The organism is Acinetobacter sp. ANC 4169 (assembly GCF_002135355.1).
Lineage (GTDB): Bacteria > Pseudomonadota > Gammaproteobacteria > Pseudomonadales > Moraxellaceae > Acinetobacter.
Window position 1 is genome coordinate 1 of record NZ_NEGE01000014.1, and the last position, 57,671, is coordinate 57,671.

The window sequence follows — 57,671 nt, forward strand, 5'->3', positions numbered from 1 at the left end:
ATGGCTCTCCAACCTGGGCTCGAACCAGGGACCTGCGGATTAACAGTCCGTCGCTCTACCGACTGAGCTATTGGAGAATCTGAAGCGCATTTTAGGGATGAAAACTCAAGTCGTCAACCAGATAATGTAAAGAAATGAATCATTTGCTTCATTAATATTCGTTTAGGATGCAAAAGCAAAAAAATCACCCATAAAGGGTGATTTTTTAAACGGAAAAATAATTTTAAATCTTATTTTTCAACGCCAGCAGCTTGACCTGCAAGTTTAGCGTTAGCGTAGTCCCAGTTTACCAAGCTTTCTAGGAAAGTTTTGATGTAAGCAGGACGTGCATTACGGTAGTCGATGTAGTAAGCGTGTTCCCAAACGTCAATCGTTAATACTGCAACTTTACCGTGAGCAAGTGGAGTATCAGCATTTGAAGTTTTAAGAATAGAAAGGTTGCCATTTACTTGGTCAGCAACCAACCAAGCCCAACCTGAACCGAATTGAGTTGTTGCAGCAGCAGCAAATTCTTCAGCAAATTTTTCGTAAGAACCGAAAGCTTCATCAATTTTAGCAGCTAAAGCACCAGTCGCTTTACCACCACCGTTTTTAGCCATACAGTTCCAGTAGAATGTATGGTTCCAAACTTGAGCCGCATTGTTGAATACGCCAGCTTTAGCAGCATCGCCAGCAGTTGCAGTGATGATTTCTTCTAAAGTTTTACCTTCAAGGTCTGTGCCTTTGATCAGGTTGTTCAAGTTTACAACGTAAGTGTTGTGGTGCTTGTCGTGATGGTATTCTAAAGTTTCTTTGCTGATGTGCGGAGCAAGATCTTCATAACCGTATGGAAGTGCTGGTAAAGTAATGGTTGTCATGTTTTCAATTCCTTGCATTTTGCTGGGTTTTAACATTAAGTGGCTTTATTGTAATAGATTCTTGAGGAAAATTGCGCATTGCTTATAAATAACAATACAGAATAAAGCCTGAATTTATACGTATAAAGAAAATGTAAAACCGCTCATGTTGAATTAAATCGGATTGTTTAATTCGAAGTAACTATACTCAATATCAAACTGTTCTGAAATAGCTTTTGCCAGTCGTTGCACACCATAACGTTCGGTTGCATGATGTCCGCAGGCATAATAATGCACATTCAATTCCTTGGCTTCATAAAACGTCCGTTCACTGACTTCACCGGAAATGTAGGCATCACAGTTTTGCTCCGCCGCTTTGCCAATAAAATCTTGTGCGCCACCAGTACAGAAACCGATTTTCTGGATTGATTTTTTATCTGCAGGTAGATGAATGGCATTAAAACCTAAACGTTCCGATACATACTGCTTAAAGTCTTCGGCAGACATGGGCTGTTTTAAATAACCAATATTGCCAATCGGGTTACGTTCGCCAGGATCTAAAGCTTCAATCTGTTCAAGTTCTAAAATATCAGCAATGGCAGCGTTATTGCCTAAAGCAGGATGCGAATCTAAGGGCAGGTGATAGCCTAGCAAAGAGATATCATGCTGAATCAAGCTTTTAATGCGTTTACCACGCATACCGGTAATCGGGTAGGGTTCACCTTTCCAGAAATAACCATGATGAACCAAGAGCAAGTCCGCACCTTGTGCAATGGCTGCGTCAATCGCATCTTGTGATGCAGTTACTGCACACAAAATTTTATTGACCTCGGGTTTGCCTTCAATTTGCAAACCATTTGGTGCATAGTCTTTAAATTCGTGTGATTTCAGGGTCTGATCACACCACTGAATAATCTCGTTGAGCTTTGCCATAAATGTCCCGGGACTCTAAATATTTAATCTCATCAAACCATATTTTAAATTGTAACTAAAGCATCACAAAACTCTTGAATTATTTTTATGTTTCCATCTCTATTTCATTTTACAATGGCACATAAATTACTTAGTCATCAACGAATTAAAATATTGTTAGAGGAAATTAACGTGCGTCGCACCTTTTCATGGTTACCTTGGGTTTTACTCATTTTGGTTACTCTCGGTTTTCTAGTATGGCAGCAAAATCAAAAGCCCAAAGCACCTGTTGCGGCTGATGGTATAAAAATGCCTGTAGAAAAAGTAGAGCCATTAGTGAATACCAACCGAACAGGTGGAGTCAGTTCTTATAGTGCGGCAGTTAAAGTTGCAGCGCCTGCCGTGGTGAATATTTTTACCACTCAGAAAGTGAATAAGGCTGAGCATCCGCTGTTAAATGACCCTGCATTTCGTGAGTTTTTTGGTGATCAGGTTCCAGAACAATTTGGTCAGGAACCAAACGAAAATAGCCTGGGTTCAGGAGTTATTGTTCGTGCGGATGGTTATATCTTAACCAATAATCATGTGATTGCTCAGGCCGAACAAATTGTGGTTGGGTTGAATGATGGACGTCGTGCAGTTGCAAAAGTGATTGGTACAGACCCTGATTCAGATCTTGCTGTGATTAAGATCGAGCTGGATAAACTTCCGGTACTGCCTTTTAAATTGAGTGGAAATGAAGTCGGGGATGTGGTGCTTGCGATTGGTAACCCGTTTGGTGTGGGACAAACCGTAACACAAGGGATTATTTCTGCAACCAACCGTTCGGATTTGGGTATTAATACCTATGAAGACTTTATTCAGACCGATGCGGCCATTAATCCGGGTAACTCTGGTGGTGCATTGATTGATGTGGCTGGTAATCTGATTGGGGTCAACACGGCGATTTTCTCTCAATCTGGTGGTTCACTCGGGATTGGTTTTGCCATTCCTGCGAAAGTATGTCAGCAAATTCTGAATTCAATTTTGAAAGATGGTCGTGTGGTTCGTGGCTGGTTGGGAATCAGCCTGATGCCGGTGCAACAGGAAAACATTCTTGAGCCTAAGCAAACAGGTGTTGTGGTTGCGGATGTACTTCCTCAGGGGCCTGCAGCCAAAGCGGGAATTCAAAAAGGCGACAAGATTATTCAAGTCAATGGAGAACCAATTAATTCTGCTTCTCACTTGATTAATTATGTTGCATTGCAAGCTCCAAATAGCACCATTAAAGTTGAAGTGGTTCGAGATGAGAAACCTTTAACCCTGAATGTAGTGGTGACTGAACGTAAAGCGCAGAATAACAATTCACAATATATTCCTTTACCTCAGCAATAAAATATTCTTTAGATTCATCTATATTCAGATAGGGTGAATAAAGAAAAAGCGCATTTCGATGCGCTTTTTCTTTTATTGCTTACTCATTAGATAACTTACGTAAATCAAAAAATATTTAATATTAGATTTTTTAAATCAGCACTGCCTCATATTTAATTGATCTTATTTTTATACCTTTGCGTAGGCGATATCTCTACTTTTGAAAGGTCAAAAGTAGACAAAAACCTTTTGTTTCCCATACACAACATCCTTGTCGTGATGGGAAACATGTGGCATCCATGCCACTCTCATAATTCCAATACCTGCTAAAATTTATTTTTAATTTTGGCTTTATAAACGACTTGTCATAATTGAAAAATGACTTATGAAAAAAGTTTATTATTTCAAAATGACTTTTCTATATCTCTAAAAATGTATGGCTATGAATAGGGTAACTTGATATCGAATAGACATTCACAGATTTAATTTAAAAACAGGAAATTAAGATCATTGTTTTTATGATGATTTAAATCGTTATGAATGATTTAGGCAAAAAAAAGCCCGCTTTAATGCTGCGGGCTTTTTCGTATTTGGCTCTCCAACCTGGGCTCGAACCAGGGACCTGCGGATTAACAGTCCGTCGCTCTACCGACTGAGCTATTGGAGAATCTGCATGCGATTATAAGGAGATTTTGTGGGGGGTCAAGCTAAAAGTGTCATGATTCCTTAATTTTTGTGCTGTATGCTTTTTATTTAGACAAATAAATCAAAAACGTTAAAAAAACTTGCACAGCCAAAATCGGCTTGTTAGATTAAATGCATAACAAAGCGTTTGAATGAAAGTTCAAACAGTGTGGATTTAAACCAACTTGCCAGCACTAAAATGGCTAAACAGGAGAAAGCGAATGCATACGCTGACGATTGCCGAAATTTTTTCAAATTTATCTTTTTATCAAGACAATTATCTTTCTATCATTCAAGATCCAGAGCGCTACCAGACAGCCGTAGAGGATGCTTATATTCAGGTCTGGCCTGTGGACACTCAAGCTTTATATCTGGGCGATTTATTGCAGTTGTGGTTCAGCAATAAATGGTTAATCGATTCACCCTGTCAATTGCTCCTGGACAGCTATTCCAAAGGACGTAAACAGCCCTTGCAGCGTGAGCATGACCTATATTTGTATCAATTGAATGGTAGTGCTTTATCGGGACGTAACAATTCTAAAGTGTGGTCGGTTTCGGAACAGAAAAAACTCTCGGTTTCTCTGGATAGCGTATTTAAGTATTTATGTATCTATAAGGGAACTTCTCGTCCGGAAGTGTCTTTATCAGCACTCACAAAATCATTTAAATCAGCTGTTTAATTATGCATCAATAATCGTATATGAGCACAAGAGCTTAGCAGATGACTTAGCTCTCTCACCATCTTTCAATACTCATTGAATGATCAGGATGTGCTATGCACGGATAATCATGCAAGTTGCAGTAGCATGAGCATAAAGTTTGCCATCTTCATCGACAATTTTCCCCTCAGAAATACCCAGGTTCTTACTAATATTAATGATTGTGCCAATTGCGAGGAGTTCTTTGTTCTGCGGAATTGGACGGCACATTTTTACATTTAAATCGATTGTGCCGTAGCCAATGCCTGCTTCCAGCATGGAAAAAACTGCACATCCGGTAACTGAGTCTAAGACTGTGGCGGCAAACCCGCCGTGCACGCCGCCAAGCGGGTTCAAATGGCGCTGGTCCGCTTTGACTTTAAAATGCACTTTACCCAGTTCGACTTTTCCAGTCAGCATGGGAATGGTTTCGCTCATGGAAGGTGCTGGAAGTGTTCCGGCACACATTGCCTGCATAATTTCTAAGCCAGACATTTGTTGAGGATTCATTCTGTTCGTCCTTAATTTGAATTAGGTTCCTTTTTGGAACTTAAAACCAATTAATCAAAAAACAGACTGAACGTCAACGCGTGTAAATGGAACGCTCAGTCCATTCCAGAGGATTTGAATTTGCGCTTATAAGATAGATTGATTCATTTAGTGGCTATAAGACAGATAAGTTTTATCAAAGCTGTCAAATTGCTGCAGAATTTTCATGGCGATTTCCTCGCCTGTGGCCCAAGTGGTGACTGATGTTTTTGGGTTAACATCAATAATGTCTAGATTCAGGCAGAGGGTTTGCGGGCTTTCAATAATAATAAACTGAGGGGAGCGGGGCTTTAAGCACTTGGCAATATAGCGTTTAATATTTTCTTTTTGATATACATCAATAATTTTATAGCGCATACGCTGCCCTCGATTGTCTATCTGCATTATTTGAACGTATTTTAAAGTTTAAATGAAACTTTTTACAAAGATATTAAAAAGTTAAATGTATCAAAAAAAGTATTTTATTGGATTTGAACAGTAAGAAATCATGCAGTTTAAGCGTCGATTTTAAGTGCTTAGTAAGCTGGATGTTGTTGTGTGCTCTTCATCTGGCTAATCTATGAATTGAATAAGCATAAGTAGAAAAGCCTTATGGATTTCATAAGTGGAATTCGCTATATCTAAGCGATGCAGTTGAATAAGGACGCTCAAACATGCTGCTGAAAATTAGCATTGCGATGCTGGCCTTTGCCGCCAATTCGGTTTTATGTCGTCTGGCACTGGCAGAACAGCAGATTGATCCCATGAGTTTTAGCCTGATTCGGGTATGCAGCGGTGCAGCTGTTTTGTTGCTGCTCTATATGCTTTCTGGGCATAAAACCAAAATAAGATGGAATATTAAAAACGGATTTTTTCTAGCGCTGTATATCATTGCTTTTTCATTGGCTTATTTGCATATTGATGCGGGTGTAGGGGCATTGCTTTTATTCGGCACAGTCCAGTTAAGCATGGTTGGCTATGGCTTGTGTCATGGTGAAAAAATCAATATGCGACGTAGCTTAGGATTAGCTATTGCGATTTTAGGCATTCTGATTCTTTTACTTCCTGGCGCCTCGGCACCTCATTTAGGTTATGCCGCGATAATGGTGCTTTCGGGTATAGGCTGGGCCATGTACAGCATTGCGGGCAAAAATATGCAAAATCCATTGGCAAGTACATTGGCAAATTTTGTGATAGCCATTCCTTTTGTGTTGCTGGCGTACATCGCTTTTTACCCACAGAGTTTTGTGCATATTCAAGGAATACTTTTGGCGCTCTTATCTGGCGGTTTAGCTTCCAGTGGGGCTTATGTGCTGTGGTATAGCATTGTGAAGCAGATTGACCGTGTGACGGCTAGCAGTGTACAGCTGTCTGTGCCGTGTTTAGCTATTTTAGGCGGTGTGCTGTTTATTGGTGAGACTTTAAGCTGGAGAATTATTATTTCTGCGGTGATTGTTTTGGTGGGAATTGCTCTGGTTGTTTTTGATAAGTCTGGGTCAAATTCAGCGTTTAAAGTGAAATCATAATTGAAAAATTTTAGCTATTTTTAGTGTTGTATATAATTCTTTGCATCTGAAAATATAAAAAACCCGCTTCAAGAGCGGGTTTTTTTTAATCTTGCTTTTAAAAAAGCAGATTATTTTTCAGCAGCAATTGAAGCAATCGCAGCGTCTACGCCTTCGATTGAATCAGCAGCTTTTTTGATACGAGCAAGCGCATCTACAAGTACTTCGTCAGCAGTTGCATAAGAAATACGCATGAAGCCGCCAAGACCGAATGCATCGCCAGGAACAACCGCTACACCAGTTTCTTCCAGTAACCATGCAGAGAATTCTGTGCAAGATTTTAAACCTTTGGCACGAATCAATGGTTTGATGTTTGCGTATGCATAGAATGCACCGTCAGCAGGAAGGCAAGAAATACCGTTGATTGCATTTAAGCCGTCCATCACTAAGTCGTGACGACGTTTGAATGCTTCAATCATTGGCTCAAGTACGTCTTGAGGACCATTCAATGCAGCTTCAGCAGCAACTTGTGAAATTGAAGTCGGGTTTGAAGTTGATTGAGACTGGATTTTTTTCATTGCACCAATCAGTTTAGCAGGACCCGCTGCATAGCCGATACGCCAGCCAGTCATTGCATACGCTTTAGATACACCGTTCAATACGATTACGCGATCGTAAAGGTCTGGTGCAACAGTTGCGATGTTATAGAATTCGTCGTCCCAACGGATTGGTTCATACATGTCATCAGAAGCAACAAGTACTTCTGGGTATTTACGAAGCACTTCAGCCAAAGCTTCTAATTCAGCTTTAGTGTAGATCATGCCAGTCGGGTTAGATGGGCTGTTTAATACCACTAAACGAGTTTTGTCAGTGATCGCAGCTTCTAATTGAGCTGGTGTAATTTTGAAACGTTGTTCTTCACCACATTTAACAACTACAGGAACACCTTCAGCAATGATCACCATGTCTGGATAGCTTACCCAGTATGGTGCAGGGATGATGACTTCATCACCTTTGTTTAACAAAGCAAGTGCCAAGTTAAAGAATGATTGTTTACCACCGCAAGAAACCAGGATTTGGTTTGCTGCATAGTCAAGGTTATTGTCGCGTTTAAATTTCGCGATAATCGCTTTTTTAAGACCTGGAGTACCGTCAACAGCGGTATATTTAGTAAAACCGTTGTTAATAGCAGTAATGGCTGCATCTTTGATGTGTTGTGGGGTGTCAAAATCTGGTTCACCTGCGCCTAAACCAATTACGTTTTTACCAGCAGCTTTAAGTTCAGCAGCTTTATTGGTAACAGCAAGTGTAGGGGACGGTTTGATGGCATTTACACGATCAGAGAGACGTACGTCCACGGCAGTATTCCTTCTTATAGGGATTAAAAAATAAAAAGCACACTATCTTAGCTTAAATTGCGCCAAAAAGGGGAGAGAGAATGCACTGATATCTGAAAAAAGTGTGTTGCTTGGTTAAGTGGTATTTGAATGGTGATAAAAAATTGAGTGGCTTATCGGCCAGAGGATAAAAAATAATATTTTTTAAATGAATGGGATAAATATTATGTAGCACATGATCACACTGCAATCCGAGAATAATATGAATGGATTGCAGTGTTTTGCTGGCTTTAATAATCAAATTGAATCATTAATAAGCATAATTTAAATCGGTGTAATCATTAAGTGATTTTTGCAAATGGCTATTGATAAACTCATGTACATCAGCAGTGGTCATTGGTTGACCCTGTTTGCTAATGACATGTTCAATAGGCTGCTGACCTTGCGCGGTAATGGTATAAACAAAATTACGCGTCACTTTATAAGCTGCTTCTTCATTGAGGATGCAAGTCACATAACGGTAACTATGCTCAAAGTTTAAATCGGTATGTGAAAATACAAACTGATCGAATAATTTCATGCTTTGACCATTTGCCAGAGCCTTGAGCTCATCCACAATGCTAGCACTAAATTTCATGCCATAGCGTTCAGAGATGGGTTTTTGGTCAATTAACAGTGATACAGATTCATCATCATTCTGGGTGACGGTGACATTGCTAAAATTGGACATGAACATCTCTGGGGTGAATTACGAAGCTGTTCAGTATGGTGGAAATGACTGAAAAATCAATTCAGAACTGTATGGATTTTGGACACAATATCTAAAGGTTAAATTTAAAAGCACAAACAGAAGAATTAAAAAGAGAATCAAAATAAAAAAAGGCTACATCAGATGTAGCCTTTTGAGTGTTTATTTATAGCCAAGATGCCAAGAAGAACTAAGCATTAAAACGAGACAGATCTTCTTCAGGACGGGCAGTCAATACTTCAACACCGGTTTTAGTCACTAAAAGGGTGTGTTCATATTGTGCTGACAAACTGTGGTCTTTGGTCACCACCGTCCATTTGTCACCTAAAATTTTAGTTTTCCAGTCACCACCATTGACCATAGGCTCGATGGTAAAAGTCATTCCTTCTTCAAGCACCATGCCAGTATTCGCTTGGCCATAGTGTAAAACTTGCGGTTCATCATGGAATACGGTACCAATACCATGACCACAGTATTCACGTACTACGCCAAAACGTTCGGATTCAACATATTTCTGGATGGCATGACCAATATCACCAATGGTCGAACCTGGTTTAACCGTTTCCATGCCGCGGTACATGGCTTCTTGTGCCACTTTACATAAGCGATTGGCCAGAATTGAAGTTTCACCACCCACGATATACATCATGTTGGTATCGCCGTGATAACCATCTTTAATCACAGTGACATCAATATTGAGGATGTCGCCTTTTTTCAAAATTTTACTTTCAGATGGAATGCCGTGACACACCACATGGTTGACTGAAGTGCAAATCACGTGTTGGAAAGCTGGACGGCCAGGTGCTGCGCCATAGCCGAGGCAAGCAGGAATGGCATCTTGTTTATTCACAATATAATCGTGACAAATCGTATCCAATTCCAGGGTAGATACACCCGGTTTGATATGCGGTTTGATCATATCCAAAACTTCAGCCGCCAGTCGACCCGCCACACGCATTTTCTCAATTTCTTCAGGTGTTTTGATTAAACGGCGGGGAGCTTCGTAAGTACTGTTCATGATCTTTAAAAACTTTTGGAAATTTGTGTGTGACTATGGTATAAATAGCCGCCCATTTTATCAAATGCTTTTTCGTGAATAAATTTTCACGGGCTTTGTGCGATGGGGCAATAAAATCCGCACATATATCGACACATTTCTCTGGGTGCCTGCAAGGGTGGAGAATGCGGATATATGGAGGCCTAACCCAAACTTTAAGGTAAAGAAAATGGCAGATTACAACGTAAGCATGCGCGACCTTCTTCAAGCAGGCGCTCACTTCGGTCACCAAACTCGTTTCTGGAACCCAAAGATGCGCGAATACATCTTTGGTGCGCGTAACAAAATTCACATCATCAACCTTGAGCACACTGTTCCTGCGTTAAATGATGCTTTGAACTTTGTTAACAATCTTGCAAGCAAAAAGAACAAAGTATTGTTTGTTGGTACTAAACGTGCTGCTTCTAACATCATTCGTGAACAAGCTCAACGCGCTGGTCAACCATATGTAGACCACCGCTGGTTAGGTGGTATGTTGACGAACTGGAAAACACTTCGCCAATCTATCAACCGTTTAAAAGATCTTCAAACTCAATCTACTGACGGTACTTTCGCTAAACTTACTAAACGTGAAGCTTTAGAACGTACTCGTGAAATGGAAAAACTTGAACGTGCTTTAGGCGGCGTTAAAAACATGGGTGGTTTACCTGACGCATTATTCGTAATTGACGTTGACCACGAATCAATCGCGATTAAAGAAGCTAAAAACCTTGGTATTCCTGTAATCGGTATCGTTGATACAAACTCTAACCCAGACAACGTAGATTACGTTATTCCTGGTAACGATGATGCGATCCGTGCGGTTACACTTTACGCTTCTGCTATGGCTGATGCTATCCTTGCTGGTAAAGAGTACGCTCAATCACAAGCAAATGCTCAAGCTAAAGGCGACGAAGCTGCTAAAGAAGCTCCAGAGGCTTAATGCGTTTTGACGCAGAATTGTCATTTTTGCGACATGTAATCGTGGCAAATTAAGCGTCAAGCAAGCAAAACGGCCCAGAGAACACTTTGGGCCGTTTTTGTTGAACAGATTCATTTTCTACCGTATTTAGGAGAATAACATGACTGCAGTTACTGCGAGCATGGTAAAAGAATTGCGTGACCGTACTGGCCTAGCAATGATGGAATGTAAAAAAGCATTAACAGAAGCGGACGGTGATATCGAATTAGCGATTGATAACCTTCGTAAATCTGGTCAAGCAAAAGCAGCTAAAAAAGCTGGTAACATTGCTGCTGACGGTGCAATCACTATCGTTCAAGAAGGCAACAAAGCGATTCTTGTAGAAGTAAACTGCCAAACTGACTTCGTTGCTAAAGACGAAAACTTTGCTGGTTTCTCTGCTAAAGTTGCTGCTGCTGCTCTTGCTGCAAATGAAACTGACGCTGCTAAAATTGCTGAATTAAAACTTGAAGATGGTTCTACTGTTGAAGAAGCGCGTATTGCTCTTGTTCAAAAAATCGGTGAAAACATCCAAGTACGTCGTGCGAAAATTGTTGAAGGCGAAAACCTTGCAGTTTACAAACACGGTTTAAAAATCGGTGTTGTAGTTGCTTACACAGGTTCTGCTGAAACTGGTAAAGGTATTGCAATGCACGTTGCTGCGTTCAACCCGGTTGCTGTAAATGCTGAAGGCGTTTCTGCTGATCTTATCGCTAAAGAAAAAGAAATTGCTGAAGCGAAAGCATTAGAATCTGGTAAACCAGCTAACATCGTTGAAAAAATGGTGACTGGTTCAGTTGAAAAATACTTGAATGAAGTTGTTCTTGAGCGTCAAATGTACGTAATCGACAATGACAAGAAAGTTGCTGATGTTCTTAAATCAACTGCTACTACAGTTGTTGAATTCGTTCGCTTCGAAGTGGGTGAAGGTATTGAGAAAAAAGCTGAACTTTCTTTCGCTGAAGAAGTTGCTGCTGCTCAAGCTGCTGCAAAATAATCTCTGATTATTTGCAAAAAAAGCCCTCGTTAGAGGGCTTTTTTTATGAATAGTTTAAAATTTTGAGAGAAGGACAAAGATGGCGAATAAAGCTCAGATGGGAATAGGTGCAGTTATTATTGTTTTAATTGCTGCCTATTTTGGAGTGGATTTACAAAAACAACCTGCTTCTACTCAAACTGTTCAAGACTTAAAACTGCAAAACCAAATTCTGGTAGAGAAAGAACGTTCTCAAACTCATGTAGATTCTAAGTCTGAGAATTTACCGCTTGATAATGATGATGCAAAAATTCAGCAGGCATTTCAAACACAAAAAAGTGATATACAGGTTCGGTCTAGCGGAATAGTCAAAGCGGTTTTAGCGGATGATAACAACGGTTCACGCCATCAAAAATTTATTCTGCAATTGCAGAATGGCTTAACCGTTTTGGTGGCTCATAATATTGATTTAAGTCCTCGTATTGATGGTTTGCAAAAGGGAGATGCACTCGAGTTCTATGGGGAATATGAATACTCTGAAAAAGGTGGAGTAATTCACTGGACTCATCATGATCCACAACAAAGACATACGGACGGTTGGTTGAAATATAAAGGAAGAACCTATCAATAAAGGTTCTTCAGAAGGCTAAAACGATAATAGGCCTTAAATTGCGCTGATTTGCGATTTTTGACGTGTTTTATATTTTGGTAGTAGTTTGTTTAGATAGGTATTCATGCACCATGCAGGGCCAATGAGGAGGAATTGGAGGTCTTTGAAGAATGAAGGCTTTTTTCCTTCGACTTTGTGGCCATAAAACTGCCCAATCCATGCTAAAACGAAAAGCGTAATATAAAATCCTGTTCCTACAGGCAAAATAAAAATCAGCCATGCCATAACGATAATGAGGGCAGCCATTGCGACAGCAAGGACTAAGTCTAGGCGTGCATAAAAGAGCAAAGTTAAAACCAGAAGCAGGGCTGTCAATAACGCGCTGAAATGAGCCAGTATGCCGATAATTGAAAACAGGATTGCGGGTACACAAACCCAGTGAATGGCTTTGTTGGTTTTGTTCTGATGGCTCTCACTATATTCATCCAACCATTCTGTTATTGTTTTCATTTTTCACTCCGGTTTTTTATTGATGAATATCCATCAATCTAAGTTTTTTTTTATTGAGATAAAATATAAACGAGAAAGTAGTGCCGGTCAAAATTCAGCACCAGCAATTCATCACTCATATGATGCGCGCAGGACTAATGCTGGATGCTGGGTCACAAAGTGAGGGTGATGTTGAATCGTAATGAGAAGGCGGAGGGATTGCAATTTTGGCCAGGCATTAAAAAAGCCACAAGAAGTGGCTTTTAAGTCAAATGTATCAGGAGTCTGGCAAGGTTTTATGAATTTGGACCATCCACACGTTCGATATTCACTTTTGCAGTACCTGCATTGGTAATACCTAACTGTTTTGCAGCGCCATAAGACAAGTCTAGAACACGGTTACCATGGAATGGACCACGATCGTTTACTTTTACGACTACGCTTTTACCATTGTTTTTATTGGTCACGCGAATATAGCAGTTCAATGGCAAGCTACGGTGAGCTGCAGTCAAACCATTCATATCGAATGTTTCGCCACTTGCAGTTTTACGGCCATGGAATTGGCGACCGTACCAAGAGGCTGCACCAGTTTGGCTAAATTTACGTACTGTGTTAGAAGCGACAGTGTTTAGCTTTTCAATCACTGAAGGCTCATCGTTAGGGATTTCAATTTTCGCAGCAATAGTTTGACGACGAATTTTATCACCAGAACGCTCAGTGATTGAGAGGCTGTTTAAATTTGAAAAGTGCGAGTTAAAGGTTTGAGCATCTTTATTTAATACACGTGTGGCTAAACGTGAGTTGTCATGATCCGTATTGAATGATGACTGCACCAGTTCTGCTTGAGACTGACTCAGGGCAAAAGTGGCCGATAAGGCTAAAATATATTTTATTGAAGACTGCATTATTAAACTCCTAAAGACCGTTGCTTTCATTTCAATTAAGCGATTGAAAATTAAGCTATCAAGTCTGTTAATTCTCTTTTGCAACTACATTCGACGAGATGGATAATATTCATGCCAAGCTAAAGCTGTCTACTCTTTAATTAAAATAATTACAAAAACTACAGAAATATATCATTTTTCGATCAAAATATGATCAATATTGTAACAATGTATGTAAAAGGTCTAATTTGTGAGCTATTTTACGAAAAAAATTATTGACTTTATTGTTTTTTGGTAAAAACCAGCCTTAACGGCTGGCGATTTCAGTGCCTAATTGCCATACCGCTGTGGCATACATTCGACTCTTGTTATATGTCGTAATCACCTGAAAATTTGGATAAGTAATATAGTAAATAGGGCCATAACTATCTTGAAGTTGAATAATATTTACCATATCCAGGTCATCAATTTTCACAATCGGATTGGTTGCAGTGATGCCTTGATTTTTTAAGGCACCATAGGGAGTAGGTTGTTCCAAATCTTTGGCAATAATAGCAGTGGAATTATTTCCACTATAGCGGGCAGCAAAGCCAATCGGTTGGTTACGTTGCCATCCATGTTGAGCCAAATAGTTGGCAATAGAACCAATGGCATCCACGGCAGAATTTCTTAGGTCGATATGTCCATTTGCATCATAGTCCACCCCCAATTTCGTAATGTTACTCGGCATAAATTGCGGATAGCCAATAGCACCGGCATAGGATCCTACTACCGAGCTGGCAGGTACCCCATCTTTATAGGTCCAAGCAATCAATGCCGCGAGTTCATCCTGAAAATACTGCGCACGACGTTCATAGCCAAAACCTAAGGTCGCCAAGGCATCTCGGGTGATGAAATTGCCTTTATTGGCACCAAAACCGGTTTCTACCCCTAAAATGCCTAAAATGACCGATTGTGGTACACCAAACTGCTGTTCGGCACGGTTTAAGGTATCGGCATACTGATTTTTAAAGCGCACCCCACGCTGAATGGTGCTTTCGGCCATAAAATTGGTTTTATATTCGTACCAGGGCTTACTTTCCCCAGGACGATTCATAATATTGATGATATTAGGCAGGTTTTTTGACCCGTTCATGGCCCAATCGACTTGCTCTGCGCTTAAGCCATAGGTCTGCATGGTTTTTTGCTTAAAGCTGTTATAAGCAGGATCGTTGTAAAAATCATTGGCCTGACAGAAACTGGTGATGGAAAGTGCACCGAGAAGTAAAGGAAGACGTTTCATTTTGTTATAAAAGTTGATACTTAACATATTACTCAAAGTTCCAAAAACATAATCAGTGTGTGTAAATCGACATCACGATGCTAAAAGACAGCATTACAAATATAATTGCCGAAAATCCATCTCATGAAAGATAACGGAATTTTTCTAAGGGGCTAAGATAGCATTGACCAAGGCTATATCAACCAGTATGCATACAAAAAAAGACAAACATGGAGAGACTGCGCGTAAATCCACCTCTCAGGCGGATACTCTAAGCCGGGCTTTATTCTCCTGAGCAGAACAATAAAAAGATTGAGCAATTTTCATCAATCAGACTTAATCTTTACATGACTTGTCATAATACGAGCTATCTCGGTTTCGAGTAAGGAATTTAGTCGCGATTGGACATTTTTAAATGGTGTTTGGTTGAAAAGCCATCAGTCTTTATCACTATTTAAAAAGTTAGAAATAGCCCGCTTAAGTATCCATATGAACTCAAGGTTCGGAAGTGAAATCTTTATTCTTTATTCGACTTGCTATAAAGGTTAAATGGGAGAAACTTAGGAATAAGGCACACTCTAAGAAAAAATAAAATCGGGCAGAATTTAACTTTCATCATCACTTTATATAGCAATAATCTGGATATAAAAATAAATGGAAAAAGTAATGCAGAAGATGTTTCTGAAATCAATACAGCAAAAATCGTGCAGTAGGAAGTGAATCAAGTTAAAGGCTGATAAAAAGTATGAACTCTTCAGCATTTGAGCTGGAATTGGACAATAAAAAACCTAGCCATGGCTAGGTTTTCGATAATTTTATAAATGCTTAAGCATGGAATAAAGTATCGTGATATTCAGCAAGTGCCTTCAACTCATCTTTATTCAGATTTGGAATGATTTTATCCACTGCAATATGTACGGCTTTAATCACTGCAGCTGAGCCTAAATCAGCAGCTTTACGTTTAATCATGCCTAAATCAAGGGTCTTATTAAAGTCGCTCATAAAATGACGCACGGTCGCTTCAGCAAATTGCTTATACGATTCCGTGAGCGCTGCTTTGTTGATTTCATTCCCGGCTTTAATTTCCGCATAACTATGCTTAAGATTGGTCACCAGGCTTGCATCTAATGATTCACCTACGCGGAAGTTGCCTTCAGCATCTTTAAACAAGCTTTTTTCAGAAAACTCAATCGATTGCTTGACCACATCATTTGAAGATTTACTCATTAATTGTTTCAATAAAACAGCAACGGTTGATTTGATATAACCCGCAAGTTTTTCAGCTGTATCACGTTTATCACTGGCCGGAAAACGACGCACAAGCTCAGTCAAAATAGCATCAATGATTTCTTCATTAATTAGCAATGCTGTTTTGTCGCGTAAAGGATAAAGCGGTTCGCTGGAATTTCTCTTTTCCTGAGCTGTTTGAATACTGGTTAATAATTCTGCAGTCGGAATAAAACCAAAAAATGGCATGTTAAAAAACCTCAATGTTCTTCATTTTATTGTCGCGCCAAACGAATGGGGCGAGGCATCCATGTCGCATCCGATACACGGCAAGGGTTGATGTCTAATCCGCCACGACGTGTATAAGTTGCATATACCATCAGTTTTTCTGGAGCAAGGTTCTGCCAGATGTCGGCAAACATCTGTTCCACACATTGTTCATGGAATCCATTATGCTGACGGTAAGAAATAATATAAGCTAAAATACTGCGATAACAAGGTTTTTTACCCTGATATCGAATAAAAACTGTACCCCAGTCCGGCTGGCCAGTAACTGGACAGTTACTGCGTAATAAATGTGAATACAGCTGAATTTCAACTTCATCACTATTTTCTGTATCTAATTTTAATAAAGTTGCATCTGGATGACTTTCTAATCGTTCAGGGCTTAAATCGTCAATACATATCCCTTCCGGTTGAGCAATGGTTAACTCATCGGCCTGAAATAGAGTCAGGGTGATAGGAGCACCTGCTGCCGCAGATAAATCTTTTTCAACCGTCGCAATAAAAGCGTTTTTTGAATCGAATGGGGTGAAGTTCATACTATTAAAGTAGAGCTTTAATGATTTTGATTCGATCAGGTTGGGAGAAGAGGCCGGCAAAGTGATACGACCGATGGCAACTTGAGGAATGCCGGCCGCATTGAGCCAGGAAATCTCAAAAACATGCCACCAGTCTTTACCTTGCTGAATGCCTTCAACATGGGCATATTTTTCACGCGCTTGTGCACGTGCAATGGGAAACAGAATATCGGGTTGATATTCTGTTGGATAATTGGTGTCTTTACCTAATAGAGAATGTTCTACACTCATTATTCACGCATTCCTGAACCACGAGAAAGTAAATAGTAAGCTATACCGTAAAGCACAACACAGCATAGGGTAATAACAGTCAATGAAATGGAAACATTGACATCACTATGACCTAGAATGCCGAAACGGAAGGCATTGACCATATATACGATCGGGTTAATTAAAGAGAGATTTTGCCAAAAAGGACTTAAAGCACTAATGGCATAGAATACACCACCTAAATAGGTGAGTGGAGTCAGTACAAAAGTGGGAATAATTGAAATATCATCAAATGATTTTGCATAAACTGCATTAATAAAACCACCCAATGAAAATAAGAATGAGGTAATAAGTACTGTATATATAGTTACGAACCAGTTGGTAATATATAAGTCGGTAAAGAACATGCTCATGGCAGTCACAATAATGCCGACCAGTACACCACGACACACCCCACCAATCACATAGCCCCAAAGAACCATGTGTAAAGGTACTGGGCTCATAATCAGTTCTTCAATGCTTCTTTGGAATTTGGCACTAAAGAAACTGGAAGAGACATTGGCATAGCTGTTGGTGATCACCGCCATCATAATCAGGCCGGGTACAATAAACTGCATATAGCTAAAGCCACCCATTTGACCAATTCGCGAACCGACCAGATTACCAAAGATCACAAAGTACAGACTCATGGTAATGGCAGGCGGCAATAAGGTTTGTGGCCAGATGCGCATAAAACGGCGCACTTCTTTATGCACAAGGGTATATAGCGCAACGCTGAGTTGATTAAAGTTCATTGCGCAGCTCCATCAAGATTTTTTTCGACCATTTTCACGAACAGTTCTTCCAGGCGGTTCGACTTGTTACGCATGCTGCGGACTTGAATGCCTTGTGCTTCCAAAAGTTGAAACAGTTCATTTAATGTATGAGCCTTGTCCATAGTCACTGCTAAGGTGACAGGATCAATTAAATTAAAACGAACGCCGATAATTTCCAGATGGATCGGTTGAATCGGTTCAACCAAGTCGAAAATAAAGGATTCTTCACTCAGCTGATTGAGGAAAGATTTCATGCTGGTATCTTCCTTAATTACACCGCGGTCGATAATAGCGATGCGACGGCAGAGCATTTCAGCTTCTTCTAGATAATGCGTGGTCAGAATGATAGAGGTGCCTTTTTCATTCATTTCTGTAAGGAAATCCCACATGGAACGACGCAGTTCAATATCGACCCCGGCAGTCGGCTCATCTAAAATAAGCAGTTTAGGCTGGTGCATCATGGCACGGGCAATCATTAAACGACGTTTCATCCCGCCAGAAAGCATACGCCCCTGTGTACCGCGTTTTTCCCATAAGCCTAATTTTTCCAGATATTCTTCAGCACGGCTTTCTGCAGTTTTTTTAGGGATACCGTAATAGCCGGCTTGGGTGACCAAAATATCAAAGGTTTTTTCAAACTGGCCAAAGTTAAATTCTTGCGGCACCACGCCTAGGCATTGTTTTGCTGCTGAAGGATGGGTATCCAGATTGTGGCCAAAAATTTCCACTGTACCGGAGGTTTTTTTTGTCAGTGAGCTGATAATGCTGATGGTGGTGGATTTTCCTGCACCATTAGGACCAAGAAGGGCATAGAACTCACCATCGGGTACCGTTAAATTAATACCTTTGAGTGCCTGAAAACCGTTGCGATAGGTTTTAGATACGTCCTTCAAAGTCAATGCATCAGTCATGAAATTCTTACCTGGTGAATAGTATGAGTATTGTGAGTGATCTGGCTGAATAAACCAAGTAAATAAGCAGGAATTGTGTGTTGCAATTCTGGAACATTGCTCAAAGTATAAGCACAAAAATTGATGACTTATATATAGTTGCTTTACGTTACGGTTTTTTTTGTTATGATGTGCATCGCGCGCTCATAGCTCAACTGGATAGAGTACAGGTCTCCGAAGCCTGTGGCGTGGGTTCGAGTCCCGCTGAGCGCACCAATTTCTTAAAAGAATAAAACAAAATATAGTTAAAAGTTATTTAAAATTAGTATCTTAATCTTATTTATATACCAAAATACACCTTAACTTATCAGGATACAGTTGCAAAGAATAAGGATATAAATGAGGATATAATGGATTCGATCATTTTTTGTATCCTTATTTACTATGGCTAAGCACATTATCCCCCTGACAGATTCGAAGTGTTCAAGCACAAAACCGAAAGATAAAGACTATTCTTTATATGATGGGAATGGCTTAATTTTATTCGTTCGCAAAACCGGTACAAAGGTATGGCGATATAAATATAAAAAAGCCAATGGTAAAGATGGATTGATGACATTAGGCAACTTTCCATCTTTAACTTTAAAACAGGCGAGAGATAAACGCCGTGAATATGAAAAGCTACTTGCTCAAGATATAGACCCCATCGAATATGAAACCACTCAAAAAATTAAAAAGAGTAATGCATTTAGTTTTGAATCAGTGGCTAGGGATTGGCATAAGGAATATACCAATACAGGCAGATGGCTTGAGCATACATCTATTAAGGCTTTACGCGTTTTAGAAACCTATGTCTTTCCTTTAATTGGTGATAAACCGATTGATGAAGTGAAGTCAAAAGATTTAGTCACAGTTTTACGTTCAATAGAAGAAAAAGGCTTAACCGAAGTCTTAAAGAAATCACGCCAGCGTTTTAATGCCATTTTTGCTTATGCAATTTCTAGAGGCTTGATTGAGGATAACCCAGCTTATTTCTTAAAAGATGTCTTTGTACTGACCAAAAAGACAAAACATTATCCTCAATTACCATTAGAGCAATTGCCTGAATTACTGCAAAGGCTTAAAGCAGATAGTGGCTATCCTTTAACACGTCTATGTACGGCATTTACTTTGCATGTGTTTGCTCGTTCAAGTGAAATAAGATTTGCACGTTGGACAGAGTTTAATTTTAAGAATGCAATTTGGACGATTCCAGCAGTACGTGAATTCGTCAAAGGACAGCTTTTCTCTGATCGTGGTGCAAAGATGAAAACTGAGCATCTTATCCCGTTGTCACCTAAAGTTCTTTCAATTCTAAATGAAATTAAAATTTATAGTGGAATGACTAATAATGTTTTTCCAAAGAATGGCGACCCCCAAGGCTTTATCTGTGACAAGGTTGTAAACGACACTTTGCGCCGTATTGGCTATGACACACAAAAAGATGTATGTGGACATGGCTTTAGGGGGATGGCATGTTCTGCCTTAGTACAAAGTACATTATTTCAAAAAGAAGCTGTAGAAAAACAAATGAGTCATCAAGAGCGTGATCAAGTACGTTTGGCTTATACCCATCAAGCGGAATATATGGAAGAACGTAAAGCAATGCTAAATTGGTGGAGTGACTATTTGGATGCTAACCAAGAAACTTTTATAAGTCCTTATGACTTTACACAGAGATTATTGAGTAAGGATGTAATTAATTTCAAATATGCGAAGTTGAAGAATTAACACTTAATGATTTTAAGACCATTCTTAATGTTTATTAAGATGATGAGCATTAAAAAAATTAATGAAAGAGTACGCAGTTTGTTGCGTAATGCGTACTAATAATCATAACAAAAGGTACGAACTGAGAAATTGTCTAAAAAAATTATTAATATTAAGTGAATACTCATGATTTCAATTTAGATAATTAGATGACAAAATATACAAACTTATAGTTTTAAATAAAAAAATCTGTGTTAGTGCAAATAAAAAAGTACTTACGGAGTTTGAGGGGGACAGATGGGACTGTTAGATCATATTCGCATTACTAAAGAATATATGGCTATCGCAGATACAATAGAAAAAATTGCGGAGTTGGATCAGGGGGAGTCTGTAGAGAGTGTATTGGATTTTTTGATTTTCCATAAAATAGAAAAAAATATTAAGTGCTTTTATTGCTATAGCGATGGAATTATTGAGGACATAAACGATGGTAAGGATAGCCATTGGGAGCATGGTACAGCAGAAATCATAAGGTACTTTCAAGATAATGTCGTGAGTGATAGTAAGTGCGGGATAAAAAAGATAGATACTAATGCAAAAGAAAAATACCAAGATTATTTTTGGCAGCTATCACAGCTTTATGATTTTGACCCTTTGAGGATTTGGCTAGATGAAATTGGCGTAAATAAAAAAGATTTTTTAAATATTAATAGTGAAAAAAAATATTTACAACCTAAAGGTAATAGCGCGATTCAAGTTAATAAAAAATCGAATGAGACTTTGAAAGCTGAAGAAGCATTGCATAAAAAATATTTGGAAGTTATTGGGGCAATGCTGGAAGAAAGAAGACTTTATCAAAAAGATAAGCTAGGACGTTCTGATAGAATTCAAAGTGCTATAGTATCAACGATTGTTGAACTACTTAAAAATACAGATGCACAACTAGGTTCTCGTAAATTAGATGAAATTTTCTCGAAAGCCAATAAAGCCTTTAATGATTGCAAGAAATAATAAATTTAAACTTAAAAAAACAATAACTTAAAAATAATAATTTTGCATTTTTATTTTTATTTTTTGCAGTTGCAATGAAGTTAATTACGTCATAGATAAAACTTACCCATACTCTTTCATGTATGGGTTTTTTATGACTATCAAACCAATCCGCATTCAATTCAAAACAACATGTGAGCTGTTAGATATTAGCCGTGAAACTTTACGGCATCGTATGCGCACAGATGAAAGCTTTCCAAAACCAATCAAAATGGGAACAGCTAAACAGAGTCCAGTCTACTTTGATTATGCTGAACTCATGGCATGGCATGAAGCTCAAAAGTCTTCTACTCAAGGGGAGGTTTAATCATTCACAACCATCAAATTAAAGTCTTAAACCATTTAGATAATGGCAACACCCTCACGCAAGCCGAAGCAATAAAACTATTCAAGTGTTATCGCCTAAGTGCGGTTATTAATCGTCTGCGCAGTGGAGGTTATGACATTAAAACTCATTATGAGAAAAACACATTGAGTAATGGAAATCATGCACGTTATGAGTTGCGAGGAAAGCAATCATGAAAGAATTTTGGAAAGACCTTATTTACACAATTATTTTAGGTGTCATTTTAATGTTGACGCTAGTTTTTGTTAATTATTCATCTAAGCATTAAGGGGATAACATGACTGCAATTCATGAAACCCCAAGCTTAGAACAGCCTTTGGACATTCTAGCAAATTGTCGAAAATATAATCCACAAGATGATGCTTATTTGCGTCATCCCGTGATTGAACGTTTTGGCAGTCCGGAACAGAGTATTCATATAGATGAAATAACCGTGAATTTAAACGGTATTCAATATGAACAACCTTTGATTTTACCTGTAGTGAATGCACAGTTTGAATTGGTGCAATGTGCAGTATTACAGAATAAACAGCCTGTCAAAGTCATACCTGATGGCCTGGAAAAAGGATTCGCTTACTACGGCGAATTGCAAAAAGATCGGCCTGTAATCATTACATATAACTTGGAAGCATTTTTCAAAATCGCTCAAACGAGTTACGCAGTTGTTTTGGTGATATTGTCTGGCTTGTGCAGACCGTCATTAAAAGAACTCAAGGCATTCGATTTTGAGCAGATTCAATCTGTGGTGAATCAATTATGTAAAGCTGGATATAAACGCTTATACATGCCAGTCAGAGCAGAACATATACAGCTTGAGCCATTTCAAAAGCTGGAACAATACACAGAACTTAGACTGCTAAATCAATCTCAAGTGATAGATGAAAATGAATATCTGACGGAATTGTCACAGGATGAAGATGCTTTGGAAATCGAAGCATTTTTAAAGGATGCGATTGCTTTATTGCCTGAGCAATACACATTGCCGAAAGGACATTTAGCCAAGCCGATGAAATGGGAGAAAGGATACTTTCATATCAAACAGGACGGCATATTTTTTGTGGATGAAGATCAGACACGTTTTATCTGTAGTCCGATTTTGGTCAAAGCTAAAACGAGAGATGACGCAAGTAACAATTGGGGGGTGTTGCTCGAGTGGCACGATGACAAACAGGTCAAACATACTCAAGCGGTGGCAATGGAACTTTTCCAAACGGATGGAAAAGAGCTTCGCACCACTTTAGCCAATCAGGGCGTGAGAATTGCATCCGATCAAAGAGGCAGAAACTTATTCCAGTGTTATTTGATGAATTACCCCATCGAGCAATATGCCTTGTGCGTGGATCGTGTCGGTTGGCATGGTGATGTATTTGTATTACCTCACCAACACTATGGACAGATGAATGAACACATTGTTTATCAGGCGATGACAGGCTTAGACAATCGTTATAAAAGCAAAGGCACACTGGAGCAATGGCGAAGCCAAGTAGCGCAATTGGTAGAGCAACACAGCTTTTTAGTCTTTGCTTTATGTACTGCTTTTACAGGGCAATTGCTTAGACCATTGAACCAACAGGGATGCGGTTTTCATTTTAAAGGTAGCTCATCCAAAGGCAAAAGCACAGCTTTAAATCTTGCCTGTTCTGTATGGGGCAATCCTGAACAGTTTTATCGTACATGGAGAGCAACAGGCAATTCACTTGAGCATACAGCCTCTATGCACAATGACAGCTTTTTAGTATTGGATGAAATTGGAGAAATTACCAATCCAAAAGAGCTTGGAAATATTGTTTATATGCTTGCCAATGGCATTGGTAAAGGTCGCATGACCAAACAAATTACAGCCAAAACCATGTACCAATGGAAAGTTATATTTCTGTCTAGTGGTGAAAAAAGCATGAAAGAAATCATGCTCGAGCAAGGTCAAAAGACTAAGCTAGGACAGGAAATCAGACTTGCCGATATCGATATAGATCAATCGCAATATGGTGTATTTGATTGTATTGATTTTGCAGAGGATGGTGCAAAGCAAGCGATTGAATTAAGCCAACGTATGAATGACTGCTACGGCGTGGCGAGTGAAGCATGGTTGGATTATCTAACCAAAGATAAAACCGAGCGTATGGAGCAAGCCAAAGAACTTTTAAACCAATACCGTGAAAGTTTAGTCGATGTTCATACACAAGGGCATATCACTCGAGTGGCAAGCTACTTTGCGATGGTGGCAACGGCAGGAGAAATGGCAACACAAGCCAAGATTACAGGATGGCAATCAGGCACAGCATTTAATGCCGTTGCTAAAGTGTTTAAGCATTGGTTAAGTGGTTTTGAGCATGTGGGAGATTATGAGAACAGAGAAATCATTGCTCATGTGAAAGCGTTTTTTGAGGCGAATGAATCTAGTCGTTTTGAAGCCATTACACCTGATGCAGACAACCAAGAGCGTATTGTGAATCGTGTCGGTTATTGGAAGATCGAAAAGAATGAAAAGATTTTCTATGTGTTACCTGAACAATTTAAAAATGAAGTCTGCAAAGGTTATGACAGTCGCAAGGTGGCAAAGGTACTGATGGAGCATGATCTACTCGAGCATGACACGGTGAAGAAAACTAAAACCGTCCGATTACCAAATAGAAGTAAATCTATCCGTGTGTATGCCATTAAAGAATCAATCTTTAGTTGGGATATGGATAATGCATAAGGCAACACAGGCAACTAGGGCAACAGGCTTATAAATAGAAGCTTGTAGTGTGTTGCCTTTCGATTTAATGAGATGCAACAAGGGCAGCATTGAATAGATTGTTGCCTTTGTTACCCGAGTCCGTTTTACAGAGGTAACGGCGCAAAGGCTTATATGGTGGGGATGTTGCCTTTGTTGCTGATGTTGCATATAAAATCTATCAATATTTTTCTTATTTATTGAAAATTAAACTAATATGAGCGGCAATAATTTATATTCTAGAGGGGAAATTAATGCTGAAAAAAACGATTGTTGCTGCTTTAACTTTAGGGATTTTTTCTAATGCTGCTTTCGCAACTGAATTTCAAGATAAACAAGCAATTATGAAAATGATGAATCAGTATATTAATGCTGTAGCTTGTGCAACAAGTAAGGTTGAACTGAAGGACATTGTAAATATTCATCCTCCTAAAGAAGATTATACAGGTTCAACCTATTATGTTCTTTGGAGCGGTGATAAAGGATGTGAAGGTGGTTCAGGTACAATGTCAGCATATATTTCTGAGGTATCAAGATACTCAACAAGCCGTCCATTTTTAGTAAATACTGATGATGCTTTAGGTGATAATAACGAGAAGGCATGGGCGACTAGATCATCTTTTACTAATTACCGTTTTATAAACTCTATGAAGAAGACACAAGACGGTTTGTTGGAGATCGTTAGTTGGAACTATGCAGATGATATTTATGGCGGTAAAGACGGGGGGAATAATTTTCCTGCCAATAAATTTAAATACACTTTAGCCTTAGATGAAGAATCAGGTTGGAAAGTTATTAAGCAAGTTTTGTTAGAGCAAAATAAATAAGTCAAAAAGCCCTGTGAAAAGGGCTTTTTTATTCCCGGATTTCAATGAAATCAAACATTAATCAATAGTTAAAAAACATACTGTTTTAGTGCGAAAAATGATTAGTGAATTGATATATAGGGTAAAGATACTTCATAAAGAACATTGAACTAGTTGTCTAACCGGTCTTGATTTAACGTGCGCAAAATAAAAAAATAGCCATTTGGGTGCGTACAGTCGTGCGCACGGTGTATTTTACAAAAAGATGATGAGCTTTTATGAGATGTACAATGATTTCTTAAAGTATTCTTATTTTAATAAGATATTGATTTTTATTATTAATTTTTAATTATTTTAGGTGTTGAAAATATGAACGAATGAAAACGAGTGATTTGTAAGTGTGCGCAAGCATCTAAAAATATTGGAGTGCGTACCATTTTGCGCACAGTTTTGCGCACGATATATCTTCGTAAAGCCTGTAGGAATTTAACGGATATAGTCGTTTTTCAAAAGGTTGTATTTTATTAAACATTTGATTTTTAATAATAAATCTTATTTTTGTTTTAATGATAATCTTGTTGAAAATATGATAATCAGTGTGCGCACTTGTACCTAAAAATGTCTAGCTGCGTACGGTCTGCGCACGCTTCATTCTATGAATGAACTTGGCGCAAAACGTCTTGTTTTTATAAAAGGTTTGTACTCTTGAATCAAGATATTTAGGGGCGAACCAATGTGAACTTTGAATCAATTTATAGGTAATATAACTTAAAAAAAAGGAACAAATATGGCAAAGTAGCGTCATCTTAAAATAATGATTTTTGGTTGATTTTTAATATGACCCAAGTACAACTGCAACAATTACAAAAACAACTTTGGAATATTGCCAATACTTTGCGCGGCACCATGGGCGCCGATGAATTCCGTGATTACATTCTGGGTTTTATTTTCTTTAAATATTTATCGGAAAAGTCGGTGAACTTTGCCAACGAATTGCTCGATGGCGAAGACCTCAGCTTTTTAGAATTAGATGAAAATAATCCTGAGCATGTGCCGTACATCGAAGAAATTAAAAAGAATGCCATTGCCGAAGTCGGTTATGCGCTCACACCAAAACAACTATTCCATACCTTAGCCGAGCGTGGTCGTCAGGGCGAATTTATTCTAGATGATTTAACTGCGACCTTAAAATCGATTGAACAAAGCACTTTAGGTACCGACTCTGCCGATGACTTTGCCAACCTGTTTGAAGATTTGGATCTAAACTCGACCAAGCTTGGCAATAATGCTAGTGACCGTAATGCACTGGTGGCGAAAGTCCTGAGTCATTTAGATGACATTGATTTTGATATTAGTAATACCGAAGCCGATGTACTGGGTGATGCCTACGAATACCTGATTGGCGAATTTGCCTCAGGCGCGGGCAAAAAAGCGGGGGAATTCTATACCCCGCAAACAGTATCGACTTTACTGGCGAAGATTGTCACCCAAGGCAAAGACCGTTTACGTTCAGTCTATGATCCGACTTGTGGTTCGGGTTCGTTGCTGCTGCGGGTCAAACGTGAAGTCAAAGATGTCGATATGATTTACGGTCAGGAAATGAACCGTACTACCTACAACTTGGCACGCATGAACATGATTCTGCATGATGTGCATTTTGCCAAGTTCGACATCAAGCAGGAAAATACTTTAACCCGTCCGCAGCATTTAGATAAAAAATTTGATGCGGTGGTGGCGAATCCGCCATTTTCCGCAAAATGGTCTGCCGATCCGTTATTTTTACAAGATGAACGCTTTGCCGCTTATGGCAAATTGGCACCAAGTTCTAAAGCCGATATGGCTTTTGTACAGCACATGCTGTATCAACTGGATGACAATGGCACCATGGCAGTGGTGTTACCGCATGGGGTATTGTTCCGTGGTTCGAGTGAGGGCGTGATTCGCCAGTATTTGATTGAGCAGATGAACGTGGTGGATGCCATTATTGGTTTACCCGCCAATATTTTCTATGGCACTTCAATTCCGACCTGTATTTTGGTGTTGAAGAAAAACCGTGAGCATAGCGGCAATATTTTGTTTATTGATGCCAGCAATGATTTTGAAAAGCAGAAGAACCAAAACAAGTTATTGCCTGAGCATTTGGATAAGATTGTTGCGGCATTTGAACAGCGTGAAAATATTGAAAAATATGCGCATGTCGCAACTTTACAAGAAGTGAAAGATAACGATTACAACCTGAATATTCCGCGTTATGTGGATACCTTTGAAGCGGAAGCCGAGATTGATTTAGATGCGATTGCAAAACAGCTTCAAGCTTTGGAAGTAGACAGCCAAAAAACTGATGTTGTGATTGCAGATTTCTGCAAAGAGCTAGATATTGTTTCACCGTTTGCGGAGGTGAAGTAATGGCTGCACCAAAGTTACGTTTTAAAGAGTTTGATGGGGATTGGATAAAATCTAAATTAGGTAGTGAAGCACAATTTTTCCAAGGAGAACAAGTTTCACTAGATGATCAATGTAGTGAATACGCTCATGGGTTAATTAAATTTTTAAGAATTGAGAATTTCACACAAAAATCTAAAGATTTTAGATATATAAGATATACAGGTTCACAAGAGAAGATTCTAGGTGAGCAAGATATTGCTATTGTTAGATACGGTGCAACTGCTGGATTCATCTGTTCAGGTGAAACAGGCGTAATAGCTAATAATCTTTTTAAAGTAAGTGTAGATAACAAAAAAATTAATCAAAAATATTTAGAGTTAGTTTTAAAAACAGAAAAAACATTTAACTACTTTCAAGCAGAAATGTCTGGCGGAGCTATGCCAGCTCTAAATTTTAAAATTGTAGGCAATTTAGATATAACTTATTCCTCAATTCAAGAACAAACCAAAATCGCTTCTTTTCTTTCCGCTGTGGATGAAAAGATCAACCAACTCACGCAAAAACATGAGCTACTGAGCCAATATAAACAAGGCATGATGCAAAAGCTGTTTAGTCAGGAAATTCGTTTTAAAGCGGATGATGGCAGGGAATTTGGGGAGTGGCGAAAAGCAAAAGTAGGCAATATTACAGAAACAATTTTTGGATATCCTTTTGATAGTAAAGAAATGGTTGAAGACAACAATGGTATTCCTTTAATGCGAGGAATTAATATTGGTGAATGTCATATTAGGCATTCATTTGAACTTGATCGGTTTTTTCTCAAAGATACTTCCAAATTAGAAAAGTATTTTGTCAGAGTTAATGACATTGTCCTGAGCATGGATGGTTCCAAAGTAGGACGCAACTCTGCTTTTGTCACAGTAAAAGATGCAGGCTCTTTACTTGTTCAGCGTGTTTGTATTTTGCGTGAAAAAGAAAATACAAATATTCAATATGTTTATCAATGGATCATATCAAAAGAATTTCATAGATATGTAGATCAAGTTAAAACCAGCTCCGGTATTCCTCATATAAGTGGTAAGCAAATTCAAGATTATGAAATCAGTTACCCTTGTTTAGAAGAACAAACCAAAATCGCTAACTTCCTCTTTGCCATTGACCAAAAAATTGAAGTCGTTACACAGCAAATTGAACAGGCCAAGCAGTGGAAAAAAGGCTTGTTACAGCAGATGTTTGTGTAGGGGGAACCGAATGCAACTTTATCAAACCCAAGCACAGACATTACTAGAACTCACCGAAGATCCTTTTCGTTTGGAAAGAGAAATTCAAAGCCTGTTTGAAAGCAATCTTTACAGTTTTACAGGTCTGGAATTCATCAAGTCCGAGTTCACGATCAAGAATAATCGTATAGATACACTGGCTTTCGATCCCGAAAGTCAGGCTTTCGTAATTATAGAATACAAGCGTGAACGCAATTATAGCGTGATTGACCAAGGCGTTTCTTATCTGAATCTGATGCTCGACTATAAGGCCGATTTTATCGTTGAGTACAATGAGAGCCAGAGCAAACAGCTTAAACGTCAGGATGTCGACTGGTCCCAGAGCCGAATCATCTTTGTTTCACCGAGCTTTACTGACTTTCAAAAGCAGTCTACTAATTTTAAAGACTTCAGCATTGAGCTGTGGGAAATCAAACGCTATCAGGGTGGAATTATTTCAGTCAATCCATTGCAGAAAACCAAATCAGCCCCTTCAATTAAGCAAGTGCAAAAGATGGGGTCTGAAGACATTAAAAAAATTGCTAAAGAAATCCAGACATATGATGAAGCTTATCACTTGGCGGATAAGTCTGATGACATTAAAGAGCTATATGAGCAATTCAGGGATTCGATTTTAAATCTAGCACCTGACATAGAAATGAATATTCGAAAAAACTATATTGCCTTTAAATGTAAGAATTCCAATCTTTTATATGTGCATTTTTTCAAAGATTTCATACGTTTTGATATTAGTGAGCAAAAAAAGAAATTAATCGATGATCCTAGAAATTTTTTTAAGGATGTGGTTGATGGAAATTATTGTGCTGTGAAAGTTAAAGATAGTGAAAATTTAGAATATATCTTGAGTTTAATTAAACAAACATTGAAGTGAATAATTTAAGATTTTAGAGGGAAAGGAAATGACAGTACAAAGCGAATACCAACTTGAAAACGAACTGATTAGCCAGCTCAAGCAATTGGGATATGCTGTGGTGACCATCAAGGACGAAAGCCAACTACTGTCTAACCTGAAAACCCAGATTGAACGTGCCAATGGACTAGCGCCACTGTCAGGAACGGAATGGAAGCAGGTCATTAGTTTTTTGAATACCGGAACGGTCTTTGAACGGGCCAAGAACCTACGTGATCTGTTTCCAGTCAAATTTGATGACGGCAGCAGCAAGCACATCTTTTTCCTGTCCGATGATCCAAGCAAAAACATCTATCAGGTGACCAATCAAATCACCATCGACCACCGCGACTATAATGGCAGAACCAGCCGTTTTGATGTGACCTTACTGGTCAATGGTTTGCCTTTGGTACAGATTGAGCTGAAAAAGCGCGGTATGGAAATCGCCGAAGCCTTTAATCAAACGCAACGCTATATTCGTGAAGCGTATTGGGCTGGGCAAGGGCTGTTTGGCTTTATCCAGTTGTTTGTGATTAGTAATGGTGCCAATACCCGTTATTACTCCAACGGCACCACAGGCATCGAGTTTGCCTTTCCATGGGCGGATGTCCATAACAAACACATCAATGAAATTGTCGACTTTGCCGAAGCTTTTTTCAATCAGCAGCATCTGACCCAAATGCTGACTCAGTACATGGTGCTGCTAGAAACCACCAAAAGCCTGATGGTGCTACGTCCCTATCAGATTTATGCGGTACAGAAAATTGTTGAGCATGTGCAAACCTCCAATCAGAACGGCTATATCTGGCACACTACAGGTTCAGGTAAAACCTTGACTTCATTTAAAGCCAGTCAGATCATCATGCAAATGCCCGATGTAGAAAAGGTCTTGTTTGTGGTGGATCGTAACGACCTCGATACGCAAACCTCAAGAGAATTTAATGCTTTTAAAGCCGACAGCGTCGACAGTACCGATAACACGTCTACCTTGGTTAAACAGCTGGATCAACGTCATGACAAACTGATTGTGACCACCATCCAAAAACTCAATCGGGCCATTAGTACCGAGCGTTATTTAGAATCCATTGATTATCTCAAAAATAAAAAAGTGGTATTTATCTTTGATGAATGTCATCGCAGTCAATTTGGTAACACCCATCAGAACATCAAAAAGTTTTTCAGCAATGCACAAATGTTTGGTTTTACCGGTACGCCCATTTTTGAAAAGAACAGCCAAAGCAAAGCAGGTTTAAAACTGACCACAGACTACCTGTTTAATGCGTGTTTGCATAAATACGTGATTGTAGATGCGATCCGTGATCGTAACGTCTTGCAGTTCCAGATTGATTATCGTGGCAAATACACCGCCAAAGGCATGGCGACTAATGACAGTTATGAGGAAGATGTAGAAGGCATCGATACCAAAGAACTGTATGACAACCCGCAACGCCTAGAAATGATTGCCCGCTACATTGTCAATATCCACGATACCAAAACCCGTAATCGTGAATTTACCACAATGTTCTGTGTCAGTTCGGTCGAAACACTGACCCAATATTACGACCTCTTTGAAAAGGTGCAGGCTGAAAAACAAATTGAAGATGAAGCACAAGGTCGGATATTTAAACCGTTGACCATTGCCACCATCTTTTCCTATGCGGCAAATGAGGCTGTATCGACTGATGACTTAAATGGCTTAATTCATGAAGAAGCCGCAGATATTCCAAGTCAGGTCAATTCATCCAGTCGGGATAAGCTGGATCGCTACATTGCAAATTACAATCGACAGTTCAAAACTAACTACAACTCTGGTGATCAATTTTATGCGTACTACCGCGATATCGCACAGCGCGTAAAAAACAGGCAGATTGATATTCTAATCGTGGTCAATATGTTCCTCACGGGCTTTGATTCGAAACCTCTGAATACGTTGTATGTAGATAAAAACCTTAAATATCATGGTCTAATACAGGCTTTTTCACGGACTAACCGTGTCTATAACGATAAAAAACCATTTGGCAATATCATCTGTTTCCGCAATCTGAAACGCGCCACAGATGAAGCACTGGCGCTATTTTCCAATAAAGAAACAACCAAGATTGTACTTGTTCCCAGCTATGCGGAAATCGAACAGGATTACCAAGCAGCGGTGAGCAAATTGTTTGCCTTAACGCCCAATTACCAATCAGTCGATGACCTTGTCACTGAAGAACAGCAACTCGAATTTATTAAGGCCTTCCGTGAAGTGATGCGCTATAACGCGCAATTACAAACTTTTATTGAATACGATCAAGACCAAACACAACTCGATAAGCAGCACTTTGCGAATTTTGCCTCTAAGTATGCAGACCTATGTCGTGCCGTTAGAAAGACCACCAAGAAAGACAAAGTATCGGTACTGGATGATGTCGATTTTCAACTGGATTTACTGCACAGTGACCGCATTAATGTGGGGTATATTATCAACCTCCTACAACTGGTGATTGATACAGATTCAGAGGACAAGCGTCAGAAGTACCAAGCGCAAATTTACGATTTAATCAGTAGCGATATTAGCTTGCACGATAAGCAAGACCTGATTCAAAAATTCATTGAAGAAAACATGCCGAAGATGATCAATGGGCAGAGCGTCCAAACGGCTTTTGCTGCATTCTGGGATGCAGAAAAAGAACAAGCCTATCAGCATCTTTGTAAAGAAGAAAACCTGAAACCAGAAGCGATGAAAACGGTTTTAGATAACTATGAATTCACGAAGCGTTTACCACGGAAGGAAGAACTAAAAGACTTACCAAACTATAAGGTTAAGCTGTTTGAGCGGGAGAGTGTATTTAATCAGTTGTGGGATAGGACGAGAAAATTTATTCAGACTTTTTATACTGGCCTTTGAGTAGATAATGGATATGCAGAATATTGATGCTCAAGTAGATGCCTTACTGACTGATCCAGTGACAGCAAATAAATACCTTTCGTACTTTGATAAAGATATTAAAAAACGATGTATTGAAAAAAGTGAGTTCTTTGCACAAACCTTAATTCATGATGAAGATGCTGAAATTAGACAGTTATGTGCTGTGCATTATGAGTTTTTAGCCTTAAAACTTATCGCAGATGGCGATGCTACTGTTCGTGCGGCATGTGCAGAAAAATGGGAGTCTTGTGCTAAGTATTTATTTGCAGATGATAGCTATGAAGTACGTCAAGCATGTCTAGATTGGGAGTTATGTCATCCTCTGATATTGATGAATGATGCTGAGTGGCAATCAGATATATTACAAACAGTTTCCTTAACGGGAATTGATTCAGATGTACTAGAAGAGAAAGAAAGGGCTAGAGAAATTTTAGAAAATGAAATTGCTACTGATGATAATTTTGCTGATATTTGTGTAGAGTTAGAGAACAAATGGATCAAACAAAAGTGCGCTGAAAGTTGGAGATTATGTGCTTTAAAATTAGTGCATAGTGAAGATGAAGATCTTGTTGAAATAAGTATTCAGCGGCTTTTGGAAGATAATGATTGGTACTGTATAGAGTCAGAGGAATTAGTAAATTTATGTCATATAGATGAACAAATGGCTCTTCAGATTTTAAATCATTATTCAGATGATTGGTGGGTGAAATCAGCTTGTGTTCAACTTTATGAAAGTTGTGCTATTCAGTTAATGACGGATGAAGAAGATGTCATAGCAGAGCATGCTCAATTCGTGATTTTGGAAAGTCAGAACACAGAGCTAAAGTTAAATGCTTTAAAAGAATTAAATAATTACCATACTGCAGCTATCTTGATTCAAGACCGTGATCCAGAAGTTCGTAAGGCATGTATTGCAGTTGATGAAGATTTTGCCAAAGAGCTAGTTACTGATCATGATATGAGTGTTCGATTGGCTTGTTTAGAGGCTATAGATTGTGTAGATGAACTTGTGAATGATCATGAGGTAGAAATTCGCAAAGCTTGTGCTCGATATTATGAGGGTGCTACTCAATTAATAAATGATGAAGATCCAGAAGTTAGAAAAATTTGTGCTGAACATTATCAATGTGCATTAGGTTTGGTAAATGATATTGATAAAGAAGTGAGATCAATAGCGAAGATAACAGTAGAGACCAATAGAAATTTGAATCTTCCTTTTGACTAGCAGAGAGGAAAGTAGGTTTTTAAAAGTATTAAGTAAAAATAAAGTGGATTTTTGAATGAGGATACATATAAGGATACAATTAAATTTTAAATTTAAATTATTTAATAAAAACAATTATTTAATATAAAAACTACATCCTCGCTGAGCGCACCATTTTCCTGTTTTATCCCTTCCGAATTTATCTGAAATCTATTAAAAATAAGTAACTTATGTTGATCTATTGTTTGACGGTGTCCGACGCTGTTTTAGGATTTCGAAGTTTTTTACGGTAATTTTTGCGGTAATCCAACATTTACTGCAGGGACTTACCGTAAAAATGCCAAAATTAGTTTTAAATCTTACAGATACACAAATACGATCGGCTTTAAGTTCACACAAAAAATTATCAGTTAAGGTTCAAATCAAACTTGCAGATGGTAAAGGTTTGTTCTTTATCATTGATAAAAATGGGAACGCATATTGGACATGGGATTATACTCGGCCAATAACTAAAAAACGTAACAGTATATCTTTAGGGACGTATCCAGAAATATCTTTATCAAATGCACGTGCAAAACGAGCTGATTGTAGAGAGTTGCTTGCTCAAAATATTGATCCAGCAATTCAGAAGCAACGTGAAGATGAACTTACGCAATTTCAAAATAATACTTTTAAATTAATAGCAGATGAATACCGCAAGACCGAAGAACTAGAGCCAAGTACTCAACGTCGAAATAATTTTGTCTGGGATAAGTTATATGCAGCGATAGGCGATAAGACAATTACTGATATTACACCGTCTCAAATTTTAGATGTGAATAGCCACCGATTTTGTAGACACCTTTTAGTTAGATAAAATGGCTAATTAACGAGGTGCTTATGAGCAGTAAACGATACCCTGAAGAATTCAAAATTGAAGCAGTAAAGCAAGTTACTGAGAAAGGTCATAGTGTGGCCGAAGTTTCTGCACGTTTAGGAACCACCACCCATAGTCTGTATGCCTGGATTAAACGTTATGATCCTCAACAGCCCAAGATCATAGAATCTAATGATCCAAGTGCGGAATTAGCAAAGTTAAAAAAAGAGCTGCAACGGGTTACTGAGGAAAGGGATATTTTAAAAAAGGCCGCGGTGTACTTCGCAAGCCAGTCCAAATGAGGTACGCCTTTATTCAGGACAATCAGCACATATGGCCTATCCGTCGTTTATGTTCAACTTTAGATGTTCATCACAGTGGTTATTACGCGTGGTTAAAGCAACCCACCAGTAAAACTGCCAAGAAACGGCAACAGCTTTCAGGACTGATTAAACAGTTCTGGCTGGAATCTGGCGGAGTCTACGGCTATCGCAAGATTCACTGTGATTTAAAAGATGTTGGAGAAAGCTGCGGAATTAATCGGGTACATCGACTCATGAAGGCGAATGGTCTCAAATCACAGCGTGGCTATCGTAAACCTAGAGCTCATGCTGGTACTCCAGCTGTTGTTGTCGCAAACACTTTAGACCGCCAATTTAATCCAACGCAGCCGAACCAATTATGGGTAACTGATATGAGAAGCACTGCTTCGCAAGATATCCGTACTCATGAAGGGTGGCTGTATCTTACAGTTGTGATTGACTTGTTTTCACGTCTAGTTGTTGGCTGGTCGATGAAATCCAGAATCACGACAGATCTGGTTTTAGATGCGTTATTAATGGCTTTGTGGCGAAGAAACCCAAAGAACAAAGTCCTGATTCATTCTGACCAAGGCAGCCAATACACCAGTCATGAATGGCAGGCATTTCTCAAACATCATAATCTTGAAAGCAGTATGAGCAGACGAGGAAACTGTCATGATAATGCTGTTGCTGAGAGCTTTTTTCAGCTGTTAAAGCGAGAGAGGATCAAGAAGAAAATATATGCATCAAGAACTGAAGCAAGGTCTGATATCTTTGAATATATTGAGATGTTCTACAATTCAAAACGCAGACATGGTTCCAATGGTCAGCGTTCTCCATTAGATTATGAAAAGGCCCATCAAAAGATGGTTAAGTGTGTCTAGAATTTTGGTGGCTATTCACTATACACATAAAAATTTAGCAATTAAGCCTTTAATAAAGCTCACAGATGACAATGGATGTTTTTTTATCGATAAAAAAGTTTTACCTTTTGGCTCTTTGACTATGCATGTCTTATAAATAAAAAACGGAATAGTCTCTTATTTGGCACCTATCCTGAAATTTTACTTGTTGAAGCATGAAAGAAGCGTGCTGAATACAAAATACTAATTTCACAAAATATTAGACTGCATTGGTATGTGCGTTACGCTGGAATAATTTAACCAATTATTTGCATGAAGCTGATGAACAAATCTGTGCCATCTTACAAATCGAATCTAAAAAAGATTTAGAAAATTTAGATACGATTTTAAAAGTTGAAGGATGTAGATGGTATATTCATTGACCTTGCAGATCTTTCTGCAGTACTTCGACATTGAGGCAATTCTGGATATTCTGAAGTGCAAAAATGATGGTCTCAAGTATTCAAAAATCATGTTGCAGTTAAATCAGCTATCCTTTTTCTGTAGATGAAATGCCTGCAAAGCAAAATTTAGCTTTGGGTACAAAATTCGTTGCTGTTGGTGTAGATAGTAGTTTACCGATTAAATCGGTGACACAATTGCAGTCTAAATTTAGAAAATGGCGTAGCAGCTGCTTAAAGCGCCGTGCCAAGCGACTATTAAGGAGATATAGATGCAACTGAATAATCCAGACTTGCTGAAACAACAAGTATTTATTGATGGTCTTTGGATGGATGCGGCAGATGGCAAAAGCTTTGCGGTGACCAACCCGGCAATAGGCGAAACCATTGCCCACGTGCCAAGTGTCTCAACTGCACAAGTGGAGCAAGCTGTACTGGCTGCCGAGACTGCACTGCATTCCTGGAAAAATACCACGGCGAAAGAGCGCTCAGTATTACTGCGTAAATGGTTTGACCTGATTGTGGCCAATCAGGAAGATCTGGCAGTCATTTTAAGCACTGAACAAGGTAAGCCATTAACAGAAAGCCGTGGTGAAATTCTGTATGGTGCGAGCTTTATTGAGTGGTTTGCAGAAGAAGCAAAACGTACCTATGGCGATGTAATTCCACATGACAAAGAGGGTCGCCGTTTAGTTGTAATCAAACAGCCGGTGGGGGTGGTCGCAGCGATTACGCCGTGGAATTTCCCGAATGCCATGATCACGCGTAAGGCGGGGCCAGCACTTGCTGCAGGCTGTACCATTATTATCAAGCCAGCTTCAGAAACACCATTGTCAGCATTGGCTCTGGTTGCACTGGCTGAACAAGCGGGAATTCCGAAAGGGGTAATAAATGTAGTAACAGGTAGTTCACGTGAAATTGGTGGGGTACTGACCACGCACCCGGTTGTGAAAAAATTATCTTTCACAGGTTCAACTCAAGTGGGCAAATTGCTAATGGAACAGTGTGCTTCCACCATGAAAAAAGTCAGCATGGAATTGGGTGGTAATGCACCCTTGATTGTGTTTGAAGATGCCGATCTAGAGAGGGCGGTAAAAGGTGCAATGGCATCGAAATTCCGTAATAGTGGTCAAACCTGTGTATGTAGTAACCGTATTTTGGTACATGCCAATATTCATGATCAGTTCCTGGAAAAATTGGCTGCTGCCGTGCAAAAGTTAAAAGTTGCCCCAGCCTTTGAAGCAGGTGCGGAACAAGGTCCTTTGATTAATGAAAAAGCCGTTGAAAAGATCGAAGAACATATTGCCGATGCTGTCGGTAAAGGCGCAAAAGTTATGGTGGGTGGTAAACGCCATGAATTAGGCCAAACCTTCTTTGAGCCGACTGTATTGTCAGATGTGACATCTGACATGCTGGTGGCTAAAAATGAAACCTTTGCACCGCTTGCACCGGTATTTAAATTCAGTACAGATGAAGAAGCGATCCAAATGGCAAACGATACCGAGTTTGGCTTGGCCTCTTATATCTATACCGAAAGCTTAAGCCGTGCCTGGAAAGTTGGGGAAGCACTAGAATACGGCATGGTCGGTATTAACGAAGGTCTGATTTCGACTGAAGTTGCACCATTTGGTGGGATTAAGGAATCTGGCACAGGACGTGAAGGTTCAAAATACGGTATTGAAGACTATCTGCAAATTAAATATATGTGTATGGGTATTTAAGCCTAAACCATGGCAAATAAGGATCAAGTGATCCTTATTTTTTTAGCTCAAAATTTGGGGGGAATATGAAACAGCTTTCTCAGCTTAAGTTGAAATAAAAAATTCAACATTAATTAAATGATTAATTATAGAAAGAAAAAATCATCCTATATTTTTGATTTAATTTATTTTAAGTATAGAAATATTAATCATACTAGCTCTGAAAATGGCAGATATAAAGCAACAAATATTAGACCCACTTTCAGGTTTTATGTAAATCTAAGCAGCTGATATTAAAACAGCATCTATTTTGCACGAATTTATAAAATATACAATTATAGTTTTATTGAATTGCTGTGTATAAATGTTGAGCAGGGTTGCCTATTTCATTCTCGAGTTTTATATTAAAAATACAGTAGGTCGAGAGACGCTACAAAGTGGTTGGACGGATCAATGACAGCTTGTTGAGTTTGCAACCTTCGGGTTGAAACAAAAAATCAGCACTAGCCTTCCAACATAAAAGCCCGCAGAAATGCGGGCTTTCTTATTTTAATGAGCAAAAATGCTTTGCGAATAGCCCGGGTATAGCAGCATTCACTTTAGATCATTGAGGCTGATCGACATGATTTATTCTAAAAGTTAAGTATTTTCTCCATAGCATATTTAAGGTAGATATCATCTATTTGTTTATAAAAAATTACATTGCTAAGAAATCTAACATCTCTAAATTATGGATAAATAAAACGTATGTTATAAAAAAGACTGATTAAATAAAGATGGCAGAGATTGATATGACTCAACTGATTGAGGTGAAGGTGAAAGACCAATTTAGCAATATTTATGCAGTCCAAGCATTATTACGGGCGATTCCGGAAAATTCGGCCTTACATAAACTGTCATTATTTCAAAAGATTGAACATATCGTTGTGAATGGAGAAATTATTCGTCCAAGTATTGAGTTGCTTTTTGAAAGCCGTATTTCCGACAGTATTTATCGTGTGATTGAATAGTAAAATACTTTATAACAGCTTCGCATATATAATTGAGGAAAGATAAAAACTCACTTATTTCTTATTTAAGAGTAATAAGTAACGGTGAGTTTTTATAATGGGAAAAACCAAGCTTCATAAATATTTTCAAGAAATTAATACGATTAAAAAAGCTCATTGCCGTGAGCTAAAGATCAATGCTTAAATTAAATTTAGCTCTACATCATATTTATTAAATTCTTGCATAACGTTTTCAATCACTTTGATTCCAATGATATCATCACAACTAAAAATTTCATCATGGCCTTGTGTACTGTTATAACAGATGATTTGCTGGATTAACCAACGATTTTCAACTTCTGTTTGTTCAATAATGACCCGAAGCGGTTGCAAGTTTTCGCTAACTTGGCGGGGCAATACACTGGTAATGGCAAGTTGAATATAGGTCAAATCTTCTTGAGGACTTAAAAATGTAAGCACCCAGTTGCCTACCTTTTTTAAGTACATGGGATTGTCTGCTGGATGAAATTCTAAATAATGTAAGGATGTCATCATGAATTCCCCTGAAATATTTACTATATGGGGCTTTTAGCGAATATATGCCATTCAGCTAAGGTCTTATTTAGCATAAAGCAATTGATTGTAGTTTCATCTAGCGATAGTGAAATAAATCCAATCTTATTGTTTTACAAGTATAAAAATGAATATTCCCTAAATGGCTAAGACCTTAAATAAATAATAAAACATAAAAAAACTCTTAAGCTTGTTCAGCTCATCAGTTTCTGTAGAGAAAAATTGATCTGGTTGAGGCATCGGTTTAATTCCTGTGGTGCAATGCGACTTTCCTGTAATGTGGTAATCCATTGCATCTGGCACAGTTTTAAACTGCGTAAATCGGTAGTTTGAAGAATGCGCGTAATCAGCTGTTTGGCCATTAAACCGCAGTGCTGTTGTAACAGTTGCACCATCAGCAGTTTAACTTGCTCAAAGTCCAGTATTTCTGCACTAAGTTGCATTTCATTTTCATGAGATGGTTGCTGTGCACTAAAATCCGTTATTGAAGATTGGGAAATGCTGGGAACAAAGATCTCTTCGGCAGAGTGATCTTTAAGTTGAGTACCTTGGTGGGGAAGTCCGGTTTCAATTTCTGTATTCAGGTTTTTGGGTGCGAGTGTTGCCTGAATCTGCTGTGGAGCGGGACGGCTAATTAAACCCATCTCGAGTAATTGTTCGAGTAATTCCGGTGGTGCGATACGACGCTTGAATTGTTCAGCAAGCAAGTCAAAATCATCGGTACCTATCAGTAATAACAGTCGTCGTTGACGTGCATTCAGATTGAGTGAACGTTGTTTTAAACTTTCAATGCCTAAATCAGTTTTATAATATTGAGTCATGCCTTAATTTATCCCCCGCTAAATTAAGGCCGATTGTAGGGGGGAATAATGACAGTATTATTTAAATAATATTACAAATCAAAAGATTATAAAGTTGTGATTTGGGCCTTATCGAGTGCTTTGCGCAAATAAGGGTCTAAATCTTCCTGACGAAGTAGCCACTGCATGTAATCGGCAGGCAAATCGGTGATGGCAGTACCACGGTGTTTACCAAAATTAATGCTACGGGGAATGCGCGCATCTTCAGATTTATTATAAAGTTCTTCAATGCTTTGAATATTTAGATGATGGATTTCATGCATTAAAATATTGGCAGTTAAAATAATATCCATATCGGCACGGTGCGCTTTTTTAATCATCTCGCGGGCTTTTTCACTGCCTTTGCTAATCATGTAAATAAGTGCAGAAATATTATGTGCTTCGGCATCTGGCCAAACCAAACGTGCCAGTGCAAGGGTACAAATGGCTTTAATATTGCTGGTATCTACGCCGCATTTTTCAATAGCACGAATATCATAATCAATATTGTGGCCTATAATATAAGTGGTTTCCTGTGGCAGGCTGAAAGTGCTGTAGTGAGGTTGGCCGACCAGCTCGGATTCTAGAATATGATGCACTGCCATGGCGGCAAAAGAGATCGGTTCATCGACACTATACAACTGGTCGAAAATTTTAGTCTTATCCAGTGTAAGTTTGCTGTCATGGATTTCAATCGGGGCATAGGCAATTTCAATCGGCTGTCCATTTAAAGTATGGGTTTCGGTATCGAGAATAATTGCTTGCATGACTGGTCCATAACCGTAGCGATTGTTTGAGTCAATTTAACATTTTCAAATATGCGGAGACAAACTGAAAATACAGCCTTTTACCCATTCATGATTATTTCCGCACCGAGATGCTGTTTAAATGTGCTGCTTTGAAAGCATCACGCGAAATCTAAGCACTATCATGGATATCAGAGTAGCCCATCTTCTAGATCAAGTTTATTTGATAAATTGTAAACATAGACTTTGACGTATGTTTAGTGAATTCACAAATCTGGACCCTAGTTAAATAACGGCTTTTGAGGGGGCATTTTTGTTGGTCGGTCATCGATGCTGCATAAGAAGGGAGCACTTTGTTCACTATTTTTCTTTTTAAACTTCTAAAGCCTAAGCGCATGCAAGCCTGGAATCAGACAAATAAAAGCAGACATATTTTGTTAAATTAATAGTGTTTGATATTTGTAAAAGTATATAAAAAAAATTTATGTAAATTAATGACTTATATTGCTAATAATTCAGTCGCTTTTTGAATTTTTTATTTGATGTTAAATCGCATTGTTCAAATATTAAATAAAGGTAATAGTTTGTATTCATGATTACTTAAATCATCAAAATAAAAATATATAAGGAAATGCAAAAATGAAAAAAACATTATTAACGGTGTTAATCAGCAGTGCCTTTTTACTTACCGCCTGCGGTGGCGGGGATGATGGAGATGAGAATGCATCTGGATCTGGCAATGGAGCTGGGGATAATGGCGGCGTCATTGTTCAGCCTGAATCACCTATTCCTCCGAATAATATTGCTGATCCTGTGGTAAGAACCGAAGTCTATACTGCAACAAATATGACCAGCGTAGCGGGTGAAAGCGTGGTGATGACTTATAAAATGTTGGGGGTGAATGGTCAGGAAGTTCAAGCGACGTCATTGGTCATTACACCGAAAGCAGCGGCACCTGCAAAAGGTTGGCCAATTGTGGTCTGGGCGCATGGTACTACTGGTGTGGCAGATCAATGTGCACCGAGTCGAAGTAAACTGAAGGTAGAGATTGAAGGAATGATTGCTCAACTTTTAAGTGCAGGTTATGTGGTGGTGGCTCCTGATTATGAAGGCTTGGGCGAGCCAACTGGTAAAGAGTTTCATCCTTTCCTAAATTTAAAAAGCGAGGCTTATTCTATTACTGATGCGGTTGTCGCTGCACGTAATTATTTGGGGGTAAAAGTATCTAATCAATGGATGGCCGTAGGACACTCACAAGGCGGACATGCAGCATTAGGTGCAGCTCAATATGCTTCACGTGCAAATCTTGACTATAAAGGAGCTGTTGTAGTTGCACCTGCGTCTAATTTAAAAACGATTTTTAATACAGCACAACAGCTTGTAGCGAATTTACCAGCCAAAGATCAAGTCTCTACCTTAGCGTCTTTAAATACTTATGCCGCACTGATTACTGCGGGAATGCAAGGTCAATCCGCACCACCGACCTATGCTCAAGTCTTTGAAACAAATGCAGCAACAATAGCCGCCCAAGCAGAAACCATCTGCTCAGAACCATTAGGACTGGATTTTGGTACCAAAATGGGGACAGCCGCAGCGACAACTAATTCATTGTCCGGTTATTTAACACAAAGTAATTTTATGCAAATACCTGCAATTTCAACATTTTTGAATACCACTTCTCAGCCCTTATCTGTAAAAGTTACGACGCCAGTGAAGATATATCAAGGTGGATCGGATCCGACTGTTCCAGCAAATGCGACAACTGAACTGATTACCAATGCAACAAAACTCGGGACGCAAATAGATTTGAAATATGACCCGGCATGGAATCATACAACTGCCTATACTTCGAATATTCCTAATATTGTCACAGATGTAAAATCTCTAATGCCAATTCAATAACTTGATGTGACTATCAATGCTCATGCTTTTTTCAAGGCATGAGCATTTTTTATTTAAAACTGAGTAAAGTTCATTCTCAATATTTATAAACTTCATGCTACAATACGCGCCAATCTTAGCACGGCTTAAAAGCCCTAATTTAATAGGACCTCGCTAATGTTTGCCAATATCTCTATTGCTGAATTTGATCCGGAAATCGCTCAGGCAATCGCTAACGAAGATGCTCGCCAAGAAGCGCACATCGAGTTAATTGCTTCTGAAAACTATTGCTCACCAGCAGTAATGGAAGCACAAGGATCAAAACTCACTAACAAATATGCAGAAGGCTACCCAGGCAAACGCTATTACGGCGGTTGCGAATACGTAGACGTAATCGAACAATTGGCAATTGACCGTGCTAAAGAACTCTTTGGTGCTGACTACGCTAACGTTCAGCCACATGCTGGTTCACAAGCTAACTCAGCTGTTTACTTAGCGCTGCTTAACCCAGGCGATACAGTTTTGGGTATGAGCTTGGCTCACGGTGGTCACTTGACTCACGGTGCAAAAGTAAGCTTCTCTGGTAAAACTTATAACGCGATTCAATACGGTTTAAACCCGGAAACTGGTGAAATCGATTACGAAGAAGTTGAACGTTTAGCTGTAGAGCACAAACCACGCATGATCGTTGCTGGTTTCTCTGCATACAGCCAAATTGTAGACTGGCAACGTTTCCGTGAAATCGCGGACAAAGTTGGCGCTTACCTATTTGTAGATATGGCTCACGTAGCAGGTTTGGTTGCTGCTGGCGTTTACCCAAGCCCAGTTCAAATTGCTGACGTAACCACAACAACTACGCATAAAACACTGCGTGGTCCACGTTCTGGTTTAATCCTTGCGAAAGCAAACGAAGAAATCGAGAAAAAATTACAATCAGCTGTATTCCCGGGTAACCAAGGTGGTCCATTGGTTCATGCTGTAGCTGCTAAAGCAATCTGCTTTAAAGAAGCAATGGCTCCTGAATACAAAGAATACCAAAAACAAGTTGTGGTTAATGCGAAAGCAATGGCTGAAGTATTAATCGCGCGTGGTTATGACGTTGTTTCTGGTGGTACTGAAAACCACTTGTTCTTGTTGTCTTTAATCAAACAAGGCGATATCACTGGTAAAGAAGCGGATGCCTGGTTAGGTGCTGCTCACATCACTGTGAACAAAAACTCTGTACCTAACGATCCACGTTCTCCGTTCGTGACTTCTGGTATCCGTATTGGTACTCCAGCTGTTACAACACGTGGTTTCGGTGAAGCTGAAGTACGTGACCTTGCTGGCTGGATTGCTGACATCCTGGATGCTAAAGGTGACGAAGCTGTAATTAACGCTGTTAAAGCGAAAGTTGAAACTGTATGCGCTAAATTCCCTGTTTACGCAAAATAAGTTTTTTACTTAAAAAAGCCTCCTTTAGGGAGGCTTTTTTTTTAACTTTTTTTTTATGACACCAGCTGTGGAATGTTTTGTTGCATGGCTTTTGGATAAGGGAGTTTACCCGGTTTGTAATATTGTGCCCAAATTTGTGAAGCGGCTGGGCGTTTTTGTTCGCTATCTTGAATACCTTGATAAAATGCGCCCATTGCATGATAAATCTCAGCTAAATTTTTGCTGGTCATTGCATCGCTACTCAGAAAATAAGGCTGCAAAATACAAAAACCACGATAGTCAAATACCTGAAAAAAGGGTATGACCAAATGAATATTCATATGCTGTTCGCCATAATTACGTACATGCAGGGAAATGGCATCGGTTCGTACATGCGGGAGGCAGGCATACATCTCATAACCCAATACATTATAGGAATATTTTTCAGGGTTGCTATCCAGCTGTCTTAATGGTCCATCCGGTCCTTCCATATGGCTAAAAAAGGTATGACCCGGTGGAAAACTGGTGGGTGTCAGGCTTTGCTCCGGAGAAGTACGCGGAATAATTCCATGAATATGCAGCAACAAAAAATGGCTTAACTGACCTGCACGATATAAAGCGTCATAAAATGGTGATTGGTGTAAATTGCTATTGGTCTTTTGTGTATCTTCCGCCAAATAAATAGGATTTCTGGTGGCTTTGATGGTTTGCAGGGCATTTAAAACATATTGTTTGCTTGATTCAGAGATGACCGGTTCAAATAAAAACTGGCAAATATGCTGGGTCACAAAAAAAATCGAGGCATTAATCTGGGCAATCCGACAGGTAGTTAAAGCATCCGAGATTTGTTGCCCCAGCATCTGGCTGACTTGTTCAGGACGGAACCAGCGTAGCGAAGTTTCAGCTTGCTCAGCAATGACTTGTCCAACATAAGCAGATAGAAACAAAATAAAGAAAAAATTGGCATCGTCTTCCAGGAATTTTTCAACTGAAACCATATAATTCTGGCGAATTTCACGCATCAGATCATCTAAACGATCCAGACTGGAAAGGCTATGGTCAAGACTGGAAATCTGGATCAGATTTTGAAAAGCGGAGCCGCAAAAGAGTGGATAAGCTTTGAAATACATGCTTTGTAAATCGTGCATTTGTTCAGTAAATTTATGGCGTTCATCTGCAAATATAATTTGATAATTCAAAATAATTGCTTCAATTTCCTGGCTGATGCTGAGCGGTAAATTATCTTCACAAAAATGCTTTGCCACATAGTGCAGCGGTAAAATAATTTGATTATTGCAATTCAGCGCATAGCTATGTACAAAGTTATTGGGACGATCGCGAAATTTTATAAAATTGCTTTGTAATTCTTCAAAATTTTGCCATTTTTCATCAAAGCCCAATTTCTGGCTGACAAATTGCCCTATATAACTGGCGATCAGGTAGACTGTATTCAGTTTTATCGGATCTTCAACAAAATCTGCAGTTTGTATACCTATTTGTTTTTTAAAGGCGGCGAATAACTGATCCAGTCGCTCAAAACTGGCAAATGTACCATCAAAATTAACGGTTTTAAGTGCAGAAGCAATATAAAATTCATGTTGGTGTTCTGGAATTTGAAAATGGCTGCGAATATTCTGCATAAAATCGTGTGAGCCAGGCTCAACTGCTGAATGAAGTTCAGTAAGCGACATCGTATTATTCTTGTTGAGTAATTATTTATATACATATGTATACTTGAAATAAATTATAAATCAACTAAATAGTTAGCCTTATTATTACTGATTGAAAAAAAAGTGGAAAAAGAGGAATTTTAATATGCAAAGACCCACAATTGTGATTTCACAACAGGATCTTGAACGTTTGGAAACCATGCTTGAACATCAATCTAAACTGACACCAACGATGCAACATCTGGAAGATGAGCTTGCACGTGCTGAAGTGGTTGCTCCGAAAGATATGCCGGCAAATGTGGTGACAATGAATGCACGGGTATCGATTATTATTGCGCCTGCAAGTGAACCGACAACCATTACCCTGGTTTACCCGCATGATTTTCTCGGTGAGAAAGGGCAGGTCAATGTACTTGCACCAGTCGGTGCTGCCATTTTAGGCTTGGCTGAAGGTCAGGAAATAGAATGGCCACAGCCAGATGGGCACATTATGAAAGTTAAAATAGAACGTGTGTTGTATCAACCCGAGCGTGAAGGTAATTATCTATAATCAAGCTTTACGTTTTGGTGAGAAAAAGCCCCGATTTAGGGGCTTTGAATATTTGAATGGGGCGGCAATTAGTGTTTACTGATCTTATCTAGATATCCCATCATAAATGCAGAGAACACAAAGGTCAGATGCATAATGATGTACCACATGATTTTGTCATTCGGAATATTTTTAGCGTCCATAAAAATGCGCAGTAAATGAATGGATGAAATGGCGACAATGGAAGCAGCAACCTTGAGTTTAAGCGAGTTGGCATCCATTTTTCCAAGCCAGTTCAGGCGGGTATCTTCATTTTGAATTTTCAGTTGTGAAACAAAGTTTTCATAGCCGGAAAACATCACCATCACAATCAGGCCTCCCACCATGGTCATATCGACCAAAGACAAAATCACCAGAATTAAGTCGGCTTCAGAATATTGCAAAATATGCGGCAAAACATGCCAGACTTCCTGAAAGAATTTAATCGCCAACAGCAGCAGTGCAAATGAAAGACCAAAATAGACCGGGGCTAAAATCCAGCGTGCTGCATACATGGTATTGTGAAAGAAACGTTCCATTCATTCATCAAGTGACATTCCTTATATTTTGACTCGATCATAAATAATTCAATTTTAAAATTCGAAATTTTATATATTTTTTAATAGTTTGGATTTATTTGAATGTTTAAGTTCTTCCTTGAGCGATGAGTCTGGGTGATTCATCAAGATGACTAAATCAGAAAATTTCAAAACTTCAGTAGGTATTGTGCTGATCACTGTCAAAGCTTTGACAGTGTTTATGGCCTATTCAGGGCAGACTGTATTTCAACAACACAACTTTGCAATAACAATTGAAATATAAGGAATAGCCATGAGCCAAACTCAGACAAAATCATACGATCCGAATTATCAGTATCAGCATATTCAAGTAAAACCGATTACTGGCCGTATTGGTGCGGAAATTGAAGGGATCAAACTCTCCTCAACGCTAGATCAAGACACGGTTTATGAAATTAATCACGCTTTGGTCAGGTACAAGGCAATCTTTTTTAAAAACCAGCAACATTTAACCGATGATGAGCAGGAGGGTTTTGCTGCATTATTAGGAACGCCTTTGAACCATCCGACCGTTCCGGTAAAAAGCGGAACAGCACATGTACTTGAGCTGGATTCACGTGGCGGACGTGCCGATACCTGGCATACTGACATCAGCTTTATTGAAGACTATCCAAAGGCTTCCATTTTACGCAGCATCGTTGCACCAGCAGCAGGTGGTGATACCGTTTGGGCAAATACAACATCAGCTTATAACGATTTACCAGCAGAACTGAAAATTTTGGCAGATAGCTTGCGTGCGGTGCATAGCAATGATTATGACTATGCCTCTAAAGTGACGACCAATTCAGGCATTGATGCTGAAAAATATCGTGCACTGTTCAATTCAACTGAATATGAAACAGAGCATCCATTGGTACGGGTACATCCTGAAAGCGGTGAGAAAACCTTATTATTGGGTCACTTCTTCAAACGCTTTGTCGGTTATAACAGTCAGGATTCACGTCGCTTATTTGAACTCTTCCAGGACTATGCAATAAATTTAGAGAATATCGTGCGTTGGCGCTGGAGCGTAGGGGATGTGGCAATCTGGGATAACCGTGCCACCCAGCACCGTGCAATCAACGATTATGGCGACGACCTGCGTGTGGTACGCCGTGTCACCATTGAAGGCGATATCCCATTTGGTGTAGATGGCCGTCCAAGCGTGAACTTGAAGAAAGTGGTAAAACAGGATATTTCTAATTTCACCTTCGAAAATGGTCAGATTTTAGAAAAAGCCTCTTAAAGACTAAATTAACCAATTGGCTATCTAGAATCGTAATGATCTGAATTCGAGATATACATAGCGCTAAAAATTGGTTGGTCTAAGCAAATAAAAAACCTAGTATTTGTTTACTAGGTTTTTTATTTGAATGAGATCGATAAATTCCCATGCTCAGTCGCGCAGACAAATTACAGCAGATCTTTGAAGAGGATGTGATCTTTTCCGGGTTCACAGCACAGGCACAGCAAACTTTATTGCAACAGGTGAAATATCTACGCTTTTTACCGCAACAGCAGATTTTGCGTTATCAGCAAAAACTGGATGATATTTATGTGTTGCTGTCTGGACGGATGCAGATTGGCTGGTTGCTGAGTGATGGCGAGTTTAAGGTCAGTGACTATGTGAAAATGTATTCAGTGTTTAACCTGGTGTCATTTTTACAGCAAAAACCGCTGAATTTTGATTTTTATGCACTAGAGCAAGTTGAAGTCGCGGTGATTTCAGGTCGGGTTTTTCTGGAGCAATTACAGCAGCAGCCACCAGCCATGTGGCAGATCATTCAATTACTGAGTGAACGCATGTATGGCTTGGTGGAGAAAAACCGTTATCTGCAAACCGCAAGTATCAATCAAAAAATTGCGCGACATTTAATCATCTTAGGGCAGCAGGCAACGCCCCTAAGTCAGACGCATTCAACTATTCAATTTAAAATGAGCCAACAGTATTTTGCCGAATTACTGAATGTGTCGCGTCAAACTTTAAATAAGCAACTGCAATATTTTATCCAACAACACATTGTCGAGTGGAATTATAGCCAGATTAGAATTCTTGATATGCAGCGCTTAAAACACATCAGCCAGTTATAAATCTGTTACTTAAAAAAGTAATGAACGGAATTTTTTTGCCCAATCCATTTGCACTCAAAAATTCAAGGCAATAAAAAAGGCAAAGTAAACACTTTGCCTTTTCTGACCGGTGCCGATCTTAGTGGTGGTGACCACCAGCGCCGTGTACGTGACCGTGTTCTAATTCTTCAGCAGAAGCTTCACGAATTTCAACGATTTCAACTTCAAAAGTTAAATCTTGACCAGCAAGTGGGAAGTTTGCATCTACAACAATATTCTCGCCTTCAACCGCTTTAACAGTAACGATTTGAACGCCATCGTCAGTTTGAGCTTGGAACTGCATACCAGGTTGGATGTTGTCTACACCTTGGAACATTTTAGCTGGAACTTCTTGTACGAGGTCAGGATTGTATTCGCCATAACCTTCAGCAGCAGGAACGTTTACAGTGAATTTTTCACCAACAGTTTTGCCTACTAAAGCGTTTTCTAAACCAGGGATGATGTTGCCCGCACCGTGCAAATATGCAAGTGGCTCACCTTGTGATTGGTCGAGAGTTTCGCCCTCTGCGTTAGTCAACGTGTAGTGGAAAGAAACTACGAGGTCATTTGCAATAGCAGTCATGTTATTGATCCATTCAATTTTTTAAGAGTACATCATAAAGTGAAAAGCGGGTTTTGTAGACTAGATTTAGCAAAAATCTGCATTTTTCCCACTCATTTATGGCGTTTTTTTAATATTGGGGACGATTTTAAAAATTTCAATGCAATTTTATCTTTGGACCTGTTTTTCTTGTGACAAAATCTTTAGCAGTCAAAAGTCCTGCATGGGTATAACCATGAATCGCTGCCTGATGCAGGCGATATAAAGAGATATACATGGTTTTTGCCAGTAAGCCCTGGACATTCACTTGGCCCAGTAATTCTCCCACTGCTTTATTGTGGCTTAATGACACCAGTGAACCTTTATCGGAAAATTTGAACATCGGTTGTGGCTTGCCTTGAATGCGAGCTTTCATCGCCTCAAGCAGGAAACTGGCTTGCTGGCTGGCCACTTGAGCACGTGGACCCAGTACCGGCTCATTTGCAACTGGCTGGCAATGGGCGCAGTCACCAAATGCGAAAACATTCGGGTCAGATAAAGTTTGCAGCGTTGCATACACTTTTAAACGGTGAATATTATCCTTCTGAAATTCTGTTAATTTTTCCAACACAACAGGGGCTTTAATTCCTGCTGCCCAGACTTTCAGTTCTGCATCTATAGAACTTCCATCGGCAAAATAGACTTTGTCCTGATCGACTTTAGCTACCCGATGTTGGGTCAACACCTTAATTCCAAATTGTTCGAGTTGATGACGGGTATGCTTTGCTACCGTTTCAGAAAGTGCAGGTAATATCCGGTCGGCAGCTTCAATCACGGTAATATTGACATTTTTCGGGTCAATTTTATTTAGCCCATATTTAAAGAAAGTTTGCTTGGCCTGATACAGTTCGGCAGCAAGTTCTATACCGGTTGCACCTGCGCCAATAATGGCAATATTTAATGCGCGTGTCGTCTCTTGATTTTGGGCTTCAAGATATAAATGCAGTAAATCTTGATGAAATATATCGGCTTGTTTACGACTGTCCAAAAAATGGCAGTGCTGTTTGACGCCTTGAGTATTAAAGTCATTCGAGGTGGAACCCACTGCAATAATCAGGGTGTCATAATCCACCCGAATATTCTTTTGCTCTTGATCTGGTTGAGTCTGAGCGGGTTTAGATAACTGCGATGTTTCAAGAATAATGTGTTTGGCAGCTGGGTCGACCTGCATCAAACTGCCCAAAACAAACTCATAATGATGTTTGGCGGCATGCGCAAAATAATTGGTTTCTTCGGCATGCGGATTCAGGCTGCCGGCAGCAATTTCATGTAAAAGCGGTTTCCAGATATGGGTCAGTTTTTGATCCACAAGCGTGATTTTGGCTTTATGGTTTTTACCTAAAGTATTACCCAACTGGGTAGCAAGTTCTAAACCACCTGCACCACCACCCACAATAACAATTTTATGTAGATTACTCATTTTTGGACCTATTTATTATTTTCAAGACGAAAAAAAGATGGCCTTAATATGCCATCTTCAATTTATTGCTTTTGTTTAGATTGTTATACAGCTTACATAACGTAAAGAAATTTCACGTAATTAACCTAGAGGATAGGTTTTAACTTCAATCTCTTCACTTGAGAAAAAACTGAAAAGCTGTTTAAACCAGATCGCAATTTTCTGGAAGAAATTGGCTTCTTCAATTTGCACGTCATCTTCAATGGCAATGGTGCGAATCAGCTGATTATTTTGATAAACATGCACGGTTGCCAGCTGCATAACTTGGGCCACAGGAGCAGTCAGGAGTTTTTCTTTAATTTCGACATTTAAGTGAGTTTTAGTTTCTTGTAAAGGTTCTATGGTTTGAATTGTTCCATTGCCCGTATTCAACATGATGCGCTGATTGACCGTGTCATAGGTTTTTAGGTCAATAGCATAAGGCTGATCGTATAAAGACGTGGTCACAATTTGCGGTTTTTGGGTTTCCAGCTTAAACATTTTTAAAGTAGATTTAATCACCGGCAATTCAGCAATTAACTGTTTATCTTTAATTGCTACTTCATTACGGGTATAGGTATAGGCCATGTCTAGCAGGGTGTGGGCAACTTCAGCACGTTTTAAAGCATTTTTTGTACCCATGACCACCACAATCAGACGACGTTCTGGCATTGCAGGATTACCGGTAGGGCGGTGTGCAGTGAGTGCCAGGTTATAACCTGCCGCTTTGGTAAAACCTGTTTTTAAACCATCCACTGTTGGGTCAAATTTCAGCGCCAGGTTGGTTGCACGGTGAAAACGCTTGTTATAACTGAAACTTGGCATCACTGAATAATGCAAGTATTCAGGAGTCTGAATGGTAAGTGCTTGACCAAGCAGCGCCATGTCGTGTGCAGATGAGTAATGATCCGGCATGGTCACGCCTGGCGCATTGGCAAAATGCGTATCGTTCATTCCCAAGGCTTTGGCTTCCTTATTCATGCGTTCGATGAAAGCCGGAACTGTACCTGAAATACGTTCTGCTAAAGTCACAGCCGCATCATTGGCTGACATCACCACCAGACCTGCCAAAAGCTGATCAACAGAGATCTGTTCACCTTCTTTAAGATACATTTGTGATTCATCCCACTGCACCATTTTTACCACCGGTGTAGCCGTGATGATTTCATCCTTTTTCAAATGACCTGCTGCAATTTCTTTGAGTGCGATATAAGCAACCATCATTTTAGTCATGGATGCCGGTGCACGTTGCTCATGGCTATTGTGCTCGGCAATGACTTGTCCAGATTGGGTATCTAGAATAGTCCAAGCTGGAGCTTCAACACTTTCAGGAACAAGGTTGAGTAATGCAGCATTGACTATCGTGGAGCACAATAAACTTAAAGATGCGATGAAGTAGATCAGGTGTTTCAATGAAGTTCCTTATTGACTAATCCCTTAGCCATAAATACAAAAAAAATCTTAGGCATGCTATGCCTTTTTGGGGGTGCTGACTAGTCCAAACTGTAGACAATTGCGACAGTTCAGCATTGTAATGTAAAAAAATGCTAAGCTAACCTTAAGTTAGGTTTTTAAAATTTTATATTGCCCATTATGTTGCATTATCAAATCGAATTTGACGATTATCGTCAACATCTGCTCCATGTCACTTTACGTTTTGTCGCTGATCCAACCCAAGTATTGTCATTGCCGACCTGGATTCCGGGAAGCTATCTGATTCGTGAATTTTCCAAGCATATTGAATCCGTCCGTGCTTATGATGAAGATGGCCGCATTTTACAAATCCAGAAATTTGAAAAGAATAAATGGCGCTTGTTTAACACCGATCATGAACTGATTACGGTGGAATACGATGTCTATGCCTATGATTTATCGGTACGTGGCGCCTATGTCGACCAAACCCGACTGTATGTGAATCCGGCCTGTGCCTGCCTGGGACTAGAAGGGCAGGAAGATAAAGCAGTTGAAGTGGAAGTATTCTTGCCAGATGAGCTGAAACATTTCCAGTTGGCCACAGGCTTAGCTTCTAAAAGTTTAGTGAAAGGTCGGTTTACGCTTAAAGCAGAAAACTATGCCCAGCTGATTGATTCACCATTCGAGCTGGCAGAACAAACGCGCTTTAGCTTTGAAGCCAAGGGTATTCCACATGAATTTGTGCTGTCTGGTAAACATGCCATGAATACCGCGCGCATGCAGCAAGATATTGAAAAAATCTGTAGCACTGAAATTTCAATGTTTGGTTCTGCGCCATTTAGCGACTATACCTTTATGACCATGGCGACAGGCAACAGTTATGGAGGCTTAGAGCATCCGAACAGTACCAGTTTAATCACCCCGCGTGATGACTTGCCAAAGGCCGATGAACCTGATGAACCGTCTGCAGATTATCAGCGTTTCTTGGGCTTATGCAGTCATGAATATTTCCATTCATGGTTGGTAAAATTTATTCGTCCTGAAAATTTCGTCAATTATAATTTAAACAAAGAAGGCTACACTTCGCTGCTTTGGATTTTTGAAGGTTTCACTTCGTATTATGACGATTTGATACTGCTACGTAGTGGTGTGATTTCTCAAGAATCTTATCTGAAATTATTAAAAGCACAGATAGACCGCTACTTACAAAATCCGGGGCGTGCAATTCAAAGCGTGGCAGATTCAAGTTTTGATGCCTGGGTGAAATTCTACCGCCAGGATGAAAACTCGAATAATGCTGGTACCAGCTACTATAACAAAGGTTGTTTAGTGGCGCTTTGCTTAGATTTAGGCTTGCGTTTACGCGGTTCAAGCCTGGATGCCTTAATGCGTAAATTGTATAAAAATGCGCAAAATGGTGTTCAAGTTAATGAGCGCACCATCTTTGAATTGTGTAATGAATTGACTGGCGATAACTGGCTTGAACAGATCAATCATTTGATCAATACCACAGATGAATTGCCGCTAGATCAGTTACTGCCTGAGTTTGGTCTAAGTTTTGGCATTAAAAATGACAAGTCATTGCCATTTGGTTTAAAGCTTGCCGATAAACCTGAAGGCGTTGTTATTCAATCCGCACGTCGTGATGGTGCAGCTGCTCAAGCTGGATTGTCTGCCAATGATGTCATTATTGCGATTGACGGCTTGAAAGCGACTAGCAAACTGGTAGAAAAGTATGCGAAGCAGGAAGGTACTTACACCGTTCATGCTTTCCGTCGTGATGAATTGATGTCTTTTGAAGTTCAGGCCGGTGGTTCTGAATTGACTGAAGTGGAACTCAAAGTTGAAGATCAAGCTAAGGCTGATAAGTGGTTAATAGCAATTTAATCCACCTTTAAATACTTTGTATAAAAGAGGATGTTTACATCCTCTTTTTTTGTTCTATGCTTTATTTAAGCCTTATTTTAAAAAGTATAAAAATGAAAAAGAGCAATAATTTCGATATTCCAATCTGGATATTAATATTGCCTATGGTGTTGGCTCACCCGATCAATATCTACTTTCTGGATGGGAAGTATTCATTTGATGCAGCGCTTTTATTTGCTTGTATTTTTACCATCGTTGCTGTGGTCATCGTTAAATTTATATACGATTTTAAAAATAAATCTAATTCAAAATAGCCTAAGTATTATTTGATGATTTCATAAAAACTATGTTAAACAATTGCTTAAATATTTGTTTTTATGATTAGAAAATGAATCAAAAAAGTTTGAAATGGGGAATTGGGATTACAGTTATTTGGCTATCTGTAATTATTGCATTTTGGATTTTTGGAGGATTAACATCACCCAAATCATTAAATGAACTCGGAGATTTTCTTGCAGGTATTTTTGCACCCGTAGCTTTTCTATGGCTGATTTTGGGATATGTTCAACAGGGTAAGCAGTTAGATCAAAATACCAAAGCATTAGAACAACAAGAAAGAGCTCTTCAACTGCAAATTGATGAGATGAGGGAGAGTGTTAAACAGCAGGCGGAATTAGCAAAAATTCAAAGAGAACAATTAGAATCTTTACATCAGAGCGTACAACCAGAATTAAGAGCAATAAAAGGTTATTGGAGAGTTGAACAAGAAGAGGATCAATTACTATATATAATGACATTATCTGTTCAAAATATTGGGAAGGGCATGGCATGTAATTTACATGTAATAAATAAAGCTAATGGTAGTGTTATTTATTCAAGGATTAATGATATACCTACGCCTTTATCTGGTGCTTCAATAAAGGTTGAGGAGAATGTGGAAATATCCTTTCCAACGAAACGACGTGAAGGACTAAATACATTAAATGATAAATTTTTAGTAATTACTTTAAAATATAAAGACTTATATGAAAATTTATATGAAAAAAACTTTCAATTAAAATTTGATGACGGTGCAAAGGGAGGGAAACTTTCTATTTGGGAGTCTTATAAAAATAATTGAAATATAAATATGTATGAAGATAAAAAAGGTGCTTAAAGCACCTTTTTTAATATATAGCTGTATTAATGCCCATTACGGCACGTGACCACGTGCGGCTTTGGTATTTGGACGTATTGTACCATTTGCTCATGATTGAGTTGGTTAATTTTGCAGAATAAATATTTTTTAGCATTAATCAGTTTAAGTCCTTAGTTCCCCCGATAAGTTGAATACCCATAAGGACTGAGCAAAAGCGGAATATGGTAATGCTCTAAACTGCCATCAATCACAAATACCACCGGTACTTCCGGAAAAAACGAACGCTGATTTTTTGCCTTAAACCAGTCACCGGTTTTAAAGGTGACTTTATAAATGCCTTTCTGAAGAGTGGTATCTTTAGGATATAGCTCTTTGATTCGACCATCCTTATCTGTTTTATCTTCATTGAGTTTGGTCCATTTATCACCTTGCTGTGCTTCCAGTACTACGGATACATTGGAAGCAGGCAAGCCTGTATCTAGATTCAGTACATGAACACTTAAAGGATTTTGAGCAAAACTCAAAGTCGAAAAACTGGCGATTAAAATAGAAAGAATAGTTATTTTCATCATGCTGACTTCAATTCCAATTTTAAATCGGTCTACATCATATAAAACACTTCTATTGTTGGATTGGCTATAAAAAAAGGGTGCATGGAGCACCCTTTTGTAAAAGAATATAATTAACCGCGACCACGCCCACGCCCACGTGGCGCTTTCGTATTTGGGCGTGTCGTACCGTTGGTGCGGCGTTTCGGCTTCTCGCTATCATCCATTTGCCAGATACGTTTAGTCCCTGATTTTTTCACTGAACCGTCTTTATTCTTGCGAACCATTGGCTTGCCACCTGTACCACCCGGTTTTTTCACATAAGAGCGTGAACGGTATGGCTCTTCGGCAGGTACATTCTGAAAATCAGGGTAGAGAAGTGGTTCAATTTCTTTGGTTTCACCAGGCTGAAGACCAAGCTGAACTAAATCAATAGCGCCAATCTTGGTACGGATTAAACGTAAAGTTGGAAAGCCTACAGCCGCAGTCATACGACGAACCTGGCGGTTACGACCCTCACAGATTGAAATTTCAACCCAAGAAGTAGGCACAGATGCACGGAAACGAACTGGTGGATCACGATCCCATAACCATTCTGGCTGTTCAACCTTAATGGCTTTGGCTGGAAGCGTCATACCATCTTTCAGTTCAACACCTTTACGAAGTTGTTCTAATGCTTCTTCAGTGACATCACCTTCGACTTGAACAAGATAAGTTTTAAACTTCTTGTTGGCCGGATTGGTGATGTATTGGTTTAAACCGCCGTGGTCGGTTAAAAATACTAAACCTTCTGAGTCCATATCAAGACGACCTGCCAAACGCAAAGTCGAATCGTCTACGAAGTCCGCCATGGTCATGTGCGCTTCGTCTTTACGGAATTGGGAGAGGACGTCATAAGGTTTATTTAGAATGACGATTTTCATAGGAAATGACTTCTATAACTACATAAAATTAGGAAAGGTTAAGTTTTATTCAATGGGGAAATGTTGTTATTTCCCGTATAAATCT

The 57,671-nt window shown here is 39.1% G+C and carries 52 protein-coding genes and 3 tRNA genes; 29 read left to right on the forward strand and 26 right to left on the reverse strand.

Features of this window, described 5'->3' with window-relative positions:
- Position 1 precedes the first annotated feature (1 nt).
- The 3 genes from B9T26_RS11525 to B9T26_RS11535 form a co-directional block, all read right to left on the reverse strand.
- Positions 2-77: transfer RNA gene (locus tag B9T26_RS11525), tRNA-Asn, on the reverse strand.
- A 153-nt stretch (positions 78-230) separates the two neighbouring features.
- Positions 231-857 carry a superoxide dismutase gene (locus B9T26_RS11530; RefSeq protein WP_086175333.1) on the reverse strand — a complete coding sequence of 209 codons (627 nt, stop codon included), beginning with the start codon at positions 855-857 and terminating at the stop codon, positions 231-233.
- A 153-nt stretch (positions 858-1,010) separates the two neighbouring features.
- On the reverse strand, positions 1,011-1,769 hold the full coding sequence (locus B9T26_RS11535) for a Nif3-like dinuclear metal center hexameric protein (RefSeq protein WP_086199834.1): 759 nt from the start codon (positions 1,767-1,769) through the stop codon (positions 1,011-1,013).
- A 171-nt stretch (positions 1,770-1,940) separates the two neighbouring features.
- Between B9T26_RS11535 and B9T26_RS11540 the strand changes: the two genes are divergently transcribed.
- Positions 1,941-3,122: a S1C family serine protease gene (locus tag B9T26_RS11540; RefSeq protein WP_086199835.1), complete on the forward strand. Its 1,182-nt coding sequence runs from the start codon at positions 1,941-1,943 to the stop codon at positions 3,120-3,122.
- Positions 3,123-3,692: 570 nt separating this feature from the next.
- Here B9T26_RS11540 and B9T26_RS11545 read toward each other — a convergent pair.
- Positions 3,693-3,768 (reverse strand) — tRNA-Asn (locus B9T26_RS11545).
- Positions 3,769-4,006: 238 nt separating this feature from the next.
- Here B9T26_RS11545 and B9T26_RS11550 point away from each other — a divergent pair.
- Positions 4,007-4,465, forward strand: a complete 459-nt coding sequence (locus B9T26_RS11550) for a hypothetical protein (protein WP_086199836.1) — start codon at positions 4,007-4,009, stop codon at positions 4,463-4,465.
- 93 nt (positions 4,466-4,558) lie between these two features.
- On the opposite strand, the gene B9T26_RS11555 is transcribed toward B9T26_RS11550, so the two are convergent.
- Together B9T26_RS11555 and B9T26_RS11560 are read right to left on the reverse strand one after the other, a co-directional pair.
- A complete protein-coding gene (locus B9T26_RS11555) occupies positions 4,559-4,993 on the reverse strand; it encodes a PaaI family thioesterase (protein WP_086199837.1) in 435 nt (144 codons plus the stop codon).
- 147 nt (positions 4,994-5,140) lie between these two features.
- The gene (locus tag B9T26_RS11560; protein ID WP_086199838.1) at positions 5,141-5,389 is read right to left on the reverse strand and encodes a hypothetical protein; all 249 of its coding nucleotides are present in this window, start codon (positions 5,387-5,389) and stop codon (positions 5,141-5,143) included.
- Between the two features lie 296 nt (positions 5,390-5,685).
- Between B9T26_RS11560 and B9T26_RS11565 the strand changes: the two genes are divergently transcribed.
- Positions 5,686-6,537, forward strand: a complete 852-nt coding sequence (locus B9T26_RS11565) for a DMT family transporter (protein ID WP_086199839.1) — start codon at positions 5,686-5,688, stop codon at positions 6,535-6,537.
- A 110-nt stretch (positions 6,538-6,647) separates the two neighbouring features.
- Here B9T26_RS11565 and B9T26_RS11570 read toward each other — a convergent pair whose 3' ends face one another.
- From B9T26_RS11570 to map, 3 genes are all read right to left on the reverse strand, one after another.
- Entirely contained in the window at positions 6,648-7,874 is a 1,227-nt protein-coding gene (locus tag B9T26_RS11570; RefSeq protein ID WP_086199840.1) for a pyridoxal phosphate-dependent aminotransferase, read from the reverse strand.
- 289 nt (positions 7,875-8,163) lie between these two features.
- Entirely contained in the window at positions 8,164-8,583 is a 420-nt protein-coding gene (locus B9T26_RS11580; RefSeq protein WP_086199842.1) for a hypothetical protein, read from the reverse strand.
- A 208-nt stretch (positions 8,584-8,791) separates the two neighbouring features.
- The gene (gene map, locus B9T26_RS11585) at positions 8,792-9,619 is read right to left on the reverse strand and encodes a type I methionyl aminopeptidase (RefSeq protein WP_086199843.1); all 828 of its coding nucleotides are present in this window, start codon (positions 9,617-9,619) and stop codon (positions 8,792-8,794) included.
- A gap of 208 nt (positions 9,620-9,827) precedes the next feature.
- Between map and rpsB the strand changes: the two genes are divergently transcribed.
- The 3 genes from rpsB (at position 9,828) to B9T26_RS11600 (ending at position 12,205) form a co-directional block, all read left to right on the forward strand.
- Positions 9,828-10,580, forward strand: coding sequence for a 30S ribosomal protein S2 (gene rpsB, locus B9T26_RS11590; RefSeq protein ID WP_086199844.1), 753 nt, complete (start codon positions 9,828-9,830; stop codon positions 10,578-10,580).
- Positions 10,581-10,719: 139 nt separating this feature from the next.
- Positions 10,720-11,595 (forward strand): translation elongation factor Ts, encoded by an 876-nt coding sequence (gene tsf / locus B9T26_RS11595; RefSeq protein WP_086199845.1) that lies wholly within the window; start codon positions 10,720-10,722, stop codon positions 11,593-11,595.
- Positions 11,596-11,674: 79 nt separating this feature from the next.
- Entirely contained in the window at positions 11,675-12,205 is a 531-nt protein-coding gene (locus B9T26_RS11600; protein ID WP_086199846.1) for a DUF3465 domain-containing protein, read from the forward strand.
- A 33-nt stretch (positions 12,206-12,238) separates the two neighbouring features.
- Here the strand turns inward: B9T26_RS11600 and B9T26_RS11605 are convergent, their stop codons facing one another.
- From B9T26_RS11605 to B9T26_RS11635, 7 genes are all read right to left on the reverse strand, one after another.
- Positions 12,239-12,694, reverse strand: a complete 456-nt coding sequence (locus tag B9T26_RS11605) for a DUF962 domain-containing protein (protein ID WP_086199847.1) — start codon at positions 12,692-12,694, stop codon at positions 12,239-12,241.
- A 275-nt stretch (positions 12,695-12,969) separates the two neighbouring features.
- A complete protein-coding gene (locus tag B9T26_RS11610; RefSeq protein WP_086199848.1) occupies positions 12,970-13,578 on the reverse strand; it encodes a septal ring lytic transglycosylase RlpA family protein in 609 nt (202 codons plus the stop codon).
- A gap of 286 nt (positions 13,579-13,864) precedes the next feature.
- Positions 13,865-14,866 (reverse strand): lytic murein transglycosylase B, encoded by a 1,002-nt coding sequence (gene mltB / locus B9T26_RS11615; RefSeq protein ID WP_086199849.1) that lies wholly within the window; start codon positions 14,864-14,866, stop codon positions 13,865-13,867.
- Positions 14,867-15,643: 777 nt separating this feature from the next.
- The gene (locus B9T26_RS11620; protein WP_086199850.1) at positions 15,644-16,294 is read right to left on the reverse strand and encodes a hypothetical protein; all 651 of its coding nucleotides are present in this window, start codon (positions 16,292-16,294) and stop codon (positions 15,644-15,646) included.
- A gap of 26 nt (positions 16,295-16,320) precedes the next feature.
- Positions 16,321-17,136, reverse strand: a complete 816-nt coding sequence (gene queF / locus B9T26_RS11625; RefSeq protein ID WP_086199851.1) for an NADPH-dependent 7-cyano-7-deazaguanine reductase QueF — start codon at positions 17,134-17,136, stop codon at positions 16,321-16,323.
- Complete coding sequence (locus B9T26_RS11630; RefSeq protein WP_086199852.1) at positions 17,136-17,909, reverse strand: ABC transporter permease; 774 nt, start codon at positions 17,907-17,909, stop codon at positions 17,136-17,138. Before B9T26_RS11630 ends, queF begins: the two co-directional genes overlap by 1 nt.
- Positions 17,906-18,841, reverse strand: coding sequence for an ABC transporter ATP-binding protein (locus tag B9T26_RS11635; RefSeq protein WP_086199853.1), 936 nt, complete (start codon positions 18,839-18,841; stop codon positions 17,906-17,908). The genes B9T26_RS11630 and B9T26_RS11635 overlap by 4 nt, the downstream gene beginning before the upstream one ends.
- A 179-nt stretch (positions 18,842-19,020) precedes the next feature.
- Here B9T26_RS11635 and B9T26_RS11640 point away from each other — a divergent pair.
- The 16 genes from B9T26_RS11640 (at position 19,021) to B9T26_RS11715 (ending at position 39,324) form a co-directional block, all read left to right on the forward strand.
- Positions 19,021-19,096 (forward strand) — tRNA-Arg (locus B9T26_RS11640).
- A gap of 168 nt (positions 19,097-19,264) precedes the next feature.
- Complete coding sequence (locus B9T26_RS11645; RefSeq protein WP_086199854.1) at positions 19,265-20,590, forward strand: tyrosine-type recombinase/integrase; 1,326 nt, start codon at positions 19,265-19,267, stop codon at positions 20,588-20,590.
- A gap of 276 nt (positions 20,591-20,866) precedes the next feature.
- Entirely contained in the window at positions 20,867-21,580 is a 714-nt protein-coding gene (locus B9T26_RS11650) for a hypothetical protein (protein WP_086199855.1), read from the forward strand.
- Between the two features lie 133 nt (positions 21,581-21,713).
- Entirely contained in the window at positions 21,714-21,926 is a 213-nt protein-coding gene (locus B9T26_RS11655; RefSeq protein ID WP_086199856.1) for a helix-turn-helix transcriptional regulator, read from the forward strand.
- Between the two features lie 17 nt (positions 21,927-21,943).
- Positions 21,944-22,141, forward strand: coding sequence for a helix-turn-helix domain-containing protein (locus B9T26_RS11660; RefSeq protein WP_413772768.1), 198 nt, complete (start codon positions 21,944-21,946; stop codon positions 22,139-22,141).
- Positions 22,142-22,242: 101 nt separating this feature from the next.
- Entirely contained in the window at positions 22,243-24,663 is a 2,421-nt protein-coding gene (locus B9T26_RS11665; protein ID WP_086199857.1) for a DUF927 domain-containing protein, read from the forward strand.
- A 272-nt stretch (positions 24,664-24,935) separates the two neighbouring features.
- Positions 24,936-25,508: a hypothetical protein gene (locus B9T26_RS11670; protein ID WP_086199858.1), complete on the forward strand. Its 573-nt coding sequence runs from the start codon at positions 24,936-24,938 to the stop codon at positions 25,506-25,508.
- An 816-nt stretch (positions 25,509-26,324) separates the two neighbouring features.
- Positions 26,325-27,893 carry a type I restriction-modification system subunit M gene (locus tag B9T26_RS11675; protein WP_086199859.1) on the forward strand — a complete coding sequence of 523 codons (1,569 nt, stop codon included), beginning with the start codon at positions 26,325-26,327 and terminating at the stop codon, positions 27,891-27,893.
- A complete protein-coding gene (locus B9T26_RS11680) occupies positions 27,893-29,113 on the forward strand; it encodes a restriction endonuclease subunit S (protein WP_086199860.1) in 1,221 nt (406 codons plus the stop codon). Before B9T26_RS11675 ends, B9T26_RS11680 begins: the two co-directional genes overlap by 1 nt.
- A 10-nt stretch (positions 29,114-29,123) precedes the next feature.
- Complete coding sequence (locus B9T26_RS11685; protein WP_086199861.1) at positions 29,124-30,023, forward strand: DUF5655 domain-containing protein; 900 nt, start codon at positions 29,124-29,126, stop codon at positions 30,021-30,023.
- Positions 30,024-30,051: 28 nt separating this feature from the next.
- Positions 30,052-32,928: a type I restriction endonuclease subunit R gene (locus B9T26_RS11690; RefSeq protein ID WP_086199862.1), complete on the forward strand. Its 2,877-nt coding sequence runs from the start codon at positions 30,052-30,054 to the stop codon at positions 32,926-32,928.
- Positions 32,929-32,935: 7 nt separating this feature from the next.
- On the forward strand, positions 32,936-34,174 hold the full coding sequence (locus B9T26_RS11695) for a hypothetical protein (RefSeq protein ID WP_086199863.1): 1,239 nt from the start codon (positions 32,936-32,938) through the stop codon (positions 34,172-34,174).
- A gap of 316 nt (positions 34,175-34,490) precedes the next feature.
- Positions 34,491-35,009: an integrase arm-type DNA-binding domain-containing protein gene (locus B9T26_RS11700; RefSeq protein ID WP_086199864.1), complete on the forward strand. Its 519-nt coding sequence runs from the start codon at positions 34,491-34,493 to the stop codon at positions 35,007-35,009.
- Between the two features lie 23 nt (positions 35,010-35,032).
- A protein-coding gene (locus tag B9T26_RS11705; protein ID WP_143223019.1) for an IS3 family transposase occupies positions 35,033-36,195 on the forward strand; the annotation gives its coding sequence in 2 pieces (ribosomal slippage) (positions 35,033-35,279 and positions 35,279-36,195; 1,164 coding nt in all).
- A 691-nt stretch (positions 36,196-36,886) separates the two neighbouring features.
- The gene (locus tag B9T26_RS11710; RefSeq protein ID WP_086199865.1) at positions 36,887-38,335 is read left to right on the forward strand and encodes an NAD-dependent succinate-semialdehyde dehydrogenase; all 1,449 of its coding nucleotides are present in this window, start codon (positions 36,887-36,889) and stop codon (positions 38,333-38,335) included.
- A 770-nt stretch (positions 38,336-39,105) separates the two neighbouring features.
- Positions 39,106-39,324: a hypothetical protein gene (locus B9T26_RS11715; RefSeq protein WP_086199924.1), complete on the forward strand. Its 219-nt coding sequence runs from the start codon at positions 39,106-39,108 to the stop codon at positions 39,322-39,324.
- Between the two features lie 180 nt (positions 39,325-39,504).
- Here B9T26_RS11715 and B9T26_RS11720 read toward each other — a convergent pair whose 3' ends face one another.
- From B9T26_RS11720 to B9T26_RS11730, 3 genes are all read right to left on the reverse strand, one after another.
- The gene (locus B9T26_RS11720) at positions 39,505-39,855 is read right to left on the reverse strand and encodes a hypothetical protein (protein WP_086199925.1); all 351 of its coding nucleotides are present in this window, start codon (positions 39,853-39,855) and stop codon (positions 39,505-39,507) included.
- Positions 39,856-40,070: 215 nt separating this feature from the next.
- On the reverse strand, positions 40,071-40,697 hold the full coding sequence (locus B9T26_RS11725; protein ID WP_086199866.1) for a hypothetical protein: 627 nt from the start codon (positions 40,695-40,697) through the stop codon (positions 40,071-40,073).
- Between the two features lie 86 nt (positions 40,698-40,783).
- Complete coding sequence (locus B9T26_RS11730; protein WP_086199867.1) at positions 40,784-41,482, reverse strand: DUF3820 family protein; 699 nt, start codon at positions 41,480-41,482, stop codon at positions 40,784-40,786.
- 618 nt (positions 41,483-42,100) lie between these two features.
- Between B9T26_RS11730 and B9T26_RS11735 the strand changes: the two genes are divergently transcribed.
- Together B9T26_RS11735 and glyA are read left to right on the forward strand one after the other, a co-directional pair.
- Positions 42,101-43,363 carry an alpha/beta hydrolase gene (locus B9T26_RS11735; RefSeq protein WP_086199868.1) on the forward strand — a complete coding sequence of 421 codons (1,263 nt, stop codon included), beginning with the start codon at positions 42,101-42,103 and terminating at the stop codon, positions 43,361-43,363.
- 156 nt (positions 43,364-43,519) lie between these two features.
- Positions 43,520-44,776, forward strand: coding sequence for a serine hydroxymethyltransferase (gene glyA / locus B9T26_RS11740; protein ID WP_086175937.1), 1,257 nt, complete (start codon positions 43,520-43,522; stop codon positions 44,774-44,776).
- Positions 44,777-44,829: 53 nt separating this feature from the next.
- Here glyA and B9T26_RS11745 read toward each other — a convergent pair whose 3' ends face one another.
- The gene (locus tag B9T26_RS11745) at positions 44,830-46,446 is read right to left on the reverse strand and encodes a hypothetical protein (protein ID WP_086199869.1); all 1,617 of its coding nucleotides are present in this window, start codon (positions 46,444-46,446) and stop codon (positions 44,830-44,832) included.
- Positions 46,447-46,570: 124 nt separating this feature from the next.
- Here B9T26_RS11745 and rnk point away from each other — a divergent pair, with 124 nt between their 5' ends.
- Complete coding sequence (gene rnk, locus B9T26_RS11750; RefSeq protein ID WP_086199870.1) at positions 46,571-46,975, forward strand: nucleoside diphosphate kinase regulator; 405 nt, start codon at positions 46,571-46,573, stop codon at positions 46,973-46,975.
- A gap of 68 nt (positions 46,976-47,043) precedes the next feature.
- Here the strand turns inward: rnk and B9T26_RS11755 are convergent, their stop codons facing one another.
- Entirely contained in the window at positions 47,044-47,532 is a 489-nt protein-coding gene (locus B9T26_RS11755; protein ID WP_086199871.1) for a TIGR00645 family protein, read from the reverse strand.
- A gap of 292 nt (positions 47,533-47,824) precedes the next feature.
- Here B9T26_RS11755 and B9T26_RS11760 point away from each other — a divergent pair, with 292 nt between their 5' ends.
- Complete coding sequence (locus B9T26_RS11760) at positions 47,825-48,796, forward strand: TauD/TfdA dioxygenase family protein (protein ID WP_086199872.1); 972 nt, start codon at positions 47,825-47,827, stop codon at positions 48,794-48,796.
- A gap of 146 nt (positions 48,797-48,942) precedes the next feature.
- Positions 48,943-49,641 (forward strand): Crp/Fnr family transcriptional regulator, encoded by a 699-nt coding sequence (locus B9T26_RS11765; protein ID WP_086199873.1) that lies wholly within the window; start codon positions 48,943-48,945, stop codon positions 49,639-49,641.
- A gap of 118 nt (positions 49,642-49,759) precedes the next feature.
- Here the strand turns inward: B9T26_RS11765 and slyD are convergent, their stop codons facing one another.
- The 3 genes from slyD to B9T26_RS11780 all read right to left on the reverse strand — a co-directional run bounded on the left by slyD (position 49,760) and on the right by B9T26_RS11780 (position 53,111).
- Positions 49,760-50,242: a peptidylprolyl isomerase gene (gene slyD / locus B9T26_RS11770; RefSeq protein ID WP_086175931.1), complete on the reverse strand. Its 483-nt coding sequence runs from the start codon at positions 50,240-50,242 to the stop codon at positions 49,760-49,762.
- Between the two features lie 136 nt (positions 50,243-50,378).
- Positions 50,379-51,680, reverse strand: a complete 1,302-nt coding sequence (locus tag B9T26_RS11775) for an NAD(P)/FAD-dependent oxidoreductase (protein WP_086199874.1) — start codon at positions 51,678-51,680, stop codon at positions 50,379-50,381.
- A 120-nt stretch (positions 51,681-51,800) separates the two neighbouring features.
- Complete coding sequence (locus B9T26_RS11780) at positions 51,801-53,111, reverse strand: D-alanyl-D-alanine carboxypeptidase PBP6B (protein WP_086199875.1); 1,311 nt, start codon at positions 53,109-53,111, stop codon at positions 51,801-51,803.
- 180 nt (positions 53,112-53,291) lie between these two features.
- On the opposite strand from B9T26_RS11780, the gene B9T26_RS11785 reads away from it, so the two are divergent.
- On the forward strand, positions 53,292-54,998 hold the full coding sequence (locus B9T26_RS11785; RefSeq protein ID WP_086199876.1) for a M61 family metallopeptidase: 1,707 nt from the start codon (positions 53,292-53,294) through the stop codon (positions 54,996-54,998).
- A 367-nt stretch (positions 54,999-55,365) separates the two neighbouring features.
- Entirely contained in the window at positions 55,366-56,097 is a 732-nt protein-coding gene (locus tag B9T26_RS15830; protein ID WP_227518806.1) for a hypothetical protein, read from the forward strand.
- 188 nt (positions 56,098-56,285) lie between these two features.
- On the opposite strand, the gene uraH is transcribed toward B9T26_RS15830, so the two are convergent.
- Both uraH and B9T26_RS11805 read right to left on the reverse strand, forming a co-directional pair.
- Entirely contained in the window at positions 56,286-56,687 is a 402-nt protein-coding gene (uraH, locus tag B9T26_RS11800; protein ID WP_086199878.1) for a hydroxyisourate hydrolase, read from the reverse strand.
- 110 nt (positions 56,688-56,797) lie between these two features.
- Positions 56,798-57,586, reverse strand: coding sequence for an rRNA large subunit pseudouridine synthase E (locus B9T26_RS11805; protein WP_086199879.1), 789 nt, complete (start codon positions 57,584-57,586; stop codon positions 56,798-56,800).
- Positions 57,587-57,671 lie beyond the last annotated feature (85 nt).

What these genes read in the sequence shown, in the direction of transcription:
- B9T26_RS11530 (WP_086175333.1), bottom strand. Translation starts at nt 857, where the DNA reads ATGACAACCATTACTTTACCAGCACTTCCATACGGTTATGAAGATCTT.
- B9T26_RS11535 (WP_086199834.1), bottom strand. Translation starts at nt 1,769, where the DNA reads ATGGCAAAGCTCAACGAGATTATTCAGTGGTGTGATCAGACCCTGAAA.
- B9T26_RS11550 (WP_086199836.1), top strand. Translation starts at nt 4,007, where the DNA reads ATGCATACGCTGACGATTGCCGAAATTTTTTCAAATTTATCTTTTTAT.
- B9T26_RS11555 (WP_086199837.1), bottom strand. Translation starts at nt 4,993, where the DNA reads ATGAATCCTCAACAAATGTCTGGCTTAGAAATTATGCAGGCAATGTGT.
- B9T26_RS11560 (WP_086199838.1), bottom strand. Translation starts at nt 5,389, where the DNA reads ATGCGCTATAAAATTATTGATGTATATCAAAAAGAAAATATTAAACGC.
- B9T26_RS11565 (WP_086199839.1), top strand. Translation starts at nt 5,686, where the DNA reads ATGCTGCTGAAAATTAGCATTGCGATGCTGGCCTTTGCCGCCAATTCG.
- B9T26_RS11580 (WP_086199842.1), bottom strand. Translation starts at nt 8,583, where the DNA reads ATGTCCAATTTTAGCAATGTCACCGTCACCCAGAATGATGATGAATCT.
- map (WP_086199843.1), bottom strand. Translation starts at nt 9,619, where the DNA reads ATGAACAGTACTTACGAAGCTCCCCGCCGTTTAATCAAAACACCTGAA.
- rpsB (WP_086199844.1), top strand. Translation starts at nt 9,828, where the DNA reads ATGGCAGATTACAACGTAAGCATGCGCGACCTTCTTCAAGCAGGCGCT.
- tsf (WP_086199845.1), top strand. Translation starts at nt 10,720, where the DNA reads ATGACTGCAGTTACTGCGAGCATGGTAAAAGAATTGCGTGACCGTACT.
- B9T26_RS11600 (WP_086199846.1), top strand. Translation starts at nt 11,675, where the DNA reads ATGGCGAATAAAGCTCAGATGGGAATAGGTGCAGTTATTATTGTTTTA.
- B9T26_RS11605 (WP_086199847.1), bottom strand. Translation starts at nt 12,694, where the DNA reads ATGAAAACAATAACAGAATGGTTGGATGAATATAGTGAGAGCCATCAG.
- B9T26_RS11610 (WP_086199848.1), bottom strand. Translation starts at nt 13,578, where the DNA reads ATGCAGTCTTCAATAAAATATATTTTAGCCTTATCGGCCACTTTTGCC.
- mltB (WP_086199849.1), bottom strand. Translation starts at nt 14,866, where the DNA reads ATGTTAAGTATCAACTTTTATAACAAAATGAAACGTCTTCCTTTACTT.
- B9T26_RS11620 (WP_086199850.1), bottom strand. Translation starts at nt 16,294, where the DNA reads ATGCCATTTTTTGGTTTTATTCCGACTGCAGAATTATTAACCAGTATT.
- queF (WP_086199851.1), bottom strand. Translation starts at nt 17,136, where the DNA reads ATGAGTGTAGAACATTCTCTATTAGGTAAAGACACCAATTATCCAACA.
- B9T26_RS11630 (WP_086199852.1), bottom strand. Translation starts at nt 17,909, where the DNA reads ATGAACTTTAATCAACTCAGCGTTGCGCTATATACCCTTGTGCATAAA.
- B9T26_RS11635 (WP_086199853.1), bottom strand. Translation starts at nt 18,841, where the DNA reads ATGACTGATGCATTGACTTTGAAGGACGTATCTAAAACCTATCGCAAC.
- B9T26_RS11645 (WP_086199854.1), top strand. Translation starts at nt 19,265, where the DNA reads ATGGCTAAGCACATTATCCCCCTGACAGATTCGAAGTGTTCAAGCACA.
- B9T26_RS11650 (WP_086199855.1), top strand. Translation starts at nt 20,867, where the DNA reads ATGGGACTGTTAGATCATATTCGCATTACTAAAGAATATATGGCTATC.
- B9T26_RS11655 (WP_086199856.1), top strand. Translation starts at nt 21,714, where the DNA reads ATGACTATCAAACCAATCCGCATTCAATTCAAAACAACATGTGAGCTG.
- B9T26_RS11665 (WP_086199857.1), top strand. Translation starts at nt 22,243, where the DNA reads ATGACTGCAATTCATGAAACCCCAAGCTTAGAACAGCCTTTGGACATT.
- B9T26_RS11670 (WP_086199858.1), top strand. Translation starts at nt 24,936, where the DNA reads ATGCTGAAAAAAACGATTGTTGCTGCTTTAACTTTAGGGATTTTTTCT.
- B9T26_RS11675 (WP_086199859.1), top strand. Translation starts at nt 26,325, where the DNA reads ATGACCCAAGTACAACTGCAACAATTACAAAAACAACTTTGGAATATT.
- B9T26_RS11680 (WP_086199860.1), top strand. Translation starts at nt 27,893, where the DNA reads ATGGCTGCACCAAAGTTACGTTTTAAAGAGTTTGATGGGGATTGGATA.
- B9T26_RS11685 (WP_086199861.1), top strand. Translation starts at nt 29,124, where the DNA reads ATGCAACTTTATCAAACCCAAGCACAGACATTACTAGAACTCACCGAA.
- B9T26_RS11690 (WP_086199862.1), top strand. Translation starts at nt 30,052, where the DNA reads ATGACAGTACAAAGCGAATACCAACTTGAAAACGAACTGATTAGCCAG.
- B9T26_RS11695 (WP_086199863.1), top strand. Translation starts at nt 32,936, where the DNA reads ATGGATATGCAGAATATTGATGCTCAAGTAGATGCCTTACTGACTGAT.
- B9T26_RS11700 (WP_086199864.1), top strand. Translation starts at nt 34,491, where the DNA reads ATGCCAAAATTAGTTTTAAATCTTACAGATACACAAATACGATCGGCT.
- B9T26_RS11710 (WP_086199865.1), top strand. Translation starts at nt 36,887, where the DNA reads ATGCAACTGAATAATCCAGACTTGCTGAAACAACAAGTATTTATTGAT.
- B9T26_RS11715 (WP_086199924.1), top strand. Translation starts at nt 39,106, where the DNA reads ATGACTCAACTGATTGAGGTGAAGGTGAAAGACCAATTTAGCAATATT.
- B9T26_RS11720 (WP_086199925.1), bottom strand. Translation starts at nt 39,855, where the DNA reads ATGACATCCTTACATTATTTAGAATTTCATCCAGCAGACAATCCCATG.
- B9T26_RS11725 (WP_086199866.1), bottom strand. Translation starts at nt 40,697, where the DNA reads ATGACTCAATATTATAAAACTGATTTAGGCATTGAAAGTTTAAAACAA.
- B9T26_RS11730 (WP_086199867.1), bottom strand. Translation starts at nt 41,482, where the DNA reads ATGCAAGCAATTATTCTCGATACCGAAACCCATACTTTAAATGGACAG.
- B9T26_RS11735 (WP_086199868.1), top strand. Translation starts at nt 42,101, where the DNA reads ATGAAAAAAACATTATTAACGGTGTTAATCAGCAGTGCCTTTTTACTT.
- glyA (WP_086175937.1), top strand. Translation starts at nt 43,520, where the DNA reads ATGTTTGCCAATATCTCTATTGCTGAATTTGATCCGGAAATCGCTCAG.
- B9T26_RS11745 (WP_086199869.1), bottom strand. Translation starts at nt 46,446, where the DNA reads ATGTCGCTTACTGAACTTCATTCAGCAGTTGAGCCTGGCTCACACGAT.
- rnk (WP_086199870.1), top strand. Translation starts at nt 46,571, where the DNA reads ATGCAAAGACCCACAATTGTGATTTCACAACAGGATCTTGAACGTTTG.
- B9T26_RS11755 (WP_086199871.1), bottom strand. Translation starts at nt 47,532, where the DNA reads ATGGAACGTTTCTTTCACAATACCATGTATGCAGCACGCTGGATTTTA.
- B9T26_RS11760 (WP_086199872.1), top strand. Translation starts at nt 47,825, where the DNA reads ATGAGCCAAACTCAGACAAAATCATACGATCCGAATTATCAGTATCAG.
- B9T26_RS11765 (WP_086199873.1), top strand. Translation starts at nt 48,943, where the DNA reads ATGCTCAGTCGCGCAGACAAATTACAGCAGATCTTTGAAGAGGATGTG.
- slyD (WP_086175931.1), bottom strand. Translation starts at nt 50,242, where the DNA reads ATGACTGCTATTGCAAATGACCTCGTAGTTTCTTTCCACTACACGTTG.
- B9T26_RS11775 (WP_086199874.1), bottom strand. Translation starts at nt 51,680, where the DNA reads ATGAGTAATCTACATAAAATTGTTATTGTGGGTGGTGGTGCAGGTGGT.
- B9T26_RS11785 (WP_086199876.1), top strand. Translation starts at nt 53,292, where the DNA reads ATGTTGCATTATCAAATCGAATTTGACGATTATCGTCAACATCTGCTC.
- B9T26_RS15830 (WP_227518806.1), top strand. Translation starts at nt 55,366, where the DNA reads ATGAATCAAAAAAGTTTGAAATGGGGAATTGGGATTACAGTTATTTGG.
- uraH (WP_086199878.1), bottom strand. Translation starts at nt 56,687, where the DNA reads ATGATGAAAATAACTATTCTTTCTATTTTAATCGCCAGTTTTTCGACT.
- B9T26_RS11805 (WP_086199879.1), bottom strand. Translation starts at nt 57,586, where the DNA reads ATGAAAATCGTCATTCTAAATAAACCTTATGACGTCCTCTCCCAATTC.